This is a genomic window from Arthrobacter sp. B2a2-09 (assembly GCF_027587375.1).
GTDB lineage: Bacteria > Actinomycetota > Actinomycetes > Actinomycetales > Micrococcaceae > Arthrobacter.
In genome coordinates this window covers 1-56,160 of sequence record NZ_JAMXIC010000029.1, presented here as the reverse complement: position 1 = coordinate 56,160, position 56,160 = coordinate 1, and the positions used below count along the sequence as shown (strand labels likewise).

Annotated in this window: 54 protein-coding genes and 1 tRNA gene (1 of these 55 only partly in view); 28 read left to right on the top strand and 27 right to left on the bottom strand. The window is 63.4% G+C overall.

Translation table 11 applies throughout. From position 1 onward, the window contains the following. Window positions 1-332 carry the final stretch of a Gfo/Idh/MocA family protein gene (locus NFJ07_RS22360; RefSeq protein WP_269997908.1) on the top strand. 772 nt of this gene lie to the left of the window's left edge, so only the last 332 of its 1,104 coding nucleotides appear in the window; its start codon lies off the left edge, out of view; its stop codon occupies window positions 330-332. After that, complete coding sequence (locus tag NFJ07_RS22355; RefSeq protein ID WP_269997906.1) at window positions 332-1,081, top strand: ThuA domain-containing protein; 750 nt, start codon at window positions 332-334, stop codon at window positions 1,079-1,081. The genes NFJ07_RS22360 and NFJ07_RS22355 overlap by 1 nt, the downstream gene beginning before the upstream one ends. Here the strand turns inward: NFJ07_RS22355 and NFJ07_RS22350 are convergent. From NFJ07_RS22350 to NFJ07_RS22315, 8 genes are all read right to left on the bottom strand, one after another. After that, window positions 1,074-4,505, bottom strand: a complete 3,432-nt coding sequence (locus tag NFJ07_RS22350; protein ID WP_269997904.1) for an error-prone DNA polymerase — start codon at window positions 4,503-4,505, stop codon at window positions 1,074-1,076. The two genes, NFJ07_RS22355 and NFJ07_RS22350, sit on opposite strands and share 8 nt — an antisense overlap. A gap of 44 nt (window positions 4,506-4,549) precedes the next feature. Then, window positions 4,550-6,172: a DNA polymerase Y family protein gene (locus NFJ07_RS22345; RefSeq protein WP_269997903.1), complete on the bottom strand. Its 1,623-nt coding sequence runs from the start codon at window positions 6,170-6,172 to the stop codon at window positions 4,550-4,552. After that, window positions 6,169-6,831 carry a hypothetical protein gene (locus NFJ07_RS22340; protein ID WP_269997902.1) on the bottom strand — a complete coding sequence of 221 codons (663 nt, stop codon included), beginning with the start codon at window positions 6,829-6,831 and terminating at the stop codon, window positions 6,169-6,171. Before NFJ07_RS22340 ends, NFJ07_RS22345 begins: the two co-directional genes overlap by 4 nt. Before the next feature lie 24 nt (window positions 6,832-6,855). After that, on the bottom strand, window positions 6,856-8,598 hold the full coding sequence (locus NFJ07_RS22335; RefSeq protein ID WP_269997901.1) for an ABC transporter permease subunit: 1,743 nt from the start codon (window positions 8,596-8,598) through the stop codon (window positions 6,856-6,858). Beyond that, window positions 8,598-10,124, bottom strand: a complete 1,527-nt coding sequence (locus NFJ07_RS22330; RefSeq protein ID WP_269997899.1) for an ABC transporter substrate-binding protein — start codon at window positions 10,122-10,124, stop codon at window positions 8,598-8,600. Before NFJ07_RS22330 ends, NFJ07_RS22335 begins: the two co-directional genes overlap by 1 nt. Window positions 10,125-10,158: 34 nt before the next feature. Then, entirely contained in the window at window positions 10,159-10,977 is an 819-nt protein-coding gene (locus NFJ07_RS22325) for an ABC transporter ATP-binding protein (protein WP_269997897.1), read from the bottom strand. Window positions 10,978-10,985: 8 nt separating this feature from the next. Next, entirely contained in the window at window positions 10,986-11,858 is an 873-nt protein-coding gene (locus NFJ07_RS22320) for an ATP-binding cassette domain-containing protein (RefSeq protein WP_269997896.1), read from the bottom strand. Window positions 11,859-12,020: 162 nt separating this feature from the next. Beyond that, window positions 12,021-12,866 carry a phosphotransferase gene (locus NFJ07_RS22315; RefSeq protein ID WP_269997894.1) on the bottom strand — a complete coding sequence of 282 codons (846 nt, stop codon included), beginning with the start codon at window positions 12,864-12,866 and terminating at the stop codon, window positions 12,021-12,023. An 87-nt stretch (window positions 12,867-12,953) separates the two neighbouring features. Here NFJ07_RS22315 and NFJ07_RS22310 point away from each other — a divergent pair, with 87 nt between their 5' ends. Next, window positions 12,954-13,556, top strand: coding sequence for a cadmium resistance transporter (locus NFJ07_RS22310; protein ID WP_269997893.1), 603 nt, complete (start codon window positions 12,954-12,956; stop codon window positions 13,554-13,556). 103 nt (window positions 13,557-13,659) lie between these two features. On the opposite strand, the gene NFJ07_RS22305 is transcribed toward NFJ07_RS22310, so the two are convergent. Together NFJ07_RS22305 and NFJ07_RS22300 are read right to left on the bottom strand one after the other, a co-directional pair. Continuing rightward, window positions 13,660-13,962, bottom strand: coding sequence for a (4Fe-4S)-binding protein (locus tag NFJ07_RS22305; RefSeq protein WP_269997892.1), 303 nt, complete (start codon window positions 13,960-13,962; stop codon window positions 13,660-13,662). Between the two features lie 2 nt (window positions 13,963-13,964). Further along, window positions 13,965-14,453, bottom strand: a complete 489-nt coding sequence (locus NFJ07_RS22300) for a MarR family winged helix-turn-helix transcriptional regulator (protein ID WP_269997890.1) — start codon at window positions 14,451-14,453, stop codon at window positions 13,965-13,967. 97 nt (window positions 14,454-14,550) lie between these two features. Between NFJ07_RS22300 and NFJ07_RS22295 the strand changes: the two genes are divergently transcribed. From NFJ07_RS22295 to NFJ07_RS22275, 5 genes are all read left to right on the top strand, one after another. After that, on the top strand, window positions 14,551-15,654 hold the full coding sequence (locus tag NFJ07_RS22295; protein WP_269997916.1) for an LLM class flavin-dependent oxidoreductase: 1,104 nt from the start codon (window positions 14,551-14,553) through the stop codon (window positions 15,652-15,654). A 38-nt stretch (window positions 15,655-15,692) separates the two neighbouring features. Further along, window positions 15,693-16,778, top strand: coding sequence for an LLM class flavin-dependent oxidoreductase (locus NFJ07_RS22290; RefSeq protein WP_269997889.1), 1,086 nt, complete (start codon window positions 15,693-15,695; stop codon window positions 16,776-16,778). Further along, the gene (locus tag NFJ07_RS22285) at window positions 16,775-17,473 is read left to right on the top strand and encodes an NADPH-dependent F420 reductase (RefSeq protein ID WP_269997887.1); all 699 of its coding nucleotides are present in this window, start codon (window positions 16,775-16,777) and stop codon (window positions 17,471-17,473) included. Before NFJ07_RS22290 ends, NFJ07_RS22285 begins: the two co-directional genes overlap by 4 nt. A gap of 348 nt (window positions 17,474-17,821) precedes the next feature. Beyond that, a complete protein-coding gene (locus NFJ07_RS22280) occupies window positions 17,822-18,376 on the top strand; it encodes a hypothetical protein (RefSeq protein ID WP_269997886.1) in 555 nt (184 codons plus the stop codon). A gap of 47 nt (window positions 18,377-18,423) precedes the next feature. After that, window positions 18,424-18,786, top strand: a complete 363-nt coding sequence (locus NFJ07_RS22275; RefSeq protein ID WP_269997885.1) for a sec-independent translocase — start codon at window positions 18,424-18,426, stop codon at window positions 18,784-18,786. Between the two features lie 4 nt (window positions 18,787-18,790). Here NFJ07_RS22275 and NFJ07_RS22270 read toward each other — a convergent pair whose 3' ends face one another. Further along, window positions 18,791-20,512 (bottom strand): amidase, encoded by a 1,722-nt coding sequence (locus NFJ07_RS22270; protein WP_269997884.1) that lies wholly within the window; start codon window positions 20,510-20,512, stop codon window positions 18,791-18,793. Next, window positions 20,509-21,555, bottom strand: coding sequence for an agmatine deiminase family protein (locus NFJ07_RS22265; RefSeq protein WP_269997883.1), 1,047 nt, complete (start codon window positions 21,553-21,555; stop codon window positions 20,509-20,511). Before NFJ07_RS22265 ends, NFJ07_RS22270 begins: the two co-directional genes overlap by 4 nt. Window positions 21,556-21,704: 149 nt before the next feature. Here NFJ07_RS22265 and NFJ07_RS22260 point away from each other — a divergent pair, with 149 nt between their 5' ends. Beyond that, complete coding sequence (locus NFJ07_RS22260) at window positions 21,705-22,355, top strand: TetR/AcrR family transcriptional regulator (protein ID WP_269997882.1); 651 nt, start codon at window positions 21,705-21,707, stop codon at window positions 22,353-22,355. An 18-nt stretch (window positions 22,356-22,373) separates the two neighbouring features. On the opposite strand, the gene NFJ07_RS22255 is transcribed toward NFJ07_RS22260, so the two are convergent. After that, window positions 22,374-23,360: a LacI family DNA-binding transcriptional regulator gene (locus NFJ07_RS22255; RefSeq protein ID WP_269997881.1), complete on the bottom strand. Its 987-nt coding sequence runs from the start codon at window positions 23,358-23,360 to the stop codon at window positions 22,374-22,376. 147 nt (window positions 23,361-23,507) lie between these two features. Here NFJ07_RS22255 and NFJ07_RS22250 point away from each other — a divergent pair, with 147 nt between their 5' ends. The 3 genes from NFJ07_RS22250 to NFJ07_RS22240 are packed head-to-tail and all read left to right on the top strand — an operon-like array spanning window position 23,508 to window position 26,861. Next, window positions 23,508-23,723: a hypothetical protein gene (locus NFJ07_RS22250; protein WP_269997880.1), complete on the top strand. Its 216-nt coding sequence runs from the start codon at window positions 23,508-23,510 to the stop codon at window positions 23,721-23,723. After that, on the top strand, window positions 23,720-25,216 hold the full coding sequence (locus NFJ07_RS22245) for a sodium:solute symporter family protein (protein WP_269997878.1): 1,497 nt from the start codon (window positions 23,720-23,722) through the stop codon (window positions 25,214-25,216). Before NFJ07_RS22250 ends, NFJ07_RS22245 begins: the two co-directional genes overlap by 4 nt. Window positions 25,217-25,256: 40 nt before the next feature. Continuing rightward, the gene (locus NFJ07_RS22240) at window positions 25,257-26,861 is read left to right on the top strand and encodes an amidohydrolase (protein WP_269997877.1); all 1,605 of its coding nucleotides are present in this window, start codon (window positions 25,257-25,259) and stop codon (window positions 26,859-26,861) included. Between the two features lie 49 nt (window positions 26,862-26,910). On the opposite strand, the gene NFJ07_RS22235 is transcribed toward NFJ07_RS22240, so the two are convergent. The 4 genes from NFJ07_RS22235 to NFJ07_RS22220 are packed head-to-tail and all read right to left on the bottom strand — an operon-like array spanning window position 26,911 to window position 30,784. Further along, window positions 26,911-27,768: a PfkB family carbohydrate kinase gene (locus NFJ07_RS22235; protein ID WP_269997876.1), complete on the bottom strand. Its 858-nt coding sequence runs from the start codon at window positions 27,766-27,768 to the stop codon at window positions 26,911-26,913. Between the two features lie 46 nt (window positions 27,769-27,814). Continuing rightward, a complete protein-coding gene (locus NFJ07_RS22230) occupies window positions 27,815-28,324 on the bottom strand; it encodes a nucleoside deaminase (RefSeq protein ID WP_269997874.1) in 510 nt (169 codons plus the stop codon). Window positions 28,325-28,335: 11 nt separating this feature from the next. Beyond that, window positions 28,336-29,313 (bottom strand): nucleoside hydrolase, encoded by a 978-nt coding sequence (locus tag NFJ07_RS22225; protein WP_269997872.1) that lies wholly within the window; start codon window positions 29,311-29,313, stop codon window positions 28,336-28,338. Window positions 29,314-29,350: 37 nt separating this feature from the next. After that, window positions 29,351-30,784, bottom strand: coding sequence for an MFS transporter (locus NFJ07_RS22220; protein ID WP_269997871.1), 1,434 nt, complete (start codon window positions 30,782-30,784; stop codon window positions 29,351-29,353). 158 nt (window positions 30,785-30,942) lie between these two features. Here NFJ07_RS22220 and NFJ07_RS22215 point away from each other — a divergent pair, with 158 nt between their 5' ends. Beyond that, complete coding sequence (locus NFJ07_RS22215; protein ID WP_269997870.1) at window positions 30,943-31,728, top strand: GntR family transcriptional regulator; 786 nt, start codon at window positions 30,943-30,945, stop codon at window positions 31,726-31,728. An 86-nt stretch (window positions 31,729-31,814) separates the two neighbouring features. Here NFJ07_RS22215 and NFJ07_RS22210 read toward each other — a convergent pair whose 3' ends face one another. Beyond that, window positions 31,815-32,594, bottom strand: a complete 780-nt coding sequence (locus NFJ07_RS22210; protein ID WP_269997869.1) for an SDR family NAD(P)-dependent oxidoreductase — start codon at window positions 32,592-32,594, stop codon at window positions 31,815-31,817. Window positions 32,595-32,670: 76 nt separating this feature from the next. Next, window positions 32,671-33,288, bottom strand: a complete 618-nt coding sequence (locus NFJ07_RS22205) for a TetR/AcrR family transcriptional regulator (protein ID WP_269997867.1) — start codon at window positions 33,286-33,288, stop codon at window positions 32,671-32,673. A gap of 102 nt (window positions 33,289-33,390) precedes the next feature. Between NFJ07_RS22205 and NFJ07_RS22200 the strand changes: the two genes are divergently transcribed. Beyond that, entirely contained in the window at window positions 33,391-34,338 is a 948-nt protein-coding gene (locus NFJ07_RS22200) for a ScbA/BarX family gamma-butyrolactone biosynthesis protein (protein ID WP_333482077.1), read from the top strand. Window position 34,339: 1 nt separating this feature from the next. Here NFJ07_RS22200 and NFJ07_RS22195 read toward each other — a convergent pair whose 3' ends face one another. Further along, window positions 34,340-34,996 carry a ScbR family autoregulator-binding transcription factor gene (locus NFJ07_RS22195; protein WP_269997865.1) on the bottom strand — a complete coding sequence of 219 codons (657 nt, stop codon included), beginning with the start codon at window positions 34,994-34,996 and terminating at the stop codon, window positions 34,340-34,342. Between the two features lie 32 nt (window positions 34,997-35,028). Here NFJ07_RS22195 and NFJ07_RS22190 point away from each other — a divergent pair, with 32 nt between their 5' ends. Together NFJ07_RS22190 and NFJ07_RS22185 are read left to right on the top strand one after the other, a co-directional pair. Next, entirely contained in the window at window positions 35,029-35,979 is a 951-nt protein-coding gene (locus tag NFJ07_RS22190) for an NAD-dependent epimerase/dehydratase family protein (protein ID WP_269997863.1), read from the top strand. Between the two features lie 251 nt (window positions 35,980-36,230). Then, window positions 36,231-36,303, top strand: a tRNA-Ala gene (locus NFJ07_RS22185). A gap of 145 nt (window positions 36,304-36,448) precedes the next feature. On the opposite strand, the gene NFJ07_RS22180 is transcribed toward NFJ07_RS22185, so the two are convergent. Then, the gene (locus NFJ07_RS22180; protein WP_269997861.1) at window positions 36,449-36,826 is read right to left on the bottom strand and encodes a cupin domain-containing protein; all 378 of its coding nucleotides are present in this window, start codon (window positions 36,824-36,826) and stop codon (window positions 36,449-36,451) included. A 211-nt stretch (window positions 36,827-37,037) separates the two neighbouring features. On the opposite strand from NFJ07_RS22180, the gene NFJ07_RS22175 reads away from it, so the two are divergent. Further along, window positions 37,038-38,177, top strand: a complete 1,140-nt coding sequence (locus NFJ07_RS22175; protein WP_442865384.1) for a class I SAM-dependent methyltransferase — start codon at window positions 37,038-37,040, stop codon at window positions 38,175-38,177. A gap of 18 nt (window positions 38,178-38,195) precedes the next feature. On the opposite strand, the gene NFJ07_RS22170 is transcribed toward NFJ07_RS22175, so the two are convergent. Beyond that, a complete protein-coding gene (locus NFJ07_RS22170; RefSeq protein WP_269997857.1) occupies window positions 38,196-39,086 on the bottom strand; it encodes an aminoglycoside phosphotransferase family protein in 891 nt (296 codons plus the stop codon). A gap of 129 nt (window positions 39,087-39,215) precedes the next feature. Between NFJ07_RS22170 and NFJ07_RS22165 the strand changes: the two genes are divergently transcribed. The 4 genes from NFJ07_RS22165 to NFJ07_RS22150 all read left to right on the top strand — a co-directional run bounded on the left by NFJ07_RS22165 (window position 39,216) and on the right by NFJ07_RS22150 (window position 43,734). Next, window positions 39,216-40,469 carry an ROK family protein gene (locus NFJ07_RS22165; protein WP_269997854.1) on the top strand — a complete coding sequence of 418 codons (1,254 nt, stop codon included), beginning with the start codon at window positions 39,216-39,218 and terminating at the stop codon, window positions 40,467-40,469. A 104-nt stretch (window positions 40,470-40,573) separates the two neighbouring features. Next, a complete protein-coding gene (locus NFJ07_RS22160; protein ID WP_269997852.1) occupies window positions 40,574-41,929 on the top strand; it encodes an extracellular solute-binding protein in 1,356 nt (451 codons plus the stop codon). A gap of 60 nt (window positions 41,930-41,989) precedes the next feature. Beyond that, a complete protein-coding gene (locus NFJ07_RS22155) occupies window positions 41,990-42,859 on the top strand; it encodes a carbohydrate ABC transporter permease (protein ID WP_269997914.1) in 870 nt (289 codons plus the stop codon). 47 nt (window positions 42,860-42,906) lie between these two features. After that, window positions 42,907-43,734: a carbohydrate ABC transporter permease gene (locus tag NFJ07_RS22150; RefSeq protein ID WP_269997912.1), complete on the top strand. Its 828-nt coding sequence runs from the start codon at window positions 42,907-42,909 to the stop codon at window positions 43,732-43,734. A 17-nt stretch (window positions 43,735-43,751) separates the two neighbouring features. Here the strand turns inward: NFJ07_RS22150 and NFJ07_RS22145 are convergent, their stop codons facing one another. Further along, window positions 43,752-43,955, bottom strand: a complete 204-nt coding sequence (locus tag NFJ07_RS22145; protein ID WP_269997850.1) for a hypothetical protein — start codon at window positions 43,953-43,955, stop codon at window positions 43,752-43,754. 415 nt (window positions 43,956-44,370) lie between these two features. Between NFJ07_RS22145 and NFJ07_RS22140 the strand changes: the two genes are divergently transcribed. Together NFJ07_RS22140 and metE are read left to right on the top strand one after the other, a co-directional pair. Beyond that, window positions 44,371-45,339, top strand: a complete 969-nt coding sequence (locus tag NFJ07_RS22140; protein ID WP_269997849.1) for a methylenetetrahydrofolate reductase — start codon at window positions 44,371-44,373, stop codon at window positions 45,337-45,339. Between the two features lie 66 nt (window positions 45,340-45,405). Then, a complete protein-coding gene (gene metE, locus NFJ07_RS22135) occupies window positions 45,406-47,739 on the top strand; it encodes a 5-methyltetrahydropteroyltriglutamate--homocysteine S-methyltransferase (protein WP_269997848.1) in 2,334 nt (777 codons plus the stop codon). Between the two features lie 139 nt (window positions 47,740-47,878). Here the strand turns inward: metE and NFJ07_RS22130 are convergent, their stop codons facing one another. Both NFJ07_RS22130 and NFJ07_RS22125 read right to left on the bottom strand, forming a co-directional pair. Next, window positions 47,879-48,385, bottom strand: coding sequence for a DUF2004 domain-containing protein (locus NFJ07_RS22130; protein WP_269997847.1), 507 nt, complete (start codon window positions 48,383-48,385; stop codon window positions 47,879-47,881). 51 nt (window positions 48,386-48,436) lie between these two features. After that, window positions 48,437-49,414: a LysR family transcriptional regulator gene (locus tag NFJ07_RS22125; RefSeq protein ID WP_269997845.1), complete on the bottom strand. Its 978-nt coding sequence runs from the start codon at window positions 49,412-49,414 to the stop codon at window positions 48,437-48,439. A 518-nt stretch (window positions 49,415-49,932) separates the two neighbouring features. Between NFJ07_RS22125 and nrdH the strand changes: the two genes are divergently transcribed. The 5 genes from nrdH to NFJ07_RS22100 all read left to right on the top strand — a co-directional run bounded on the left by nrdH (window position 49,933) and on the right by NFJ07_RS22100 (window position 54,962). Further along, window positions 49,933-50,175: a glutaredoxin-like protein NrdH gene (gene nrdH, locus NFJ07_RS22120; protein WP_028267421.1), complete on the top strand. Its 243-nt coding sequence runs from the start codon at window positions 49,933-49,935 to the stop codon at window positions 50,173-50,175. Window positions 50,176-50,231: 56 nt separating this feature from the next. Further along, window positions 50,232-50,702, top strand: a complete 471-nt coding sequence (gene nrdI / locus NFJ07_RS22115) for a class Ib ribonucleoside-diphosphate reductase assembly flavoprotein NrdI (protein ID WP_269997843.1) — start codon at window positions 50,232-50,234, stop codon at window positions 50,700-50,702. 11 nt (window positions 50,703-50,713) lie between these two features. After that, complete coding sequence (gene nrdE / locus NFJ07_RS22110) at window positions 50,714-52,861, top strand: class 1b ribonucleoside-diphosphate reductase subunit alpha (protein WP_269997910.1); 2,148 nt, start codon at window positions 50,714-50,716, stop codon at window positions 52,859-52,861. A 117-nt stretch (window positions 52,862-52,978) separates the two neighbouring features. Continuing rightward, on the top strand, window positions 52,979-53,953 hold the full coding sequence (gene nrdF / locus NFJ07_RS22105) for a class 1b ribonucleoside-diphosphate reductase subunit beta (RefSeq protein WP_059389329.1): 975 nt from the start codon (window positions 52,979-52,981) through the stop codon (window positions 53,951-53,953). 154 nt (window positions 53,954-54,107) lie between these two features. Then, the gene (locus NFJ07_RS22100; RefSeq protein ID WP_269997841.1) at window positions 54,108-54,962 is read left to right on the top strand and encodes a prephenate dehydratase; all 855 of its coding nucleotides are present in this window, start codon (window positions 54,108-54,110) and stop codon (window positions 54,960-54,962) included. A gap of 56 nt (window positions 54,963-55,018) precedes the next feature. On the opposite strand, the gene NFJ07_RS22095 is transcribed toward NFJ07_RS22100, so the two are convergent. Continuing rightward, window positions 55,019-55,219, bottom strand: coding sequence for a DUF2087 domain-containing protein (locus NFJ07_RS22095; RefSeq protein WP_269997840.1), 201 nt, complete (start codon window positions 55,217-55,219; stop codon window positions 55,019-55,021). Between the two features lie 314 nt (window positions 55,220-55,533). Beyond that, a partial coding sequence (locus NFJ07_RS22090) for an HNH endonuclease signature motif containing protein (RefSeq protein ID WP_269997839.1) occupies window positions 55,534-56,160 on the bottom strand: 627 nt, incomplete at its 5' end.

The window sequence follows — 56,160 nt, the reverse complement described above, 5'->3', positions numbered from 1 at the left end:
CGGGTTGGGCGAGCTACCGCGAGGTGGACGACCTGCTCGACTTCACGGTCTACGGGACCGACGGCGGTGCTGAACTGCGCGCCGTCGGCGCCCCACTGCAGCCGGTCGGCAGCCTGAGGATCTTCACCGAGAAGGACGGCGAAAACGCCGACTACGAGCCCGAAGCGATTCCCGGCCTTGCCCACCAGGCCGTCGTCGACGACTTCATTGCCGCCGTCCGCGGCGGGGAAACGGTCTGGGGACAACACGACGGATCGCTAGCCCTGAGCCGGGCCCTTATCCTTGATGCCTGCTACAAGTCCGCCCTCGAACAACGCGAAGTGGTGCTCTGATGACCGACAAGAAACTGAAGATCGTCGTCTGGAACGAAGGCGTCCACGAGGCCCACAACCAGCCGGACACCATGGCGGAAATGTACCCGGACGGCATCCATGGTGTCATTGCGGCGGGCTTGCGGAGCTTCTACCCGGATGCTGAAATCACGACGGCGACCCTCGCCGATCCCGAACACGGCCTGGATGAGGAAACCCTTGCTGCCACCGACGTCCTGCTCTGGTGGGGGCACATCGCGCACCACGAGGTGAGCGATGAGGTAGTGGAACGCGTCCAGCGGCATGTCCTGGGCGGGATGGGACTCGTGGTGCTGCACTCAGGGCATTTCGCGAAAATCTTCACGCGGCTGCTCGGCACCACGTGCTCGCTCAAGTGGCGGAACGACGGCGAACGCGAGCTCGTGTGGACGGTCAAGCCATCGCACCCGATCGCCGCCGGCGTCGAAAGCCCCATTCTGATCCCCAAGCAGGAGATGTACGGCGAACTCTTCGACATACCGGAGCCGGACGACCTGATCTTCATCAGCTCCTTCGAAGGCGGCGAGGTGTTCCGCTCCGGCGTGACCTTCTCTCGCGGGAAGGGGCGGATCTTCTACTTCAGCCCCGGTGACCAGGAATACCCCGTCTACCACCAGCCGCAGATCCAGAGGGTCATCGCCAACAGCGTGGGATGGGTTGCGCAGCCCGAACAGTTCCGGGATGCGCCGGCAGTGACCAACCCGGCCCGGGACTGGTTTTTGGCTACCTGAAGTCACGGGAGTTGGACTTCACTGTCAGGACCAGGGGTTCCAGCTTGTCGGCCACGAGATTGGTGACTCCTTCCGGCGATCGTTCAAGGAGTCCTCGAACGATCAGTGCGGATGATTCCCGGGCTACGCGGCGATGCCTCTTCCAGAGGCCAACGCTGCAGATGACGTTGAGGATGCCGCTCTCGTCCTCCAGATTGACGAAGGTGATCCCTTGCGCGGTCTGGGGGCGTTGGCGGTGGGTAACGACACCGGCCACTTCAACACGCGTGCCGGACTCGACCTGGGAGAGCCGGTCCACCCGCAGCACACCCCTGGAATCCAGGGCTCCGCGGGCATGGCGCATCGGGTGGTCATCGGTACTGATGCCTGTGGCCCACATGTCGTAGGCAACATTTTCCTGGGGGGAGAGCTCGGGCAGCAGGGGCGGCTGGACGGCGACGTGGGTCCCTGGCAATTGTCCTTCCCGCTCGAGCGCGGCATCGCCGGCCTGCCACAGTGCTTCGCGGCGGTTCATCCCCAGCGAATCGAGTGCGCCGGCTGACGCGAGTGCCTCCAGCTGGTCCGCGCTCAGATTCGCGCGGCGGGACAGATCCGCCATGTCCAGGTAGGCGCCATGCTCCTCACGCTCAGCGACGATCCGCTTCGCCACCTCGGTCCCGATGGACGTGACGCCGTCGAGCCCCAGCCGCACCGCGTGTGAGCCATCCCGTCGGTGCAAGTGGTCCTCGCGCGGTTGATCCTGCTGGAAGAGGCCGATCTTCGGCTGGTGGAAGTCCAGGCAGGAATCCATGCCGCCCGTCTGGCCCGCTTCGGCCCCTGTAGCCTCGTCGAGCACTTCGAGGGTTGCCTCCGCAAGGGAATGGAGAACATCCGGGCGCAACACGTGGACCCCGTGCCTGCGGGCATCCGCCACGAGGGTTTGCGGGGAGTAGAAGCCCATGGGTTGTGCCCGGAGCAGGGACGCGAGGAATGCGCCAGGATAGTGCAGCTTCAGCCACGAGCTTGCGTAGACCAACACCGCGAAGCTCAGGGAATGGGATTCCGCGAAGCCGAAGTTCGCAAAGGCCTGGATCTTGGCGTAGATGGCGTCGGCGTCGTCCTTGCTGATCCCGTTGGCCGCCATCCCCGCATAGAGCTTGGCCTCCAGCGACTCGATCTTCTCCCGGCCCCGTTTGGAGCCCATCGCGCGGCGGAGCAGGTCCGCATCCTCGGCAGTGCAGCCGCCCACGGCAACTGCCATCTGCATCAGCTGCTCCTGGAACAAGGGCACGCCCAATGTCCGCTCAAGCACGGGCTCCAGCAATGGATGAAGGTACGTGATGCCTTCAGTGCCTGCGCGGCGTCGGATGTACGGGTGGACGGCACCGCCTTGGACCGGCCCTGGCCGGATCAGGGCTATTTCGACCACCAGATCGTAGAATTTCCTCGGTTTCAGCCGCGGCAGCGTGCTGATCTGGGCACGTGATTCCACTTGGAACACCCCGATCGAGTCGGCCCGGCAGAGCATGTCGTAGACGGCCGGTTCTTCCCGCGGGATGGTCTCGATTGTCCAACGTTCCCCGAAATGTTTGTCGATCAAATCAAAGGAATACTGCAGGGCTGCCAGCATGCCCAGCCCGAGAAGATCGAACTTGACCAGGCCCATCCATTCGCAATCGTCCTTGTCCCATTGCAGAACCGTACGGTTTTCCATCCGGGCACGCTCGATGGGTACCACCTCGCCAACAGGCCGTTCGGTGAGGACCATACCGCCGGAGTGGATGCCCAAGTGCCGGGGGAAGCCCAGTATTTGATCAGCAAGGTCCAGGACCGGGGCCGGGATGTTATGGGTCTTGCCTTCGCTGAGATCGCCCCAGTGATCGAGCCGCTTGGACCAAGCATCCTGCTGGCCCTGGCTGTAGCCGAGTGCCTTGGCTATGTCCCTGACGGCGTTCTTCGGCCTGTAACTGATGACATTCGCTACCTGGGCCGCGTTGAACCGTCCGTACTTCCCGTAGACGTATTGGATGACTTCTTCCCGCCGGTCCGAGTCGAAATCGACGTCGATATCCGGTTCTTCCTCGCGGAGACTGGAGAGGAAACGTTCAAACGGAAGGTTGTAGAAAATACTGTCGACGGCGGTGATCCCCAGCGCGTAACAGACGGCCGAGTTCGCCGCGGAACCCCGGCCTTGGCAGAGGATGCCGCGGGAACGGGCAAACTGCACGATGTCGTGCACAATCAGGAAATAGCCGGGGAAGTTCTTCGCCTCGATCACTGCGAGTTCCTGTTCGATCCGGCTATGGACCCGTTCGTCGGCGTCCGGGTACTTGTCCCTGACGCCTTCTTCAACAAGTTGACGGAGCCACGTGATGAGGCTGTGCCCTGCAGGAACATCAAGCTTGGGCAGCTTCGGGCGGGCAGCCCTTAACTGGAACGCAAGCTCGTCGGCGATTTCGACGGTCCGTTCGACCGCGCCGGGGTAGCGGGCGAACCGCGTTGCCATCTCGGAACCGCTCCGCAGATGGGCGCCGCTGCTTGCGGGCAGCCACCCGTCGAGTTCTTCCAGGCTGCGGCGTGCCCGGACAGCCGCCATGGCCGTTGCCAGCGGGTATCCCTCCGGGGACGCATAATGGACGGCGTTGCTGGCGATGAAAGGTATGCCCGCTCGCTCGGCAATACGGACGAGGGCGTCGTTGTGGCTGCTGTCGAGGGGATTCCCGTGATCGAAGAGCTCCACCACCACGTTTTCGCGCCCGAATCTCTCGATCAACGCCTCCACTTCAAAGGCTGCGGCTTGCTCGCCGTCGCTCATGAGGGCCCTCCGGACTGAGCCTTTGCGGCATCCGGTCAGCACCAGGCAGTGGTCCCTCAGGGAATGCGCCAGCGCATCGAGGTCATAGATGGGGTGGCCCTTCTCGGCATCGGCGGCCAGATGCGCGGCGGTCATCGCCCCTGCCAAGCGGTGGTAGCCCTCTTCCTGGCGGGCGAGGACGAGCAAATGGTCACCCTCGGGGTCGGCTTCCCCTTGCTGGGGTTTGCTGAGTCCGAGCGACAGCTCAGCGCCGAACACGGTCTTCAGCTCGTAGGCTTCGGCGGCCTCGGCCATTCGCACGATCCCGTAGAAGCCGTCATGGTCGGTCAGCGCGAGGGCATGGAGACCCAGCCGGACGGCCTCCTCAACCATTTTCTCGGGCGAGGAGGCGCCGTCCAGGAAGCTGTAGTGCGAATGCGCGTGCAGTTCGGCATAAGGCACGACGGCGGCACCCGCCCGCGATGCGGTCCTTGCGGGATCGAGGGGGACCGGACGATAAGGCCCGCGTTTCCTTGACCAGGCGGGGCTGTCACCGCCGTCTCCCTTGGCCTTGCCGATCTCCGGCACTCGCCGGTCCGACAGCGTGCGTTCGAACTCCGACCACGGGATCGACGGGTTGTTCCAAGCCATCTTTAAACTTCCTGCCTAAAAGTTCGGTGTTCCACTCTGGCTGTTCAGTCGTAGCGGGCCTCTGCCCACCAGTTCTGCTCGTCCAGGAGAAGGAGCCAGGCCTCTCCGTTTCCGTCCACAAGCTGGAACCGGTCCGCTTCAAGGCGATGGGAGGCGTCCCACCACCGCTGTCTCAGCGGCCAGGGTCCTGCCCACTGAACCACCGTTCGTCGTCGGGCAGGGTCTCCGCCGGGACAGAACCACATTGGTGGGGCAAGCAATCCGCCACGATGGTCCGTACGGACTTTTTCCTTGTTCGCATCGAGCAGCAGGACAGGGATGAGGGAAGCGAACACCGTGGCGGGCTGCGGGTCTGGAATCCTGCCGGGCCACGGTCTGGAGGCCAGGGCGGCTGCGCCCGCGGGCAAGGCATCTCCCCAAGGAACCAAACGGCGCCGCTCGGCCAGCAAACGACCTCCGGAGATCGCAGGCACTACGACGGCTTCATGCCCCAGCATGCTTTGGATCCGGCTGAGTCCATGATGAATCTGCTCCTCGGCTCCGTCTCCAAAGAGCGCCCGCCCATGATGGGCGATGGAGTCCACCCGGACGGGGACGAACTCGACCCGCGTGACCGGTGACGACAGTCCGCCGCGAGCCATGCCGCCGTCGTCCATTCCACCGGTGACCGTTTTATCGTTGGCTTGGGCGGGGGGCTGTGACTGAAGCTGCCAACGTACCCTGTCCACGACGTCGCTGGCTGTGAAGTGGCGGGGGTGGCCCCACGTCCGCTCGGAGCGGCTCCCTGCTTCATCAGTGATCAGGACCCTCAGCTCCGTGCAGACCAGGCCTTCCGTCTGCACTCCGGCCACGAAGGTGTCTGCCGTGGCGCGGAGCTGGAAGGCGAGTTGGTCAACCCGGTCCAGGCCGGGTTCGAATTCCGCCCGTTGATCCAGTTTCCGCGGGGGAGTCCGGGGTATCACTTTGCGGGGATCCTGGCCGCTTGCCAGGGCGTGCGCAGTGATTCCGGCAGCCCCGAAACGGGCCCGGACATCCGCAGCGGGAAGATTGGCGAAATTCCCCAGGGTGAGGATGCCAAGGCGCTTGAGCAAGGAGGCCAGCTTTGGCTGGCCTAGTACTTCCACCGGAAATGGACCCAGGAAATCCCGGGACGAACCCGGCGGGAGCACAAGCAGGGCAGAGAGTTCGCTGGTGCTCCGGGCTGCTTGCTCGGCGGCAAACACGGAATCGGCGATTCCCACCCGGGCCTCCACGCCGAGGCGGTCCGCCGATTCAAGCACAGCACCGGCGGCCGCTTCCTCACCACCGTAATATCGGGCGGCACCCCTGGCCCGGATAGCGCATAGGCCGGGGCGAAGCACCTCGACGCCAGGAGTCCGTTCCTCGAGTGACGAGACCAGAGGCTCGAATTCCCTCGCATCCCGCACAGGATCAACCGCACATACCACCAGCTCAGGACAACGGGTCTGCGCTTCCCTCAACCGCAAGCCCCGGACCACTCCCTCTGCCCGGGCTTCCGCGGAGCAAGCAGCTATGACCCCTTGGCCTATGACTGCCGCAGGTACATCAGGCGGCAGGGCATCTGCCAAGCGGGCGGCGACGAGCGGCCAGTCCGGGAACCATGTCACCAACGCGCGCACCGGGGTTTCAAGCTGAAACAGCATCATGCTCCCATCCGATGGCGGGACAGATCCACCGGACCGCTGTCCGCAAGATCCACGGAGGCCCTGCGGGAACTTCCCCGCAGACCGACTTCGAGTTCGAGCTCCTGCTTGGCGAGATGTCCATGGCCCTGTCCGAGCCCCGCCCACTCATATCCATTCACTTGCAAGACGGCTTCACTCTGCGGCCATGGTCCCAGGACAAGGAGGACGGAACTCCGCTCCCGGAGCCTGGCTCCCAAGCGGGCAGCCTCGGCGGGCGCGACTCTTTCCGGAGCACGCGCAAGCACCACCGAGAGCACGTCCGCCATGGCGGCGATCACCGGCGTCCAGCTGGTCCCGGGGTCAGGCACCAGCACCAGCCGATCGAGCGCAATACCGAAACCTGCTGCTGCCTCGACCCCGAAGTCAGGCAGCCCTGCTACCCCGCACCATGAGCCATTGCGTGACGGGCCGGCCAACAAGGCCATGGCCAGCGACATGGATCCCTGTATGGAGTACGCCGCTCCCGGGCGCAGCCCGCCCGGGAGGAGCCTGCTGAGTGAGGGGAGTACGGGTAGTGAGCGTTCGCTTCCCCGCTTGCCCTGCATGAGGTGGATCTGCGCCTGCAAGTCATCGCGCAGCGAAGCTGGCGAGGCGGAAGACAGGCGGGAAGGCATATTCAATTTTCGAACATATATTCTAATGAGTCAATCGGAGGCCGGATCCCTCTGCGAGCGCGACCACGTCACGCTAGACAGTGAAACTGCCAGGATCGAGGCGAGGATCAACGCCGACGCCGGGGCGGCAACGGCCCAGGGGGCACGCTCCACGTAGTTGATTCCCTCAGCGAGGATGAGGCCCCACTCGGGCGACGGTTGATGGGGGCCGAGGCCGAGGAATCCCAAAGCAGCCAAGGCGAGCGCGATCCCCGGTACCCGGAGCATCGAATGCCTGAACACCGGGCCAAGGACCGCCGGGAGGATATAGCGCCAGAGGATGCGGACCCTTCCTACGCCCAGGACAGGAAGGATCTTCACGTGGGGCTGCGCCCTGGCCTCCTGCGCCAAGGCCGCTGTATGGGCGGCCAGGGGTGCCCAACTGACCAGGGCAACGGCTATCGCCGCACCTTCGGCCGAGGGCCCGGTCACCACGGCCACGATCAGGCCAGCCAGGATGGGCGGAGCGGCGTTGGCTACTTCAAGGGGACCGGTGGCCGCGAGCGGGAAGAGCCCGACGACGATCCCGATCACAAGGCAAGCCAGCACCACGAGAAAAGCAGTTCCCAACGTGGACACGGCACCATGTCCCACCCGGGCAAGGAGGTCACGTCCGCTGGCATCGGCCCCGAAGGGCAGCTCGAACCCCGGGCTGGCAAGCCGTGCATGGTTCGATGTGAATGGATCGCGAAGCAAGCCCACGACGACGATGAGCAGTAACGCTCCCGCCGCAACGAGCGGAACGGCGACATCCCGCCGTCGTGATCTTGCCGGCAAGTCCGGAACCGGAACTGTCCCCGAGCGCAGCGCCGCTCCCAACAGAAGGTACCGGGCCGCCGCGCTGAGGGAACCTGCCCCGATGGCCAGCATGAGAAGGGCCAGTACACCTGCCTGCAGCGCGGGTATGTCCTGAGCGCTCGCCGCGCCCAGGACCGCGCGGCCCAAACCGGGGATCGCGAAGACCTTCTCCACTGCAACCGCCCCGCCGGTGAGGCCAATGAGGACAAGCCCGATCTGGCTCATCACCGATGGCAGGGCCCGGCGGAACACCGCCGCGGTGAGCCTGCCGCGGCTTGCTCCGGCCATGGCCCAGGTGCCTACCCATTTTTCGGCGAACGCCAGGCTGATGGCGTCGGAAAGCAGCCGCCCGATCAGCCCGCCGGCGGGCAGGCCGAGGGAGAGCGCCGGCAACACCGCGTGGTCCATGCCCTGCCAGCCATAGGGCGGGAACCAGCCCAGCCACACGGCACCGATCACAAGCAGCATCGCCGCCAGGAGGAACTCGGGGAGCGCGGTCATGGCCGCCGCCACGACGCCGGTGCCTCGCCCCGGGTTCCCGGCCAGTCCCCGGATCACGGAAGGAACGCAGAGCGCTGTGGCCACCATGGTTGCGACGGCCACCGCGCAGGCCATCAGGGTGACTGAGACTCCGAGGGTTTCCAAGGTGCCGGGGCCAACGGGCGTGTTGGTAATCCAGGAATTTCCCATGTCGCCGCGCAAAAGGCCACCGGTCCAGTCGAGGAAGATGTGCAGTGGTCCTCGATCGAGTCCGAGTTCCGCGCGGATCATGCCCAGCGTTTCATCAGTCGCTTCCCGGTCGGCGTACCGGGCCCGCAGGATGGTGTACTCCGGGCTTTGTCCCGAAAGCCATGGCAAGAGTCCGATCAGCACAACTATCGAGAAGAGTGCCCCGGCTCGGGAAGCCGCAGTTTTGATGAACGCCGGGCGCCACATCAGCCGGCGATTCCTGTCTTGCTGGTGATCAGGGCGCGCTCGCGGGGATCGCGTTCCACATTGCGGATCCTGGCCGATTCGCCTTGGATGACGCGTTCGTGCAGCAGCGGCACGGCCGCGTCCTTCGCGAGGATCAGCGCCTCGGCGGAGGCAATTGCCGCCCGGCGCTCCGGGCCTGCCGGGATGGCGGCGGCCTTGCTCAGTGCAGCGTCCACCTCCGTGTCGCAGAACTGGGAGATGTTGAAGGAGCCTTTGCAGGAGAAGTCGCTGAACATGTAGGCGACAGGGTCGCCTGAGTCGAGGACCGTGGCCCGGGACAGGATGAAGGCATCGAACTTTCCGGCCAGGGCGTCTGCTTCGATGTGCTGGTACTCGCGGACTTCCTGCTCCACGATGAAGCCGGCGGCTTCGAGCTGCTGCTCAAGCTGCACGGCGACCTCGGGCAGCTCGGCCCGGTCCGTGAACGTGCCCAGTTTGATGCGGAGGCCATTGGCGGGTGCTGCTTCCGCACGCTTCTTCAGGGCTTCAATGTATGAGGTGTTTTGCCGTTCCTTGGCGGCCCAGGGGAGAGCCGGGCCCAGGAGGCCTTCGGCGATGTCCGCACGTCCTTCGTAGACCCGTTCAACAATGGTGGCTCGTTCGACTGACGCGCGTGCCGCTGCCCGGACCGACGGATCCGCGAAAGGACCCGCCTTGGTGTTCAGGTAGAGGGTATTGGTGCGGGGCATGGGGACCTCATGGATCAAATCTGCCTTGATCTGGGCGACCTGGCCGACAGGAATGGCCTCTACGACGTCGGCAGTTCCGGTCCTCAGGGCGGCTGCGCGCGCCGTGCCGTCGGGAACGTATTGGACGTCGACGCCGCTGCTCGCCGCTTTTTCGCCCCAGTAGTCGGCGAAGCGGTTGAGCGTTGCCGAGCTGGTGCCGTCCGCGGACACAAGCACATAAGGGCCCGTTCCGGCATTGATGGGGCTCACGACGCCGCCTGGCTTGTAGGCGGACGCGGCAAGGATGGAAAGCTGGGGGCTCGAAAGCCGCTGCGGAACCAGCGGGTCGTCCGTCTGGGTGGTTACGACGACGGCGTTCCCGCCGTCCGTGCGGACGCCCAGCTGGACGCCGTCGAGGATCCGCGGCTTGGGCTTCGCGTTGGCCGCCGCCGTCAACGACGCCGCCACTTGCTCCGCCGTGAGAGGCGTCCCGTCATGGAATTTCACCCCTGCGCGGAGTTCGAAGCGCCAGTTCCTGCCGTCCAGTTGCTTCCAGGCTGTTGAAAGCGATGGCTGGGCATCGCCGAGGGCATCCAGGACCACGAGTGTCTCGGCGGTCTTCCACCGTGAGAGTTTGAAGGCGTCGTCGCTCAGGGGAGTGAGTCCCGAACGGGGTGGCTGCAACATGGCTACTTTGATTCGGGAGTCGTTGCTGGTGACCGATGATGTGTTGCCTTGGGCGAAGCAAGCGCTGAGTGCCGCGGCCATTGCGGAGGAGAGGAGTATCGCGGCAACTGCGTTTGGACGTGGAATAGCCATGAATGGGTGCCTTCTTTCGTGGGTGCGAGTGGATTTAAGCGGGGTGGACTTGTTGCGGGTGCGGCGCAGGGAGGGGTGCCGGAAGGAAACAGTGCATGAGCGCCGCGGACGTTACGAGCTCCTTGGCTTCCCGGGTCTGTGGATTGGCATACACGGCTGTGGTCGGCCCGCGCTCCACGATGCGTCCCCCGGAGAGGACCAGGGTCTGAGAGCAAAGCCGGGCGACGGCGGCTAGGTCGTGGGAGACAAACAGGAGCCCAAGCCCGTCCCGATGGACCAAATGCTCCATGAGGTCCAAGACCGTGTTCCTGAGGGGAAGATCGAGCCCGCTGACCGGCTCATCCGCCAGGAGGATGCTCGGCGCGGGGACCAGGGCCCGTGCAATGGCCACGCGTTGGTTTTGCCCGCCGGAGAGTTCCCGGGGCCGACGCGTAAGCAGGCCAGGATCGAGATCGACCCGTTGCATGGCATCCAGGATCATCCAGCGGTGGTCTCCGTCGATGCGCAGTTGCCTCAGGGGTTCCAGGAGAAGTCGCTCCACGTTCATGCCAGGGTCAAGGCTCGCCGCCGGATTCTGCGGGATGTATTGCACCGCGCGGCGGTACCACCTCAATGACGATGCGCGGCCGGGCGCAACCGGGGTGTCGTTGAACGTGACGGTTCCGGCATTCGGCTTCTCCAAAGCGAGCAAGATCCGCAGGAGTGTCGATTTTCCTGCACCCGAGCCGCCCACCAGGCCGATGCTGTCGCCGGTGGCAATCCTGAGGGAGACGTCCTGCAATGCCGGCCGGGCTGACCGTTGCTTCAGGAGCCCCCGGCCGGGGTAGCTGAGACATAGGTTGTCGGCGCTCAATATTGCATTCATGCCGTGGCTTCCCGGCGGAGGGCATCAAAGCCGGCATGGGCGGCTTCGACCAGCTGCTTCGTGTACTCGTGTTTGGGCCGCTCTATCAGCGACTCCATCGATCCGGCTTCGATGATCCGGCCGGAACCCAGGACAAGGGCCTGGTGGCAAAAGGCCGCAGCCACAGCGAGGTCATGAGTGATGAACAACATCGCGCCCACGGGCGTGGAACGCGCGGATTCGGAATGCGCGCTCGCAGACTTCGTCGATTCCGAATACAAGGACAAGGCATCGAGGACCTTGGCCTGGCTGACCACGTCCAGCGCGGTAGTCGGTTCATCCGCCACCAGGACGGCGCTACGGCAGGCCAGGGCGAGGGCGATGCAGACCCGTTGCAGCTGACCGCCCGACAATTCACCGCTGAAGCTTTGCATGGTCCGCTCGGCTCCTTCTATCCCCACCGACGCGAGAAGCTCACGTGCCCGTTGCCGTGCCGATGAGGCTGAAAGGCCCGCGTTCCGTAGCGGGATCTCCAGTTGTCTGCCCAGGCGGACCAAGGGATTGAGCGCTGACATGGGGTCCTGATGGATTGCGGTGATCCCGGCGCGTCGGGTTCGACTGGTGGACAACGGGACTTCCACCCCGTTGATCAGCATGCGCCCGGAAGCACGCATCGCAGCTGGAAGCTGTCCCAGGAGGGCGGCCGCGGTCAGGGACTTGCCTGAACCCGAGGCTCCAAGAAGGGCCAGTCTTTGACCCGGGTCAATAGCGAAGCTGACTCCATCAATCAGGGCGCGTCCCCGAAGGGACACCCTCAAATCTCGAACCAGGAGGGCAGGATGCATGGGGGACTTTCGGGTGGGAGCGATGGTGAGTTCTGATGCTATCAATACTCATTCTCATTAAGTGAAAATGATGAAATGCATTGAGTTCCCCAAGCTCTTTCCAAGTGGCTACGGCCTGCGGTTAGGGTGGGGCCCCCTCACTGCCGAAAACTCCAGCCGCGGACGTTGCGGCGGTTCTTCGCCATCTCGACGAAGCTTAAAGCCCGGTCACGTTATTGCGGCGTGGAGAACTGCGGCGTTTTCGGCCAGCCAGGCTCGGCGGCGAAGAATCTTGTCACCGATGCCTTCATCCCACATCCGTTTCCACCCGCCGCCCTGGGTAAGCGCCCTGCGCCGCATCAAATGCCAGGAGCGCCCGGCGGCGTTCAGGGCCACGTCAACTACCTTGGCGCGATCAATCGGACCCAGGCCGTAGGCGTCCACTAGCACGGCAGCCCGGGAGGCGGCGTCGACCTCCCGCATGACTGGATCGCGGTCGGTGACGGGCATCCAGGCGCCCCACCAGAGGAGCAGGTTCGCGACTTCTTCCGCGCGGGTTGCCGGGCGCAGCAAATCGAAGTCGATCAGGGCCACGGCGGTACCGTCCTGGAAGACAACGTTCTCCGGGGTGATGTCCATGTGGGCGAGGAATGTCGCCGGTCCCGCAATCGAGCCAGGGCACCCCTGGGGATCGGCCTCCTCGCCCGCGCGTGCCCAGCCGGGTACGCCCAGCGGCTGCACTGCGTCATCGTAGCTCCGCACCAGCCGCGCGACGCTGACGGCACTCGATTCGTCGGCGACCCAGCGTGGCCAGGGGCGGCCGGCGGTGTCCCCGGGGACGAAACTCAGGGTGTCCCTGCCGCTTTCGTCAATGCCCAGGAAGCGAGGCGCTCCCTCGAATCCGGCCGAATGCAGGAAATCCAGGAGACGGCGGACCCGTTGCGAAGCGTCGCCTACAGGCCGCCGCACTGTATCGCCGACCCGGACGAGCCCCTCGGTCACGTCTCCGCCGAGTAGCGGAACGGCAGGTTCCGGCTGCCCGGGCTCGACGTTCGGACGGGTATCTGTAGTCATCGTCCGATGCTGCCACGGCCGGATCGCTGGCGCCAGCCGGTGTGGTCCGGGCAAACTCGCTGTCTCCAAGCGGTAGTGTCATCAACGATGGAAGATCTGGGCGGCACCGTACTGACAGCGGCCGGAGCCTTTGCGGCGACAAACCTTGATGACCTTCTGGTCTTGTCCGTTCTTTTCTTGTCAGCCAGGACGCGCCCGGTGCCAAGACTCTGGCGAATTTGGGTAGGCCAATACATCGGCATCGGAATACTGACCGGGGTTGCGGCCGCAGCGGCTTTGGTGCTCAGCCCCCTCCCGGTGGAGTGGGTCGGTTTCCTCGGTCTGGTGCCGCTTGCTTTGGGCTGTTACGCCTTGCTCAGGATTGCCCGCCCGTCCGGAGATCCACCGAAGCCCCGCTCGCTGACGCTGCCCGTGGTTGTCGCCGTGACAGTAGCCAACGGTGGAGACAACATCTCGGTATACGTCCCGCTGTTCCGCTCGCTGGGACTGGCCGCTGCGGTGGTGACGGGTCTGACCTTCGCGGTGATGGTGGCAGTGTGGTGCGCCGCCGGCTACTGGCTGACAGCGCACCCGGGCGTAGCTGCGCTCTGCCGCCGGGCCGGAAACTGGGTTATTCCTGTGGTCTACGTCGCGCTCGGGGCGACCATCATTGTCCGCTCCGGAGTCATTGCGCTGCTGTTCCAGCCCTGATCTTCGTGGCATGCAGGGTTTCCCAGGGGGTGTCGATGCCCCGGTCTTTCAAACGCTCTGACATTCTGCCAGGCCTGGTCGGGTTTGCGGCTGCAACGTACGACTATGTGGCGGAGGTGTCGCCTTCCCCAGGCGGTGTCCGCATCCGGCCGTCGGCGGCGTGGTATCCCAGCGCGTAGCTGGGGCACCGGTCGATCACCTCGACCAGTTCGTCAACGCTGGCACGGCTGGTATCGATCCACGGCCGTACGTCACGGTTGAACACTTGTGGAAGCCCTCGGATGCATTCGGCCGCGTGTCGGCAACGGGCAGGTTCCCAGGTCACGACGATGCCGGGGGCGCGATACTGGCGGATCGCAATAGACTCGCGTTGAGGCGTTTGATCGCCCTGATTCATCTCGTTCATGTTCACTCCCTTGTTCCGACCTCGGAATCGAGGCCAAGATGTCGGCGCAGGACGATTGCGATGTCCTCGACCTGTGTGAGCTGCTCCGCGGACAGCGCGTCGATGAAGATTTCCTTCACGGCGCGCAGGTGCGGGACCGATCCGGCACGGAATAGCTCCAGTCCCGGATCGGTGGCGATCACATCGATGCCGTGCACGGCGTCTGCGCAGGGGATCCGTCGGATGAGCTGCCGCTTCTCCATGCGGCCCAGGTGATGCGACAAGCGGCTGCGTTCCCAGCCGATCATGGCAGCGAGCTCTGATGACCGGATCGTGTGATGTTCCGCCTCGCTGAGGGCGAGCAGCACCTGGTAGTCCCCTGACGACAGGGACGACTCGTTCTGTAGGCGACCCGTGAGGCGTGTGCGCAGCGCCTCGGCTGTTTCGATGTAGTCCCGCCAGATCCGCAACTGCACGGGAGTCGGCATCGTGCGGTGCTTCGCGTAGACCATCTCACCTCCGGGAATTGATACGTCAACTATAGCGTTGTTCGGGGTATTGACACGTCAATCCGGAAGGTCCGGGGCGACGAGAAGGGCCGGGGACGTGATGGTTGGTCAGATCGATGATCTTGAGTTCGGGCTGAACTCGTTCGGCGACATCTCAACCGACGCAGGTCGCGTGATGTCGGATGCCGAGACGCTGCGTCTACTCATCGAGGAGGCGCAGCTGGCAGAGGCCGTCGGTCTGGACGTTTTCAGCGTCGGCGAGCACTATCGGGAGGGCATGGTCGACTCGGCCACCCCGGTGCTGTTGGCGGCCGCCGCACAGGCTACCTCCAGCATCCACCTCGGCACCTCGGTCACCGTGCTCTCGACGCAGGATCCGGTGCGCCTGTATCAGGAGTTCGCGACCGTCGACGGGATCTCCGGCGGCCGCACGCAGCTCGTCCTAGGCCGGGCATCCGCGATCGAGTCGTTCCAGCTGTTCGGTTACGACATCGCCGACTACGAGGACATCTTCGAGGAGAAGCTCGATCTGTTCCTCCGTCTCCTGCGGGAGGATCGCGTGACCTGGTCCGGGAAGTACCGCAGCTCGCTCGAGAACGTGCGTCTGCATCCGCGGATGCCGGATGGCGGGATCCCGGCGTGGATCGGAATAGGCGGCAGCCCCGACTCCGTGATCCGCGCGGCGCGGCACGGACTTCCGCTCATGATGGCCATCATCGGCGGACGCCCCGAGCGCTTCGCCGGGCACGCCGAGCTCTACCTGCGGGCGCTCTCATCATTCGGGCACCCAGAGCTGCCGATCGCGCAGCATTCCCTCGGCTTTATCGCCGACACCGACGAAGAAGCGAAGAACGTCCACTGGAAGCATTGGCAGCCTGTCGTGACACAGGTCAGCAAGGAACGCGGCTTCTACCCGCCGACCGCCGAACGATACGCCGAGGAGGTCGACACTGGCGCCCTCTACGTCGGATCTCCCGAGACCGTGGCGCAGAAGATCGCCGGGATCGTGCGCGCGAACCATCTGTCCCGCTTCGACCTCAAATACGACGTGCTGCACCTTCCCCGGCAGGCTCGCGAACACAGCATCCGCCTGTTCGGCGAAAGGGTCGCTCCGCGTGTCCGCGAGCTGCTCGCCGAGAATCCAGGCGACTGGCACCTCACCGGCCGAACACCGGCGCAGATTGTCAAGGCCGTCCACGCCTGAACTGACCACCACCTCGGCATTTGAAAAGGGAAAAACTCATGAACGACTTCACCGACCTCGAGTTCGGCATTGACACCTTCGGGGACCTGCCTCGCGACGCTCACGGTGACATCGTCACCCACGGCGATGCGATCCGCGCCACCTTGGCCGAAGCGATCCTCGCCGACGATATCGGCATTGACGCGATCGCCATAGGCGAGCACCACCGCCCGGAGTTCGCCATCTCCACCCCGGAAACGGTCCTTGCCGGGATCGCCACTGCAACCGACCGGATTCGCCTCGGGTCTGGTGTGACAGTCCTCTCGTCCGATGATCCAGTGCGAGTGTTCCAGCGGTTCGCGACCGTAGACGCGCTCTCGAATGGCCGTGCCGAAGTGATCCTCGGACGCGGCTCGTTTACCGAGTCGTTCCCGTTGTTCGGCTACGATCTCAGCGACTACGATCTCCTCTTCGACGAGAAGATCGACTTGTTTCACAAACTCCTTGACGAGAAGCCCGTCACATGGACGGGCACCACACGTGCGCCACTGCACGAAGCAGACGTGTTCCCTAAGACGGACTCGGGTCGGCTGCGGACCTGGGTCGGCGTCGGAGGCACCCCGCAGTCCGTGATTCGCACTGCGAACTACGGGTTCCGGCTCATGCTGGCCATCATCGGCGGCGCCCCTGCCCGCTTCGCCCCGTATGTCGACCTGTACCGCCGTGCCACCGAGCAGCTAGGCACCACCGCGTTCCCGGTGGGCATGCATTCCCCGGGACTGATCGCTGATACCGATGAGACGGCAAAAGAACTGTTCTATCCGGGCTACAAAGTGATTCGTGATCGCATTGGCGCGCTGCGCGGCTGGCCTCCCCTTCAGCGCGGTGAGTTCGAGGCCGATGTGGAACGCGGATCCCTTTATGTCGGCTCGCCCGAGACCGTCGCCGCCAAGATGGCTGATGCGATCCGCGCTCTCGACGTCGGCCGGTTCGACCTCATCTACACTGCCGGCGGACACATGGCCGCGACGGCCCGCCTGCGGGCCGTGGAGCTCTACGGTACTCGAGTTATCCCCCTGGTCCGCGACATGCTCGCTGACACATCTTCGACTTCGACCGGGTCCCGAACGGGGGCGCGGCCGTGAACGGCACGAAGAGTCCGGTCCGCACCATCGGCATCCTCGGCGCAGGCAAAGTCGGCACTGTGCTGGCCCGGCTCGCTCTCGACGCAGGCTACCGGGTGCTGATCTCAGGCTCTGGAGACCCGGATAAGATCGCCCTCACCATCGAAGTGCTCGTTCCCGGAGCTGTGGCAGTCCGACCCGAGAACGCCGCCCTCGAGGCCGACGTCGTCATCCTCGCCTTGCCCCTCGGTAAGTATCGGAGCCTCCCGGTTGCACAGCTGAGCGGAAAACTCGTGATTGACGCGATGAACTACTGGTGGGAAACCGACGGCATCCGTGACGACCTCGACGACCCACGTATCTCCACCAGCGAGATCGTGCAGGACTTCCTTTCCAATTCACGTGTCGTGAAAGCTCTGAACCACATGGGATATCACGATCTCGAAGAGGAGAGTCGGCCAACCGGGATGCCGGACCGCAAGGCGATCGCATTGGCCGGGGACGGAGACGACGACGTCGTCGCCGTCTCTGCACTGATCGATGCGCTAGGTTTCGACCCAGTCCTCTTGGGTCGCCTGCCCTCAGGCGTGGCCTTGCAGCCGGGGAACCCAGCATTCGGCGCGAACGTATCGGCGGGCGAGCTTCGCGAGTTGATCCCGACTACTGCAGGCGAACGGGTTCCCATTCATTCGAGTGACGGAGGCGGCCGGGTGTGATGCCGTCTGCCACGGCCCGAATTTTGCCGGCAAGTCACTTCCCCGGATCTACGCCTTGCTGGTCCTAGGACTAGGCCACGCGTAACTGCAGCCGGCCAGCCGTTGGCGTGTCTCGCCCCTCGACGCAGGCCGATAAATGGTCGCCTTGGACAACCTCAGCGATTGGTGGGCAGCCCCGTGTCAAACTCCTCCCGAAGATCTGCATTTTGACGGGAAGCCAACAAAGCTCTCCAGTCCAAATGGGCTCCCCGAATGGCAGATCTTCGTGGCATGCAGGGTTCTCCCATGCGGAACTGATATGACTGCGGGTGGGTTTCAACCGGAAGCGCGCAGGAGGATTGGCAGGGTATGTTCCGAGGTTGGTTTGTTGTAGGCGCTCTGGTGCTGCTTTTCGGTGCAGCGGCTGTGTTGGGGTTCGGAGCCATCTTCCGGGCCAAGAGCGTGGTGGCCCGGATAGATGCGGCCGCCGCGGGGATATTGGCCGCAACTATGGCGGCGGTGGGGCTCGGATGGGCTCCGCTCGGTGTCGTCCCGCTGGGAGCAGCGATTGGCGTTGTCTTCCTCTTGTTTGCCGTCAGAGTCGTGTACCAAGGCTCGGGGTTGGGCGAAACAGGGCGATGGTCGGCCATCTATGGCGCAGCGGTGGCGGCCCTTTCGGGCTGGGTGCTGCTATCCGCGTCGAGTGGAGCTGGAACGGTGTCGGATCATCCAGGACACCAATTGGGCATCATCCTTGCTGACATCATGAGTGCGCTGCTCATGATTTTCGCCGCCATGGGGTGGCTGTTGGGCACCTTCGCGATGCCGGCCGAGAGCAAATCGCACGCTGTGCCTCGATTGAAGGGAGTCCGCGAGGCGCTGATGGCTGCTGGACTTGCAGTTGCGTTGTTCGCGATCTCCTAAGCCCGGTGCCGCCCGGAAGGACCGGGTGGTGGCTTTAGAATGGAGCCATGATCGATATTTCGGTCGAGAAGGTAGCCCTTCTCCTGATCATTGCCGTTTTGGTCCTTGGACCGACCAAGCTTCCAGAGTATGCGAGGAAGCTGGGGCGGCTTATCCGCGAACTGCGGCGCATGGCCTCCGGCGCGCAGGAAAAGATCCGCCAGGAGCTCGGCCCCGAATTCGAGGACATCGATTGGCGGAAAATGGATCCACGCCAATACGACCCTCGCCGCATTATCCGTGAAGCCCTCCTCGAGGAGGACGAGCCGCTTCCTGAGCCTGTCGTCCCAACCCAGATGCAGCCTCCTGCCCGCCCGGTTGTGCGGTTGGCGGCCGGGCAGAAGGCACCTTTCGACGACGAGTCCACCTGATCTGTCAGTCGAGGCGCGGTGTGCGCGGGGGAGCGGTGCGGCGCTCGCCCGTTGCCTCAAAGGCCGCAGCCAGGGCCAGCAGTGCGGTGTCGTCGTAGGCGCGGCCAGCGAACGTGAGCCCCACGGGCATGCCGGTATCGGTCATGGTTCCCATCGGCACGGTGACCGTCGGGATCCCCAGATGCCGCGGAACGAGGTTGCCGTTGGCCACCCAGACGCCGTTGCGCCAGCCGAGATCGGCTGAGGATTCGTTGACGTCCATGTCGGCTGGTCCGACGTCGGCGGCGGCAGGGAAGATGACCGCGTCCAGGCGGAGACCGTCCATCCATTCCTCGAGGTCCACTCGCCGGGTCTCTTCGAGTCCGCGCAGGCCTTCTTCGAGGAGCGGGATGTCGGTGACGGAAGCAACCCCGTGCGCGCGGACGTGCGCCGGGTAGTCGGCGATGTCATCATCGAAACCGTCATAGCGGTCTCGGAGCGCGCCGTCCGGGTGCGGGAAGATCGCCGTGCCGTCGACGTCGGCGAGGCTGTTAAGTACCGGATCCCCGTTTGCTGAGAGGAAGTCGTCCCACGCCCACGCCGAGAGATCGACGATTTCCCGCTGGAGGAACTCCGGGCTGACCAATCCGCGGGTGGCGATCGTGGGCGCGCCCGGGCGGTCGCCTTCGTAGTTGGAGACGGCCGGGAAGTCCACCAACACCACTTCGGCGCCGGCCGTTTCGAGGTCGCTGCGCGCAGCCTCCCAGAGTTCCATCACGGAATCGCGCGTCTGGATTCGTTGACCCGTGGGTCCGCCGATACCGGGGGCTTCGTTGGTACCGGCGTCGGGGTCCGCGTTGATGTACATGCGCGGCACCCCGAAGCGTTTGCCCTTCAAAGCCGAGCGCGCGCCGTCGACGTCGATTGGTGCCAGCTCCGGGTAGGAAGCCGGACGGACCCGGGACGCGGCCGGGATCTCCACCCATGGCTGCGCGCGCCAGAAGTCGCCGCGGGTTTCGGCGTCGTCGGCAACAATGACATCCAGCAATTCCAAAAGGTCTGCCATGGACCGGGTGTGGGGCACCACCACATCCATGGTGGGGACGAGTGGCCAGTTGCCACGCACTGAAATGACCCCGCGAGAGGGCGTGTACGCGCACAGGGCATTGTTCGACGCCGGTGCGCGGCCACTGGACCAGGTCTCCTCGCCCAGCCCGAAGGCTCCGAAGCTCGCCGCGGTGGCGGTTCCCGAGCCGTTCGAGGACCCGGAACCGAAAGCCGCAGTGAGGAAATCGCCGTTGTACGGGCTCTCGGCGCGTCCATAGACACCGCGCTGCATGCCGCCGTTGGCCATAGGCGGCATGTTGGTCAGGCCGATGAGAACGGCCCCGGTTGCGCGGAGGCGTTCGATGGTGAAGGCGTCGCGCTGGGCGATGAGGTTTTCGAACGCGGGGGAGCCAGCGGCGGCCGTGAGCCCTTTCGCCAGGTAGCTGTCCTTGGCGGTGTAGGGGATGCCGTCGAGGGGCCCCAGGGTGGTGCCCCTTGCCCGGCGCTCGTCGGACGCCCGGGCATCTGCGAGCGCTTCGGGGTTCATGACAACCAGTGCGTTCAACGTGATGCCGTTGCGGTCGTAGGCTTCGATGCGGTCCAGATACGCCTGGGTGAGTTCCTCGCTGGTCACCTTCCGGGCCTCCAGCGCTGCACGCAATTGTGCAATTGAGGCCTCGACGACGTCGAAGCGGCTCATCGTGCAGCCTGCCTGTTGAGTTTGGGCTGCTGTTGCGTGATGCAGTGGATTCCTCCGCCCCGGGCGAGGATCGGCCGGGCGTCCACTGTGACGACGCGGCGGCCCGGGTAGGCCTCCGCCAGGATGTCCGCGGCCAGGGCGTCGGCCCGCTCTTCGCCATAGCCGCACGCAATCACGCCGCCATTGACCACGAGGTGGTTGACGTAGCTCCAATCGACGAAGCCTTCCTCGTCGCGCAGGGTCTCAGGCGCGGGAAGCAGGGTGATCTCGAACGGCTTGCCCGCGGCGTCCTGCTGGGTTTCGAAGAACCGCTGGAGGGTGCGGCTGACCTCAAAATCGGGGTGTTCGGGATTGGTCTGCGAGTGCAGCAAGACCCGGCCGGGGGAGGGAAGCGTGGCCACCATGTCGATATGGCCGCGCGTGCCGAGGTCCTCATAGTCACGAGTGAGGCCCCGCGGAACCCACACGGTGTGGGTAGTGCCCAGCGTGCGTGACAGTTCCGCTTCGACGCGTGCCTTGTCTGCGTAAGGGTTCCGGCGTGGATCCAGCTGGACGGTTTCGGTGACGAGGACGGTGCCTTCACCATCGACGTGGATGGCACCGCCTTCGTTGACCAGCAGCGAACCGACCAGCTCAGCGCCGGACTTTTCCGCGACAAAGCGGGCCATTCCGGCGCTCTTCTCCCATTCGGACCAGGCCGGGGCACCCCATCCGTTGAAGATCCAGTCAACTGCGCCGAGCACGCCGGGACGTTCGTCGTCGACGACAAAGGTCGGTCCGACGTCGCGCATCCAGAATTCGTCGAGGGGAGCCTCAAGCTGTTCGATTCCGGCGCCGAGCATGCGGCTGGCCCGGTCCCGTTCGCTGGGGTCGACCACCATGGTGACGGGCTCGAACTCGGACACTGCATGGGCGACGGTGGTCCAGGCGGCGTACGCTTCTTCCGCCGAAGCGGCGTCGTCGCCCAATGTCAGGCCGGTGCGGGGGAACGCCATCCAGGTGCGTTCGTGGGGTGCGGTTTCGGCTGGCATTCTCCAGGCCATGGAAGTCTCCTCCGTGTTTTGAGGTGGTAGCCGCGGGACCCAGGGCGTCCTTGCCTTGGGTGTGGCTGAGTGTTTGCGATTCGGCGTGTCTCAAATTGCTTGTTGATCGCATGATCAATAGGAAGAAAACTACTTTAGACTGTTGTGTGATGTCAAGCACCATACAGAAACGCGCTGCGCGGAAGACGCCGTCCGAACGTGCGGCCGAGATCACCGAGGCCGCCAAGGAAATAGCCCTTGAGCAGGGTCTTTCCGCCATTACGCTGCGCAATGTCGCAGGGCGGGTGGGGGTGGCGTCGGGCCTCGTTGCGCATTACCAGCCCAATGTTGACGCGCTGGTCGCGGGCATCTTTGCCACCATTGTGGCGGCGGAGACCGAGGAAGTCTCGGGCCTTCTGGATCGGCTGCCGACTCCCTTGGAACAACTCGGGATGCTCCTCGAGACGCTCATGGACGGCAGCCGTCTCGATGTCACTGCCGTCTGGGTGGAGGCGTGGACCCTGGGGCGCCGGAACGAGGCGCTCGCAGCCTGCGTCCGTGAGCAGATGGATGCATGGCAGGCGGTGGTGCAGCGTGTCGTTGAAACGGGCATCGCGGCTGGTGAGTTCGAGACGTTCGACGCTCCGTCCGTTGCCTGGCAGATCCTGGGCATGGTGGACGGCCTGAATGCCCAGGCGCTGGTCCGCTGGGACGGCGTCAGCGACCGCGGTACGCACCTGGCCCGCGCAGTGGAAGGCATGGTAGGTGCGGCCCGCGGTTCGCTGTTACCGGGCGGTGCCCAGCACTTTGGGCCGATTTAGCCTTCCGTCCCCAAAGCTTCACTCGGCCAGTTGCACGCTTGCGCCCTCGAACCAGCGGTGCACCGCGGCAGCGTTGGGCTCGCCGATGACGGCGTCGAGCAGTTCCGTTGCTGCCGTGCCGTAGTCGCGGGGTGCGAGGTCGATTGAACTGATGAGTGGATTGCCTGTCTCCAGGGAGGCCGCTCCCGCGAAGGATGCGACGTCGAGGTCCTTGCCGAGCGTGAGGCCCCTGCCTTCGAGCACGATTTGGCACTGGGCGGCATGTCCTTGGGCGCCGCAGACAAGGGCGTCTGCTCCGCCGTTGTCGACCGCGTCCGTGATGGCGGCGACCAGTTCGCGTGGACTTGCGTTCGCCTCGACCTCATACACCCTAGGCTCGATGCGATTGCGACGGGTCCAATCCAGATAGGTGTTCCGGGTGTCGACTGCCCAGGAGGAGGAGATGGCGTCGTCGACGGCAATAAGGGCAGGGCGTCGTCGTCCGCGGGACAGTAGGTGGTCCAGGATGGCTGTCTGCAGTTCCACGTGGTGCGCCTCGAGTGTGCCGAGTATCCGATCCTCGCCCGGGCCGGTGTATCGGCCGACCGATACTACAGGGATGCCGTCAGCGAGCAGGGCTGCCACGAGTGGCTCTCCCGGCGAGGGATCGATGGCGATGACGCCGTCCACCTGGAAGGCCCGTTGAGGGGTAAGTTCGCGGGCAAAAAGAGTGACGTCGTAGTCCGCGGCGGCAGCGCCTTCCGTGACTCCGAAGGCGAAATCCATGTAGAAGGCCAGGCTACGGGCCACGGGCGGGATGTAGAGGCCGATCGTGCCGATGCGATTGACCCTGAGGCTCCTGGCTGCGCGGTTGGTGACGTAGCCGAGGCGGTTGGCCGTTTCGCGGATCAGCTCACGCTTCTGGTCTGAGATCCGGCCAGTGCCGCCCAAGGCGCTTGAGACGGTGGTTTTCGAAAGGCCAAGTTCGCGCGCAATGTCCACAATCGTTGCTCTGCTTCTTGCCATGTCCTCATCCTAGGCCGACGGGACCTACCTCTTGACATTGGGCGATACCCGTTCCAGAATTTATTTGCGGGAACGTTCCCGCAAGTCATCCCCGCTCTTGAAAATCTCCGTATTCGGCCAATGATGTCCCGGAAGAATGGAAGCCCAATGTCCACACCCGCCCTCACTTCGGACCGCCGAAGTGAAGTCCGCAGGACGATCTTCGTGATCGATCTCCTGCTCCTGCTCGCTCCGCCCGTGCACTGGCTGTTCAGCAACGGACAGTCCTCCGTCTGGTACTTCCTGGTGGCCAATGCGCTGGTGACCCTGTCCCTCTTCGCACTGTGGAAGGCCAGCGGCAACGAAGGGGAGGAAGCGAAATGAACATGGCGATCGGCTACGGCGCCATCCTCCTCTTCACCGCGCTCGTGGTGTTCGTCATGAGCCGTGGCCGGCGCGGGGACTCCTCTATGAGCGACTACGCCACCGGCGGACGCTCCTTCAACTCCTGGTTCGGAACGATGTCCTTCCTCAATACCTGGCTCGCCGGCACGGTGTTCATCGCCTTCGCCGGACTGACCGCCAGTGCGGGCGTCATGGGTATGTACTCGCTCTCCTATTCGCTGCTCAGCGTGGTGCTGATGTTCTTCCTCGGCACACCAGTGAACAAGTGGGGCCGCATCCATGACCTCCGTACGCAGGCGGACCTCCTGGGGCTGCGCTACAACTCCCGTTCCGTGCGCATCATCGCGGCGATCATCGGCGTCCTGGCCTCCGTGCCCTGGGTGGTCCTCGGCATGCAATCGCTAGGTCTTGTCTTCTCCACGCTTTCCTTCGGCCAAGTCTCGCCATACTTGGCGGTGATGATCGGCGTCCTCTTCATTGCCGCCCGCCAGATCTGGACCGTCAAGCTCGGCACCCGCGGAATCATCATCAGCGACATGGTCCAGGGCCTCTTCGCTTACGGCATCGGATTCCTGGTGATCCTGGGCCTGCTCGTCTGGCTCTTCGCCAACGGCCACGGCTTCGGAGCGGTCGCACCCCAACTGCTCCAGTTGCCAGGCCCGGACAGCCCCGCCGGACCGCTCTACTTGTTCTCCCTGATCTTCACCGGAATGATGGGTGCCTGGTGCTGGCCGGACCTGTTCGTCCGAATGTTCAGCGTCCGGTCTCCGCGCACGGTCCAGAAGTCCGCTTTGCAGGCCGCGCCGCTGCTGTTCATCTTCTCGGCAGCGCTCACCACCATGTCGCTGCTCGCCTCGAGTGTCCCGGGGGTATCCGATGCCCCGGACACGGTGTGGTTCATCATGGCCGGAATCGGCGGCGTAGGCCTTGTTGCCGTGGCAGGGATATGCGTTGTCGCAGCCACCATGGGCAATGTGGGTGCCAACCTCCAGGCGCTCGGCACCCAGATCGCCAACGACGTGGTCGGGGCACGGGGCGAGGAACGAATTGAATCCTCCAAAGGCGCCAAGATCGCCGTCGCCGCGGTCACGGTTGTCTCCGCAGCGGTAGCGCTCGCAACAGCGAACCAAGTCTCCGGGCTGGTGGTGATCGCCTTCGTGTCCTACCAGGCAATCTGCCAGCTCGCGCCCACCCTCTTGCTGGGCATCTTCTGGCGCCGCGGGACCGCCGCTGCGGCCAATGCGGCCATGGTCTCCGGAATCCTGGTCGCCGCCGTGCTCGAACTCATCTATCCAAGCCCGTTGTCCATTCCCTGGCTGGGCGGACTGACCTCTGGTGTCGCCGGGCTGATCGTCAACCTCACCGTCTACCTGGCGGTCTCCCTGGCCAAGCCCGCCACACAGGCTGAACAGGAACGCGTCGACTCCCTCTTCGCGGATTTGAAACGGGAAACCGTCACGATCAGCCGCTAGGCATGTGCACGCCAACAACAGGAATACCAAGGAGAATGCCATGACAGCAGCCGAAACGATCATCCTCGCCGGCCGCATCCACACACTTGACCCGCAGACGGAAGGCGCAACAGCGATTGCCATCAAAGAGGGACGTTTCGTCGCCGTCGGCAGCACCGCGGAGATTGAGGCGTACCGGGGACCGGGAACCGCCACTCTGGACTACGGAGATGCCACCATCGTGCCGGGCCTGAACGATAGCCACACGCACGTGGTGTACGGCCTCGAGTTCGCGCGGGGCGTGCAGTTGACGGACCTCGGGCCGCTCGGCGAAGTCAAGAGGATCATCGGCGAGGCCGCCCAAGCAGCGCACGCAGGCGAGTGGGTCATCGCCTGGGGCCTGGACCCCAACCTCTTCACCGAGACAGGCTTCACCGGCAAGGTCTTCGACGACGCGACTGGCGGGGTGCCTATGTTCCTTCGGATGCGTGACGGCCACTCCGCGATCATCAACTCCGCTGCGCTCGCGGCCGCCGGGATCACCGGTGCGGTGGAGTTTCCCGACGAGTCATGGATCGCCGTCGACGACGACGGCGAACCGACCGGCTACATTGTGGAGTTCAGTGCCCTGGACCTTGTGACGAAGGCCATTCCTCAGGAGGGCTTCGAACTTCGGGCGGAACGGCTCGGGACGCTGTTGCGCGGGATGGCCGACGTCGGGATCGCTTCAACCCACGTCATGGACTTCGTCGAAGGTTCGGCCGAACTGGCCACCCGGCTGGAAGCGCAAGGCGAGCTGCCCGTGCGCCTCCGCTTCTCGCCCATGGTCAATGCCGGGGTGTCCCAGACTGAACTGGAGGAGATTGCGGCCCTGCAAGGCACGGGCGGCCGGCGCTGGAAGGTAGAAGGAGTCAAGTTCTTCATCGACGGAACCATCGACAACGGCTCGGCGTGGTTGGAACAGCCCGACATCTACGGAGAAAACAATGAATCGGTATGGACCGACCCGGAGGACTTTCAAAAGGCCTTGAGATTCTTCGTGGAGCGCGGAATCCCCACCGCCACGCACGCCATCGGAGACCAAGGAGTTCGCTACGTGCTCGATGCGCTCGCCGCCGCCGGCGAAGACCGGTACCGGGCTGCGCACCGGATCGAGCACATCGAGACCATCCCGGACGACGTCGTCGAACGCTTCGCCGAACTCGGTGTGGCGGCGAGCATGCAGCCTGTCCACGGCACCCACCACACACGCGCTGACCGCAGCGACAACTGGTCGGTGCGGCTTGGCGAAGAACGGGCGTCCAGGGGCTGGCGTTGCCGTGATCTCCGTGAGGCCGGAGTGACGGTGGCACTAGGATCCGACTGGCCGATTACCCCCTATGACCCCCGCGCCATGATGGCGGACTCCATCCTGCGCAGGCCGGTTGAACACCCGGAAACGAAACCCGTGCAAGCTGACCAGGCGCTCACCCCGCTCATGGCCCTGGAAGGATATACGAGCCACGCTGCGGCAGCGGCAGGGCTGGGAGCTGACTCGGGTTCGATTTCGGTCGGCAAACGCGCGGACCTCACCGTCTTCGAGCGCGATCCCCTTGCCCTCGCGCCGGAGGATTTGGCGCGAACACGCGTGCTCACGACACTACTTGACGGTGTTCCGACGCGCTAGCTTCCTGCGCCGCGGGAACTTTCGGGTCTCCGCGGCACAGGAGTGAAGGCTAGGCGCTCCGGACCGAACGCCTGCCCACGTAGTGTTCCAGCCGCTCGAACTCCGGTTGGGAAAGCTCGCTCGCGACGGCGGCGGCCCCCACCGCGCAGGCCGCCGCGAGGCTGCTTTCCTCATCCAGGCCCGAAACGAGGGCCAGCACCAGTGCCGCACAGAAGGCGTCGCCGGCGCCCACGCTGTTGACGACGCTCGTCTTCGTCGCGGGCGCATGGGCGATTTTGATTCCTTGCGCGTACATCGACGCCCCTCCTGCACCGTAGGTAACGGCCACGCGTTTGGCGTTCCGAAGCTCGGGGATGAGCTCATACTCGGACTCGTTGACGATGACCAGGTCGCACCGTTCCAAAAGCTCTGCCGGCAGTGCCTGGGCCGGGGCCGCATTGAGGGCGAAGAACCCGGTGGTGCGGCGTGCGGCTTCCAGCACGGTGTCGACCGCGATCTCCAGCTGTGCGAGTACCGGCACGCCGTCGGAGAAATCGGCGCGTTCCAGCGAAACCACGGCGTTGGCTCCAGGCGCGACGGCGATTTGGTTTTCGCCGTCGCTGTCGATCACGATCAACGCGGTGCCCGTAGGCGAAGAAACTTGCCCTACTGCCGAAATATCAACACCGGCGCGGTCCAGGGCCTCCGTGAGAAGCCGTCCATCCGGATCCGCGCCGACGGCGCCCACCATGCGGGCAGCCCCGGCCAGCCGCGCAGCAGCCGCGGCCTGGTTGCCGCCCTTTCCGCCTGCCTGACGGCTAAGGTTGCCGCCGCCTATGGTTTCACCAGGGGAGGGTAGGCGGTGGACGCGGCACGTGAGATCGACGTTGAGGCTGCCAAGAACAGTGAGCGTGCTTGGGATGGGCATGAGTTGTCCTTCTGGTGGTGCTGGTTTGCGGTGTTGGGTTTCCGGTCTAGTGCCAGAAGCCGAGGTGGACCTCTGTTGCCTCGGGAAGCGGAACGGGGCCCGTCACGGTGACTCTGCTGCCGCCGTGGGCAAGGACTTCGCGGCACGGCAGGTCAAGAGTGGGCACGCCTGACTGCTCGGTGACGATCGAGGCAAGGTCCTTCTCGGACAAGGCATAGACCACGCGTCCGATTCCCGCCCAGTAGATTGCTCCCGTGCACATGGCACACGGTTCGGTGCTCGTGTACAGGGTGCTTCCGGCCAATGCCACGGCATCGAGCTTCTTGGCGCTCAGACGGACCAGATTGGTTTCGGCGTGCCCAGTGGGATCGTGTTCGGTGTTGACGGTGTTCATGGCTTCCACAATGGTCCCGTCCGGGGCCAACAGGAGTGCGCCGAACGGGTGGTCGCCGCGATCGCGGGCTGCCCGCGCGAGGGAAATGGCGCGGTTCAGAAACTCCGTGTCGGCCTTGCTGAACTCGCTGCCGTGGGAAGCCGCGTTGTCGGAAGTGTTCATCGTAAAACCTTTCAGCCAGCCGTCGGCAGGGACAGGATCCGCTCCAGAAGGTGCGCGGCGGCGTCGCCCTTGACGGACAGCACAACCCTGGACGCCCTTTCCGGCACTTCCCGCGCGCCGGCGGCTCCGCCGTCGAGCAGTTCACAGCGGGTCTTGCCGTGAGCCTCACCCGTGCTCGTGTCCACGGAAATTCCGACGCACGGAGCGTCGTCGAGCTCAAGGGCACCCACCGCGATTGCCGCCGCCAGCGGATCGTGGAGGGCGGCGCAATGCTCACCGAAAATCGTGTTGTAAAAGGCGAAGTACTGGACGAGCATCCCGGAGAGTGCACTGGCCACCGGGTGTCCGGCTGCCTCAAGGGCCGCACGATGGGACTCATCGAAGCGGTGGTTCATGGTGACGTCCAAGGGAACCAAGGTGACCGGCCAATCGGCCTCCATCACTACCGCCGCTGCCTCGGCGTCATTGAAGATGTTGGCCTCGGCGACAGGGCTGATGTTGCCCGGCACAAACGCGGCTCCGCCCATGATCGTGACATCGCGGACGAGCGCCGGGAGCTTCGGGTCCAGCTGCAGTGCGAGGGCCAGATTGGTGAGCGGACCGACGGCGATGACGCGCAATTCCCCCGGACGCTCGTTGGCGAGCCGCACCAGCATCTCTGCGGCAGTCTCTGATTCGGACGTCAGTCCGGAGTCCTCCAGGGTGACCCCGCCGATGCCGTTGTCGCCGTGAACGTGCGGCGCTCCGCCGTCGAACGTGCCCATGAGGGGATCGTGGGCACCCACGGCAACCGGGATCCCGGCCCTGCCGGCAGCGTGGAGCAGGTTCAACGTGTTGACGGCCCCGACGGCGGCACTGACGTTGCCGCTGACGGTTCCGATCCCGGCCAGCTCCACCTCAGGGCTCGCCAGAAGATAGGCGATTGCCAGGGAATCGTCGATTCCGGTATCGCAATCGAGGTAGAACGGCTGCGGCGTGGTGGTGGTCATGGTGCTCCTTCGTAGGTTTGGTGACTCGGGTTCGGGCTTAAGCATGGGAGGCGACGGCGGCGGGGGCCGCCGCGGCGCTCGCAGCGACAGGGCGGAGGATCAGGGAAGCAGCAAAGGCCGCGAGCGCGAAGCCCGCCGAGATCCATAGGGCAGTTTGGTAGCCGGCGATGGTCCCGGCGGCGACGGCGGGTGCGACGACGGCGATTCCTACACTGGCTCCGATTCCAAAGCATGCTCCATTCAGGCCGGGCACGGAACCCGGTGCCGATTTGGGTGAATTCAGCACGGCGATGCCGCTGACGGTGCTCTGGAACTGACCGAGATACAGGACTCCCATGATGATCAGCAGGGCGAAGACCATCCAGCGGTCGGCGGCAAAGATTGCGACCGCAACCGCTGCCACGACGATCAGCCCGCTGCTGATCCGCAGGGCCTTGAACCAGCCGATGCGCTGCGCGAACCAGCCGGAGAACACCGCCGTGAGCACACCCACGAACGCTGTAGGCGTCAGGTACAGGAGGGCTGACATGGAGGCGGACAGTCCGTATCCGGCTTTTGCGTCCTGGCTCAGGAGGATCACGGTGAAGTTCAATGCCGAGAAGATGCCGGCAAGCGTCAACACCGTGCTCGCCAAAACCGGCCATACCTGGCGGGATCGCAATTGCTCGAGCGCGATCAGCGGACGCGCAACCCGCCGCTCCACGGCGACGAACGCCAGCCCGGCAATCACGGCGCCGGCGAGATAGCCAAGGGTCCAGATATCGCCCCATCCGGACGTAGAAGCCTGTCCGATCAGGTTGCTCAAGAGGACCAGGAACGTGCCCAAGGTACCCGCGCCCCACCAGTCCATGCGTCCCTCACGTGTCCGGGCGGGTCTCTTCGGGACCACGACGGCGACCAACACGATCGCCAGCACCCCCACGCCGAGGACCAAGACAAAGAGGAACTGCCAGCCGATGGTGTCGGTGATGAAACCGCCCAGGAAGCCGTCGAGCCCGCCAATGCCGCCGTTGACCGCCGAAATGACACCGACGGAAATGCCGAAGAGGCGCTTGCTGAAGCGCTCGGACAAGAGCAGGAAGGAAATGGTGAACGTGGCGCTCGTTGCACTTTGCAAGACCCGGCCCACGAGGAGAACGGTCAGGTTCGGCGCCAGCAGGCACAGGACCGTGCCGCACAACATCAGGGAGAGGACGATCAGCAGGGTGCGGCGGCGTCCCAGGAAGTCGCTCCATCGGGAAAATGCCATGCCCAGGACCGCGCCGGTCAGGAAGAACAGCGACTGGACTTTGGCAACGTTTTCGGTGGATTCCTGGAAGTGTGCGGCCATCGCTGGCAGGGCCGCCGAGAACAGGCTGGCGTTGAGCTGGTAACTGAGGATCGAAAGGATGAGCGTGGCGATGAGGACAGGCACTCGGGCTGCTTTTCGCCGAAGGGGGAGCCCTGCGGTGCTGGTGGCTTGGGTTGTCATGGACAAACTTCCTTGTTTGAAACAAAACGGCTTCGGGGGCGGCTCGATGCAGGTGTGGCGCAGAGCACAAGATGGCTTATACGTGAATCATACATGCTTGTTATACAAGCTTGGAATACCCATCACGTAAACTCTCAATATCGACGAAAGGAGCCATCTTGGACCGCAGTGCTGAAGCCGTTCTTTCGGAGCCCTTGGATGCCACGGCCAACATCCCGCTCCGCGTTGCCGTGTACTCGCGCATCATGAACGCGATCCGGGCGGGGCACTTCCCCGTTTCGTCGCTGTTGCCTTCGGAATCGGACCTGGGGTCTGCAATGAAGGTCAGCCGGACGGTGGTCCGTGAGGCGCTCATGCTCCTCGAAGAAGACGGATACGTACGCTCCCGCCGAGGCATTGGACGTTTTGTGGCCACCCGACTGCCGCGGGTCGGCCTTGAACGGATCAGGCCCATGGAGGAGATTCTTGCCGAGGCCGGATCAGCTATCCAGGTCAGCCGTACGCAGCACGTACTGCACCCGTCGTCGTCGGTGTTCACGGCCGAGCCCCTCGGAATCCGCGAAGACGAGCCCTCCTGGTTCTTCGAGAGTGTCCTCAAGCGGGACGGTTCACCCATTGCCCTGGTCCAAGAGCACGCCGCAAGCAAGGGGGGTCTCATTGATCGTGACCCTGAAGCGGCACGGGCCATTGTGGACGACGTCGGGGGAGGGGCCACGCTGCTGGCCAACTTGATCTCGGCTATTGGCCCGGCCTTTGGCCCCGGCGAGACCGATATCGCGGCAGGCACCCCGGGCGTCGCGCGAGGCGAGCTGCTTGAACTGGATGCGAAGGACCCGGTGCTGATCTTGACCCAGACCGTGGAACACTCCGGCCAGGTTGTCTACCTGGCCAAGACGCTGGTCAACACAGGGGTAGTCCAGATAGGAATCATCCAGGGAACCTGAGCGCAGCGTTGTCCATTTTCGCGCGGTAGCCCAAGTGACTGGCAGTAGGTGTCGTTCTGAGCCCTCAAAACGACACCTACTGCTAGTTAGTTGGCCGGGCGCACGGCTCGTCCCGCGGCCGCAATCACCAGCTTCTCCGGGAGTAGCTTGACGGCCACCCGGGCAACAAAGGAGTTGAGCCGGCCATCCACAACGCTTGGCTTGTTCGCGCGGATCGCGGACATGGCGGTGTCCACAACTTGCCCCGGGGTCCTCATGGATCCAGCGGCTGCAGCCTCGCCAGCGATTTCAAAGAAGGGCGTGTCCGTAGCCCCCGGGCAAACGGCAAGGACCTTCACGCCTGTGCCTTGCGTCTCGGCCCACAGTGCCTGGGTGAACGAGAGCACGAAGGCCTTTGTTGCGCCGTAGACGGCCATGTGGGGTATCGGCTGGAACGCGGCCGTACTCGCGATGTTGATGACAGCCCCCGAGCCGCGCTCAACCATGCCGGGCAGGTATCGCGTGGTGGTACCGACCAAGGTGGAGCAGTTCAACTGGATTTGTTCCACATAGCGATCGGCGTCTGCATGGAGAACTTGTCCGTGTGTTCCGAATCCTGCGTTGTTGACCAGGATGTCCACTTTGAGTCCCAGGGACTCGGTGGCGAGGTGGAGTTCCTTCGCGGAGTCCGGCAGGCTCAAGTCCATGGCCAGGACGGTCACTTCGGTGCCGTGCCCGCGGAGTTCACCCGCAAGCGCGTCAAGTTTGTCCTGGCTGCGGGCAACCAGGATCAAGTGTGCACCCTCGGCGGCCAGCCTCCGGGCAAAGACTGAACCAATGCCTGTGGACGCTCCAGTGATGAGGGCTGTTTTGGCTGAAATGTTCATTTCTTCTCCTAATAAACTGACTGTGCGGTTTGTTTTTTGGCTGAGCGTCGAAGTCTTTGGCTCTTGATTTGCTGCATTACTGGCTGGAAATGAATTGCCGTTCGAGGAGTTGCAACAGCAGCGTCGCGCGTCGCTCGAAGGCATCGAGATCTTTGGGGTCAAGGGCGTCGGTGACCGACTTCAACCCATCGAATGCGGCCACAATAACCGTTGCTGCGTCGCTGGGATCCCCTGAAAACGCCAAGACGCCGCTTGCGCGGCCCCGTTGAAGTATGCCAGCCACGAGATCAACCCACGCGGCGAGGGGAGAGGTGCCCCCGGGATGCTCTTTCGTGGATGCCAGTTGATTAGCCAAGTGCACCACGCCCCACGCGGAAGAGTCGCTCAGGACTGTATTGACCATGAACTCCCCGAGATTGCGCAGTTCCTCCAACGGGTTGTTCTTGCTGAGAATTTCATCGTGGACGCGACGCAGCCAACGTGCCTTTTGCTCGTCGACGACGGCCTGGGCCAACATTGCTTTCGAAGAGAAATGGAAGTAGATGGCTCCCTTCGTGAGCCCGACTTCGCGGATGATGTCGTCCATCCGGGTCTGTTCGAAACCCTTGCGCGCAAAGACGTCCGCGGCAACCCGAAGGATCTCACTACGCGTGGCTGCGCCCTTTGGTGTGCTGCCGGTGTCGCCAATCTCCATAGGGCTAAACTACAAACCGACCAGTAGGTATGTCAACTGAGGCCGGTTCACCTGCTCCGATAACTCCACGGGCCCAGCTTGCCGATAGGATTTGTGCGTTTAATGGTGAGCGCAACAGCAGCGATGGTTGCTCTGGCAATCCTGGGAAGAGTGGGGGACCCAATGCGCAATGAAGCGCTCTTTGAGGCTTCCGTCAAGCGGGAGCTCGTTCATAAGCGCTCCGTTTCGGAAGTCTTCTTGACTGACTTTGTTCAATCAAGTTCCAGGCGGTTCGTTGCGGGAGCGCAATGGCCGCGGTGGCATGTTTTCTATGGATCATCGGACGGTTCGCCGGATTCGGCCCTCATGGCTGAGACGTTGAGGCAGGCAGTGATCTTCTTGTCCCATTTGTGCGGGGTGCCTCTCACGCACAAGTTCCTCATGCCGCACATGGGCATCTCAGTGGAAGCCGCGGCTTTGGATCCCTTGGTCCCCGCGCAGGTTGCTGTCGAGCTTGACGTGAAGGATATGAAGCTCAGCGCAGGGCAGTTGTCGGCCCTGACGGTGTCTGCTCGGTTCGTTGTTGACGGCACTTCCATCGGGGAAGGAATGGCGGCGGCCCGCATTGTGAATCCTGCGACATATGAGCGATTCCGAGGGGCGGTCCCCTCTGAGCTGCCCGCTCCGGGCGAAGACTTACTGGCGTGTGTCGACGTCGGGCATGCCACCCAGCGGAACGTCATGCTCGGGCAAAGTAGTCGCCCGTTCGTCTGGCCGCTGCGAGTTGATCCAACCCACCCCATCTTCTTTGACCATCCCTTGGACCACGTCCCGGGAATGCTATTGGTGGAGGCCGCGAGGCAGGCCGTGCGCGCAGCCTGTTCCCGACCGGATGCCGATTTTTCCCTGTTTGAGGCGGAATTCATGAAGCTGGTCGAGTTCAGCTATCCCGTGGATGTTGCCGTGACACAGCTCGAGTCAAATGATGCGGGTGGGGTGATGAGGGTCCGGTTGTTGCACAAGGAAGACACCCTGATGTCCTTGGTGGCCAGGGTCAAAGGGTCGCGCTAATTCAGGGAGTGCCTGGGTCCTGCGGGTGAATCGGTACGATGGCCGGCATCATGAAACGCCACATGTCGTCAATCCGTTTGAGAACGTCGCGTCGTTCGGTCAGCACGTTGGAGACCATCTGGACTCCCGTGAAGGACGCAACCAGGTACCGGGCGAAGTCGGCGGCATCGACATCGGGCCGCACATCACCTTCCAGTTGAGCCTGGCCGGTCAGTATCTCCATGGTGGTGACCCAGTCGTGGTACGGACCTTTGACGTCTCCGTTGAATGCCGAGGCTTCAAATGTCAGCCGGATTCCAGCCCTGACGATTGGCTCATCGAGCAATTGTTGCCCGAATGTTCGGCACATGGCGATCATGGTCTCCAGTGCAGGCAGCCCGGCGGCGGCGATCTGCTCACCTGCGACACGCACAATGTTGTGCTGTTCGGCGATGACCGCTAGCGCAAGGTCTTCCTTCGACTTGAAATGGAAGTAGAGCGCGCCTTTGGTGACCGAGGCGCGGTCAGTGACGTCGCTCAGGCTCGCATTCCCGTAGCCGACCTCTTCAAAGATCGACGCTGCTCCCTCAATCACTGCTGTTCGGGTGGCTTTGGCACGTTGTTGCATGATCCGCGTGGAGACCTCTCCGGTTTCTGCGTCCGGGATACTTGAGTACATGAATCTGACGGACCCGAAGACCGGTGAGGGCCATGCCAACAAGTGTTGACCATGTGCCCCGGGTTCTGATCCTGGGTTCGTCAGGCTTCATTGGAAGTCGGGTTGTAGCCTCACTCGCCGGATCCGGAGGGGCGCACGTTGTGGCACTCTCACGAAAACCGGTTGCAAGACTACGAAATAGTAACGCTACCATTGCGACCGCCGACATTTCCGTCTCCGGGAGCCTGACCCCCTTCTTGTGCGATACGGATGTTGTAATCCATGCCGCATCATATGTAGGCTCCGACCCTCGTCTTGCCCATGCGATCAACGAGACCGGCACAGGCAACGTCATTGAGCAGTGCCGGCAAGCCGGAGTCGCCCGGGTGATCTACGTCAGTACCTGCAGTGTTTACGGAAGCGGCCCTCACCGTGGCCTCCTTGAATCTGAAGCCGGCTACCACCCGGCCTCGGTGGCCAGCGCCAGCCGTGCCGTCGCCGAACAGCTGATTCTCGGCTACGGCGGCGAAGTTGTTCGTCCTAACCTCGTGTTTGGCTCGGGAGACCGCTGGTTTGTTCCGGGCCTGCTCAAACTGATGAAGGTGGCTGGCGGGTGGCCGGGTGACGGTTCGGCGCAGCTTTCGCTCATCGGTGCGGAGGCACTGGGAAGACTGGTTTCCGGGCTTGCGTTGGCTCCTCGGCAATCCGGACAGGCCTTCCATGCCGCATATCCGGAACCTGTTCGGGTGTCATCCCTCCTGCAGGGCGTTGCCCGGGTATTCGGTATGGAGTACCCGCAGTTTCTGGGAGATGACGAACGTGCCGGCTCGGCCCTACGCGCTGCAGGGTTCAGCGGCCACCAGGTTGACTTGGTGACGAAGGATCACTGGTATTCCTCTGAACGTCTTTGGCGGATCTCCGGGCGCGAACCAGAAACGTTCAGCGGTGCTCTTGGTGAATTTTCTTCTGCCTACCAAGTTTCCGGGGAGCCCGGTCGGTCATAAACCGGTTGAACGGTTTGTTTAATGGCCTTCCAACCTCTAGACTTCAGTCCAGTGGCTCGTTGTGTTTGCAGCAACAAGTCGAAGGGCAGTAATGGGGGGAGGTGCGGCCGAGTAATCGACCGCACCTCATCTGTCCTATCGCACATCATCGAACCGGGAGCCGATGGCGTTCGATTTCCTATCTCACATCCTTGTGGTTTAGTATTGACGAGTTGCTCCGGCGCGGACGGAAGTCCAAGCGAGCAAAGTTCGGGGCTGTGGCGCAGCTGGTAGCGCACCTGCATGGCATGCAGGGGGTCAGGGGTTCGAGTCCCCTCAGCTCCACCCTGGAGGCTTTATTTGAAACATGGTTCTGGTTCGTGTTTCGGGTAAGGCCTCAACTTTTTGCAAGAAGGGAACTGCCGGACGAGGCGGTTCCCTTCTGCGTTTTGCGTATTCGCTCAGGGCGCGTCACTGAGTGGACCTACCGCTACTCGGGCTTGACTCCATACTCTGCTGCGCTGACAAACTCGATGGCCGAGTAGGTCTCGTCGCCTACGACCCAGGCATTGTGTCCCGGTGGGATGGTGTATGAGTCTCCCTTGGAAATGCTGATCTTCTTGCCGTCGGTGGTCTCGACTTCCAGTGCACCGGCAACGCAGTACCCTACGTGGTTGAGTTGGCAGGAATCTGTTTGGACCACCGGTTTGATGCAATCCGCCCACGTCCAGCCCGGCTCGAAGCTGAGGCGGCCGATGGTGTAGTCACCGACGGTGACGTTTTCCACTACGGTTTTGTCCGGACGGCGGATTTCATCAGGGGAATTGTGCGACTTTACTTCAAGCTGCGTGACGAGGTTGACAGTCATGGTTTGCTCACAGGGGGGAGTGGGAGCCTGGTCTTCCAAGTCCGCAACGTGGCTCGCTCTCCGCAGCGGACCGTGGTGCCTGAGCTGCTTTCGGCGTGTGCCGTGCCCTTCAGCAGCGGGCAGACGGTCGATTACTTGCAATCTCTACCATCCTCCACGGCCCCCGTGTTGTCGAGGGTTCCTGAGGGGGATAGGGTGGTGCACCGTGACCTTGACCGAGCTGGATGCACACCTTGAGACGCTGTTCGGCACCCTGCGCCGGTTCCCCGACGTCGAGGCTGAGAACCTTCAGGCGCACGACGCGACCGACCGGCTCCTCCTTGAGACCGCGGCAGGCTACATCAGTAATCCGGAAACCCGCGTTGCGGTGATCGGTGATCGCTACGGAGCCCTGACCCTGGGCGCTTTGGCAGCCCTCGGCGTCGGGCATGTCCGGGTGTCCCAAGACCTTTACGTGAGCAGGCTCGCCCTGCAACGGAACGCCGACGCGTCCGGGCTGTCCGGCCGCTTTGATCAGTTCGAGCTGGGTGCCGGGTTGCTCGACGGCGCCGAACTGGTGATCATGCAGCTGCCCAAGGCCCTCGCGGAACTGGAAGAGATCGTCGACGCCGTTGCGCGCTTTGCATCGCCGGGAGCCGTCCTGCTGGCCGGAGGACGCGTCAAGCACATGTCCCTGGGCATGAACGCCGTCCTTGAACGCAGCTTCGGGTCCGTGCAGCCGCAGCTTGCGCAGCGGAAGTCACGTGTCCTGCTTGCCACCAGCCCCAAGCGGCCGGACACTGCGGAGCCCTTCCCGGTCTCGGAACAGAACACCGAGCTAGGGATGACCGTCTGTGCCCATGGGGCTGCTTTTTCAGGCACGAAGCTGGATATTGGCACGCGCTTCCTCCTGGGCTTCCTGGACAGGATCCCCGAAGCCCGCCACGCGGTAGACCTTGGCTGCGGGACCGGGATCCTCGCCACGATGTACGCCCGGAACCGTCCCAATGCCCTGATTACCGCGACGGACCAATCGGCCGCAGCAGTCGCGTCCGCCAAGGCAACCGCGGCAGCCAACGGGCTGGCAGATCGAATCACGGTAGTCCAGGACGATGCCATGTCCACCTTCGAGACAGGCAGCGCCGACCTCATCCTGCTGAACCCGCCGTTCCACCTCGGCGCCAGCGTCCATGCCGGCGCGGCCACGAAGATGTTTGATGCCGCGGCACGGGTCCTGGCTTCCGGCGGTGAACTCTGGACTGTCTACAACAGCCACTTGCAGTACCGCGCGGCGCTGGAAAGGCTGATCGGTCCCACCACCGAAATCGGCCGCAACCCGAAATTCACCGTGACGCGCAGCATCAAACGCTAAGGGTCAGTCGTTAAGGGGTCAGTGCGGCTCCGACAGCAACTGCTCCACCCCGAAATGCCCGATCCCTGCCATTCCCGGATTGTCATCCGAGAAACTGACCATCGCCGTCGCCAGGACCACAGCCCAACCGCGGGCCCGGGCCCAAGTAGCGGCATCCACTGCGGGTCCGAAGGCCGCCATGAAACGGTGCCGCGCGCCGCCGTCGAACATCAACCACGCGACGGCCAGATCGACGGCGGGATCCCCCGCCCCGAGGTCTCCGAAGTCGACGACGGCGGCGAGCCGGCCGTCGGGCCGCAGGAGGATGTTCGCCGGGTGGAGATCTCCATGCAGCCACAGCCCGGGTCCGTCCCACAGCGGCGCCAGGCAAGCCTCGGTCCAGAGCGTCCGCAACCGCACAGCCTGCGGATAGCGGCCGGAATCGTCGAGCCGGTCCATGACCGCGTCAGACCTCGCTTCCAAAGGCACCCCGCGGACGGGATTGACGGGCGCGCCAGGTGCGGCCGGAACGTGGATGGCGACGAGGAACGCGGCAAGGTCCTCGGCCGCGGCATTCCGTGACCCCTGGGACACCAGCACCGCGGAGAGTCCCTCCAACCAAGGAGTCACGCTCCAAGGCCATGGATAGTCTGCAGATGGCCGTCCCGAGTGGATAGGGCTGGGGAGGGGCACCGGGGAATGCCTGGCATACTCGGGGAGATATTGCTGTTCATGCAGTACCAGCTGCGCTGCCGCCTCCCGGCGGGGCAATCGGACGGCCCACTCCTTGCCAAGCCGGTACATGACGTTGTCCCAGCCGTTGGCCACCAGCTCCAACGGAAGGTCCGATAACCCTGGGAGCTGCTCCTCGAGCAAGCTCCTCACCAACCCCGCGGTGACGTCCAGCTCGGCCTGGGGCATGAGTGCCATATTCCAGGGCCTCCCATCAGCAATATCGGGGTCCGTTACGCCTGGGCAGCGTGTGGGCATACCGGGACAAGCACACGTGCCGTACGATGCAAATGCAACAGCATTATTCGAATGATTTTAGGGGAATCCGTGACTGAGATCCGCCAGCCGACTCCGAGGCGCGGAACCAATCTGCCCCGCATGGGGGACTTCAACCTGACCGTCATTCTCGACGCAATCAGGCGCTCATCGGGCGGACTGAGCCGAGTGGAACTCGCCCAAATCGTTGGCCTTTCGCCGCAGACAATTTCGAATATCTCCCGCCGCCTCCTGGATCAGCGGCTCATTGTCGAGGCAGGCAAGGAAGGAAGCGGTCCGGGTAAGCCCCGCACCATCCTGCGCCTGAACCCTTCCGGCATGTACGCGCTTGGCGTCCACCTTGATCCCGCGGTCATCACCTCCGTGGTCCTGGACCTGGTGGGCGACGTTGTGAAGCACTCCCGGATTCCCACCCCGGCCGGGAGCAATCCACAGCGCGTCATCGCCACCATAGCGGAGGAAATCAAGGCGCTGATCGAAGATTCCGGTGTTGATCCGGGAAAGATCGCCGGACTTGGCGTCGCGGCGCCGGGGCCCATAGACCTTGATGAGGGTACCGTCGTCGACCCGCCCCTGATGATGGGTTGGGACCGGGTGCACCTGAGGGACGCGCTTGCCGAAGCCACCGGGCTTGAGACCCTTATGGACAAGGACGTCACCAGCGCGGCCGTCGCTGAAACCTGGGCGGGCGGGGCCAGCGGGACCGGAAGTTTCATCTTCATGTATATGGGTACCGGCATCGGTTGCGGCATCGTCTTGAACGACGAAGTTGTCCGCGGAACCTCAGGCAACGCCGGCGAAATCGGACACATCATTGTTGATCCGGACGGGCCCGAATGCGATTGCGGCCTCCGTGGGTGCGTCAAGTCTTCCTGCATCCCGCAGGTCCTCGTGGCCGAAGCCGAAGAGCAAGGTGTCTTGAACGGTGGCCGCAAAGGCACCGAGGGCCCGGAAGTGCAGGAAGGCTTTGCCCGGCTTTGTGATGCCGCAGATGCAGGTGACGAACGCGCCATCGCGATCATAGATAAGTCGGCGGTGCTGGTTGCCCGTGCGGTTGCGGTGGTGACCAACACCCTCGACGTCGAACGCGTCGTCTTCGGTGGCCCATTCTGGGGCCGCATGGCCGAACGCTACTTGGATCGCATTCCTGCCCTGCTCGCCGCCAACAGCGCCGCCAACAGCATCCACGGCATAGAGGTTGTCGGGACCGGAGTGGGCGAAGACGTCGGCGCCATCGGGGCGGCCTGCCTGGTACTGGAACACACGCTTGCGCCGCGCGCCCAGCGGCTCCTGTTGGAAGGCTGAGGCCTTCACTACGTCCTGCGTCGCAGGGCTGCATTTATCAAAATTGGCAACAGGCTGGGCCAGCTGAAGTGTGGGGGCTGCAGCCGCTTGAAGATCGGAGCGTCATGCGTCGCCCAGTCCGGATCGGAGCAGCACTGCTCGGCGTCGTAGGCCTTTTGGCCTCGGCCGCCTGCTCTGCCCAACCGCAAGCTATCACCAAACAAACCATCAAGATCGTCTATCAAAAGACGGACTCCTTCACCGCCCTGGACAAGGTCTTCCAGGACGCCAAGCAGGAATTCGAAGCCGCAAACGCGGGCGTCACCGTGGACCTGGAGCCTATCCAAGCCAACGACGACGACTATGGCACCAAGCTCGCGCTGGCCCAGCGTTCCCCGGACACCGCTCCGGACGTCTTCTACGAGGACACCTTCAAGGTCCGCTCGGATGTCGACGCCGGATACTTGCTGAAACTCGACTCGAAACTGGCCGCGTGGGACGAATGGTCCAAGTTCAACGAGGGCGCCAAGGCGGCGGGACGCGGTGACGACGGCAGCATCTATGCCGTCCCGCTTGGCACCGACACCAGGGCGATCTGGTACAACAAGACAGTCCTCCAGAAGGCTGGCATACCGTTGCCCTGGCAGCCGAAAACCTGGGATGACATCCTGGCTGCGGCCCGCAAAATGAAGGCCACGGATCCGAGCGTCATTCCCTTCAGCATGTACGCCGGAAAAGCCACCGGTGAGGGAACCGTCATGCAGAGCTTCTACGAACTGCTGTATGGAACGGGAAGCTCCCTGTATTCGGAAAACGACAAGAAATGGGTGGTGGGTTCCAAGGGATTCACTGATTCACTCCAGTTCCTGAAGACCCTCTACGACGAGAAGCTTTCCGTGACCCCGGCGGACGCCCTCGATTCGAATGTGTGGAAGAAAGTCTTTGGACAGTGGCTGCCGCAGGGCAAAATGGGCGCAACCGTGGAAGGCTCCTACGCGCCGTCGTTCTGGCAGAAGGGCGGTTCCTACGAATGGGCCGGCTATGCGCAGGATATGGGAGTAGCTCAGTTCCCCACCCAGTTTGGGCAAGATCCCGGTGGAGTGAGCATGTCCGGTGGATGGACGCTCGCCGTTGGCGCGAAGACCAAGAGTCCGGACCTGGCCTTCAAGTTCCTGACCACTGCCGTGAACAAGAAGAACGCGTTGGCCTTCGACGTCAACAATTCGCAGATCGCCGTCCGCACCGACGTCGCTTCCGATCCCGGTTACCAAGCGGCCAACCCGTTCGTGAAGGATGTTTCCAGTCTGGTGGGCGTCACGCACTATCGCCCGGCAACCGCTGACTATCCGACGATTTCCCTCGCCGTCCAACAGGCCACTGAGGCCGTCATCACGGGCAAACAAAGCCCCGCAGAGGCCGCAGCCGAATACGACGCTTCGGTCAAGAAACTGGTCGGCGACGCCAAGGTCATGCAGAAATGACGCATGGCAGTCCCTGATTCCCTCAGCAGCGGTTCGCTGCGACGCAGATCCCCAAGCCGAATGTCCCTGCGTCGCAGGCTCCGCTTGTTGCCGGTAGTGCCGTCAATCCTGCTGTTGGCCCTCTTCATGGTGGCACCTGTGGCGTGGTCCTTCTACGCCTCCTTTACCAACGCCGCGTTGTCTGGCAAGGCGGCCCTGAACCCTCAATGGGTCGGCCTCGACAACTACGCCCGGATGCTGACGGATTCCGTCTTCCCGCTCTCGGCATGGCTGACCGTAGTCTTCGTGGCCGTTTCCGCGATCCTCGGACAGAACGCCCTGGGCCTGGTCATCGCCCTGTTGATGACCAGATCCGGGGGAGCCCTGGGGTCGCTCGTGGGCACGGCGGTGGTCGCTTCGTGGATCCTTCCGGAGATCGTGGCTGCCTTCGCGGCCTACGCGTACTTCAGCCAGGACGGCACGCTCAACCAGCTCTTGGGAATGTTCGGTGTCCAGGGCACCAACTGGCTGTATGCCTTTCCGATGGCCGCCATCGTCCTGGCCAATATCTGGCGCGGCACCGCGTTCTCGATGCTGGTCTACAGGGCGGCGCTCTCCCAAGTCCCGCGCGATATTTCCGAAGCCGCGCTCATGGATGGCGCCCGGGGTTGGCAGCGGCTGGCCTTCATCACCCTCCCGATCATCCGGGGAAGCATCGCCACCAACCTCATGCTGATCACCCTTCAAACGCTCGCGGTATTCACCCTCATCTGGGTGATGACGGCCGGCGGTCCGTCCAACGCGAGCACCACCTTGCCTGTACTGGCGTACCAGGAAGCCTTCAAGCTCGGAGACATCGGTTACGGCACCGCGATCGCTTCGGTATTGATCCTGATCGGGATGGTCTTCGGAGCTGTGTACGTCAGGCTGATTCGCGGGGCGAAATCGTGACCTCCCTGCGCCGTGCGCCGCTGCTCGCCGGGAAGCGCCCGACGGCGATGGCCGGCGGACGGTTCCGCGTCCGATTGGCTGCCAATGCGGCTTTGGCCGTGATCGGGGTGTGCTTTGTGCTTCCCCTTGCGTGGCTGCTTCTTGCCTCCGTTGATCCGCATGCCGGGTACGAGACGCGGTGGCCGCAATCGCCGTCGTTCGCTAATTTTGCCGCCGTACTGACGCCCGGGCTGCTCTTCCAGCCGCTCGTGAACAGCTTCCTTCTCTCCGCCGGAACCGCCGTCGTGAACCTGGCAGCTGCCGTACTCGCGGCGTATCCGCTGTCCCGCTACCAATCACGATTCAACAAGCCATTCCTGTACGCGATCCTGTTCGGCACCTCGCTCCCGGTCACGGCGATCATGGTGCCGGTCTATGGCCTGTTCGTGCAGTTGCAATTGCTGGACTCGATGCCGGCGACCATATTCTTCATGGCAACCACCACCTTGCCCATGGCCATTTGGATGACCAAGAACTTCATGGACTCCGTGCCGCTTGAGCTGGAGGAAGCTGCCTGGATGGACGGCGCCTCGGGACTGGCCTCGCTGCGGAGAATCGTCCTGCCCCTGATGAGGCAGGGGCTGGGCGTTGTGTTCATCTTTGTCTTCATCCAGGCCTGGGGGAACTTCTTCGTCCCGTTCATCCTGTTGTGGTCTACCTCCAAGCAACCGGCCGCAGTGTCCGTTTTCAGCTTCTTTGGACAGCATGGAGCTATTGCCTATGGAGAACTCGCCGCGTTCTCCATCTTGTATTCGGTCCCGGTGCTTATCCTCTACACGGTGGTGGCCAGGGGCTCCGGCAGCGCGTTTGCGCTTTCCGGCGCGATGAAGGGCTGAGCGGCAACAGCCAGGACTCAGTCGATGTCCTCCACGATGGTGCCGTACGGGATGGAATCATCCAGATGCGCTTGGTGGCCTGTGAGGCCGCGGTTGTAAAGTACGCGCACACCGTGAAGCTGGTCCGCGGCCGATTGCATCAAGATGGGGCGGACGGTTTGGATGAACCGCTCGTCCTTGCCGTCGAGGTATTCCTGATAACTGGCTGGAAGCTGAATCATGGCAAAAGAATAGTCCTGCCGGACCGTCATGGGGAGGGCTCGCCGACCCTGTCGAAAGAACAAACGAACAATCTTCAGAAATCAGGCGAAACGTAGCGTAAAAATGCGTCTTAATTCGGTGGAGGATTTGTGGCGCTCCGTGCCCCGATCTAGAGTCGTATTCAAGTTACCGCGGTAACGTGTCAGCGATCCTCCGCCGGATCTGTCTCTTGAAGGCAGGCAGGAGGGTGTGGGTGCCCCCATGTGGGCCTGACATTTGCACACGGACAACTTCATTCCAGGCGTAACAGTCGCGGCTGCGCCCTGCTGGAGTTCGTTGCGTGTATCCCCAACTCAATTCACCGATTCTGCAGTCCATGGACCTGGTTTTCAAGTCCGTGAACGCAGGCCCGTTGACACACAGCCAAGGACGCAAATGTCACCACCAAGCCTTATCGACACCCATCCAAACCTGACCGGCGCCGCTCCCGTTGCCCTGTCCTACGAACTTTTCCCGCCCCGCTCTCCAGCCGCCGCGGAATCCCTCTGGACGACCATCGGGGAGCTTGAGGCCACCGACCCCGACTTCGTCTCGGTCACCTACGGCGCCAGCGGCTCCAACCGGGACACCGCCGTCGAGCTCATCAACCGGCTGCTGCTCGAAACGACGCTCCGGCCATTGGCGCACCTGACCTGCGTTGGGAACACCCCGCAGGAGTTGGCCGAGATCATCGGCGAACTCCTGGACAACGGCGTGCGCGGCATCCTTGCCCTGCGCGGGGACCTCCCCAAGGACAGCGGCCAGCCGGTCAACGGTTCGCTGCGCTACGCCCAGGACCTGATCGAACTGATCCGCCGCGTGGAACAGCGACGATCGGCCCTGCTGTGCGCGGGCAAGATCGCCGTCGGCGTGGCCGCCTATCCCACCCGCCACCCTGAGTCTCCGAGCGTGGAACACGACGTCGAGGTGCTGCTCGCGAAGCAGCGCTCGGGCGCCGACTTCGCGATCACGCAGGTCTTCTTCCACACCGAGCAATATGCGGACCTGATCTCCCGTGCCCGACGTGCGGGCGTCACCATCCCGATCATTCCGGGCGTCATGCCGCTGACCAGCCTTCGCCGGCTCAAGCGCCTCGGCGAGCTCACCGGCGTCGAACCGGCACCGGAGCTGATCGAACGCCTTGCTGCGGCGGACACCGACGCCGAGCGGCGCAAGATCGGAGTCCGCGCCACTGTGGACCTGGCCAACGCCGCCCTCCAGGCCGGCGCTCCGGGCATCCACCTGTACACCTTCAACGAGCACACCTGCGCCCTGGACGTGCTGGACAAGCTTGCCTTGCCCCGACCGGCCCGGCCCGCCAGCAGGCTCAGCGCCATCGCCCGCCGGCAAGAACTCGTCAGCTGATCAGCCAACGCTGGTCCGCAAACCCCTAGACACATCGATTTGCACCTACTGCCCCAAGGAAATCCCATGACTGAACAGAATCTCACCCAGTTCCCCGCTGCATCCCTGCTCGGCTACCCGCGCATCGGCCGGCGTCGCGAACTCAAGAAGGCCGTTGAGGCTTACTGGGCCGGCAAGATCGACGCCGCAGCCCTTGACGCCGCTGCGAAGGACATCCAGCTGACCACCGCCAAGCGACTCCAGGAACTCGGCCTCAACGAAGCAGCCGCCGTTCCGGGCACCTTCTCCTTCTACGACCAGGTGCTCGACGCCACCGCACACCTGGGCGCCGTCCCGGCCCGCTTTGGCCAGCTGCTCAACGCCGAAGGCCAGCTCGACATCGATGGCTACTTCACCCTGGCCCGCGGCAACAAGGAACAGCAGCCGCTGGAAATGACCAAGTGGTTCGACACCAACTACCACTACCTCGTTCCGGAAATCGGCCCGGAAACCGACTTCAAGCTCGCCTCCAACCGCATCGTCGAAGAATTCGAGTTTGCCTTGGCCAACGGCATCGAGACCCGCCCGTACATCGTCGGCCCGGTCACCTACCTGCTGCTTTCCAAGGCTTCCGACGACGCTCCTGCGGGCTTCGCTCCGCTGTCCCGCCTCGAGGACATCCTCCCGGTCTATGTTGAACTTCTCGGCAAGCTTTCTGCTGCCGGCGCCAGCTGGATCCAGTTGGACGAGCCCGCCCTCGTTGTCGACCAGGACACCCCGGCCGCGGAAATCCAGGCTGCCGTTGCCCGTGCCTACGAAGTCCTCTCCGGTGCCGCAGCGCGTCCGCAGCTCTTCGTCTCCACCCCGTACGGTTCGCTCGACGGCCAGCTCGGCACCCTTGCCGCAACCAACATCGACGCCCTGCACGTCGACGTCTTCAAGGGCGCGGTACCGTCCGCAGCAGCCCTGGCCGGCCTGGGCAACAAGACCCTGGTTGCCGGCGTCGTCGACGGCCACAACATCTGGCGCAACGACCTCGCCGTCTCGGCCGCCAAGTTGGACGAATTGAAGGCCGCTGCCGGCAAGCTTGCCGTCAGCACCTCCACCTCCACCCAGCACGTTCCCCACGACACTGCCGAGGAGACCCAGCTCTCCGAGCAGCTGCGCAGCTGGCTTGCATTCGCCGACCAGAAGGCCGTCGAGGTCAAGACCCTGGCTGACTACCTGGCCAACCCGGCTTCCGCGAAGGCCGCCATCGACGAAGCTTCCGCAGTGATCGCCTCCCGCGCCACCGCCGAAGGCGTCCAGCGCGCCGACGTCCGTGCCCGCACCGCAGCCCTCACCGAGGCCGACTTCAACCGCTCCGAGTACTCGGTCCGCGAAGCCGCCCAGGAAGCAGCGCTGCACCTGCCGCCGCTGCCCACCACCACCATCGGATCCTTCCCCCAGACCTCGGAAATCCGCTCCGCCCGTGCCCGCAACAACAAGGGCGATCTCACCAACGAGCAGTACGAGCAGCTCATGAAGGACGAGATCAAGCGCGTCGTCGAGCTGCAGGAAGAACTCGGCTACGACGTCCTGGTGCACGGCGAGCCCGAGCGCAACGACATGGTCCAGTACTTCGCCGAGAACCTCGAAGGCTTCGACGTGACGGTCCACGGCTGGGTCCAGTCCTATGGCTCCCGCTGCACCCGTCCGTCCATCCTCTGGGGCGATGTCACCCGTTCGGCTCCCATCACGGTTGCCTGGGCCGAATACGCGCAGTCCCTGACCAACAAGCCGATGAAGGGCATGCTCACCGGTCCGGTCACCATCCTGGCGTGGTCCTTCGTCCGCGACGACCAGCCGCTGGGCGAGACCGCCAACCAGGTCGGCCTGGCGCTGCGTGACGAAATCGCCGATCTCGAAGCTGCCGGCATCAAGGTCATCCAGGTGGACGAGCCCGCACTGCGCGAACTCTTGCCGCTGCGCAAGGCTGACCACGCCGCCTACCTGAAGTGGTCGGTTGACTCCTTCCGCCTGGCCACTGCCGGTGCTGCGGACGCCACCCAGATCCACACCCACCTCTGCTACTCGGAGTTCGGTGTGATCATTGACGCGATCGACGGCCTCGACGCGGACGTCACTTCCATCGAAGCAGCACGTTCACGCATGGAGGTTGTCCACGACCTCGAGGCACACCACTTCGGCCGCGGCGTTGGTCCGGGCGTGTACGACATCCACTCGCCGCGTGTTCCGGGCGAGGCCGAAGTCACCGAGCTGCTGAGCACCGCCGTCAAGCACGTTCCGTCCCGCCAGCTCTGGGTCAACCCGGACTGCGGCCTGAAGACCCGTGGCTACGCCGAGACCGAAGAGTCCCTGCGCAACCTGGTCAAGGCCACCAAGACGGTCCGCGCCAGCCTGCTCGAAGCGGCCAAGTAACCCTCACGTAGTACAAACAGCGGCGGCCGGTCACCTCGAAAGGTGACCGGCCGCCGTCGTCCCCACCGGCCCCCTCGCCTCACAAGTTCGGCCAGGGAACCCTGCCGGCGTGGGCCCAGCGTTGGTTGGAACTAACTCGTCAGGACTCCCAGAGGATTTCGTCGTCCACCACGCCATCCTCGTCCGCCGCAACCACCAGGAGCTCGTCGGTGAAGTGCGAGCCCAAGGTGAAATCCAGGACGAAGTAGCGCTCCGGCTGTCCGGGGTAGATCGCTACATGACCTAGTTTGAGGGCCTTGAGGAAAACGTCCTTGGTGAGCTGCGTCTTGTCGCGGACGCCGAACACCGCTTCCAGTTGCTCTTCCTTGAGCTGGCTGGAGTGGAAATGGAGGAACTGCTGGGAGTTGGTGCCGTCCTGGTCCAGCTCCTCGGCGATCATGTCCCGGACCTGGTCCACCAACTCGGGGAGGTAGCCCAGTCGGTAGTCCACCTTGTGGAGTGCCTTCTCGTCGAAGTGGTCATGCGCCGTGACGTTCAGGTCCAGTTCGAGGGGATTTCCGGCGAGCTCGTGCGAAGCCACGTAACAGCGCTCCCGCCCGTGGTTGAGCTCGATTTCCCCAAAATGTTTGCTCGCTATCTTGCTCATGTCTTCAAGATAGTCCCAAACAAGCGGCGTGTTCCAGCATCCTGGAAGATTTCAGGCGCGTGGTTTGGGCGTTGACTTTTGAGTCGTTTTGGGCATTATCGCGGCGCTGTTGGCCCGGACGGTTGCCGTGCTCCCGTGAAGCGTGTCGGCCAGCAATTCCGTGAAGAGCTGCAGCTGCGCTGTGCGCTTCTCGTTGAGGAGCAGGGCGAACACATTGCGGGCGAGCCGGATGTCCGGAACATCGAGAACCACGACGCCGGGCGGGCGGTGCCGCAGTGCCAGTTCCGGCACCAGGGCGGCGCCGAGCCCCGCTGCCGCCATCTCGAGGCTGGCGTGGAAGTCATCGCTATAGGCCACGACGCGCGGGTGCAGATTGCAACTGGCAAACAGGCGTTCAATCACCACCGCGTCGCTGGTGCCCGGATGGTGCATGATCCAAGGCATGTCGGAGAGCTGCGAGGCTTGCATTTCGGCGTCCTCCCGGATGCCCCACGACGCGGGGAGCACCACTCGGAAGTCGTCGTCTCCGATCCATTGCCGGTCCAGTGTGTGCGGCCACGCCAGCCCGGACTGGCCCACTTGGTACACCAGCGCGAGGTCCAATTCGCCGCCGGTGCGCAGCCCTTGGATGGTCTGGGAAGGCTCGGCCACCCACACGCGGAGTTCGATGCCGAGCTTCTTCCAGCGCGGGTTCCGGAGGATGTCCGGCAGGACGTAGGTTGCCAGGCTGGGGAAGATGCCAAGCCGAAGCTCCTGGGCGGGGGAGTCCGTGCTCCGCGATGCAGCCGCCAGCAGTGTCTCGACGTCGGTGAGCACCTTGGAGGCGTGGCGCACCATGGTGAGGGCGGCTTCGGTGGGAACCACGCTGCGTGCGGAACGGTGGAAGAGCTCGACGCCGGTGTCCCGTTCCAGCGCTGCCATCTGTTGGGATACGGCTGACGCGGTATAGCCGAGCCGCGCGGCGGCTGCCGCGAAGGAACCGAGCCGCGTGACTTCAAGCAGTGTCCGCAGGTGGAGAAGGTTGACCATTAGTGATCCTTAGGCTCGGTGCCGGCCGAAAGACCGTGCAAGCCAGCATAGCGGTGTGAATTCGGTCTCCGCTGTTGCTGTTGCTGTGCCGGACTGGCGTCGGCCTGGCACCTGGAAGTGTGGCGGGCGACTCACGAAACGGTGTTTGCAGGATGCCGCGACACGCCGGGATCCAGGCGACACGCTGACGATTAAATGTGGCTAAGTAGTCCACAGGGTGTGGATTACGTCTCCGGATTTGGCGGATTCCCGGACATTTTTACCCCCTTTGCCTGTGGACTACCGGTGCGTAAAATGACATACTTGTAATACATCATCTTGGGGTTCCGCGGAGGCGCTTGCACTACATGTAGTATCGATTTACGGATTGAGCGGGAAACCAGCACAAGACATGAATAGAGCGTTTGGCTGCCTTGGTGTGACCAGGCGGCCAGCGGGCCAGCATCGGAGTCGGAATCAGTTCCGGTCGGGGCCTGCCAAAACGAAGAGCAAAGACTTCAACAAAGGGGACAGGGACCATGACTGTTACGGTTTACACGAAGCCGGCCTGTGTTCAGTGCAACGCAACCTACCGTGCACTCGACAAGAAGGGCATCGCCTACCAGAGCGTTGACATCTCACAGGATGCCGAGGCCCTCGAGCGCCTGAAGGCCCTTGGATACATGCAGGCCCCCGTCGTGGTGACCGAGCAGGACCACTGGTCAGGATTCCGTCCGGACAAGATCGAAGAGCTGGCACTGGCTGCCGCTTCTGTGGCCTAGTTTTTCAGGACTCCGCCACAACAACAAAGTATTCCAATGTAGTCGAGGTGACTCCCATGGCAGCGCTGGCAACAGCACCTGCTCAAGCAATGGCTGAAGCTGTCAGTACGCGGAGTCACCTCATCTACTTTTCCTCCACATCTGAGAACACCAAGCGCTTCGTCCAGAAGCTCGGCGTCGACGCGGCACGCATCCCGCTCCATGCCAAGGACGCGCCGCTGCTCGCACTGGAACCCTTCGTCCTCGTGCTGCCCACGTATGGCGGCACGAATGGCGAAGGATCGGTGCCCAAGCAAGTCATCAGGTTTCTGAACAACCCGCTGAACAGGGAACTGATCCGCGGCGTCATCGGAGCAGGAAACACCAACTTCGCGGAAAACTATTGCGCGGCGGGAGATATTATCGCCGCCAAGTGCAAGGTCCCGCATCTCTACAAATTTGAACTCATGGGGACGCCTGAAGACGTCCAAAGGGTCAACGAAGGGCTGGAAACATTTTGGACACGACTGTCGCAGATACAGAAGTAACCAAGGGCGCTGTGGACACCGCCAAGGTCAAGAAGCCATTGCCGGAGGCGTACAAGGGCCTTGGCTACCATGAGCTCAACGCCATGTTGAACCTCTACGGTCCGAACGGAGAGATCCAGTTCGAAGCCGACCGCGAGGCCGCGCACCAGTACTTCCTGCAGCACGTGAACAACAACACCGTTTTCTTCCATGACCTGGAAGAGAAGCTGGACTACCTGGTCAAGAACCAGTACTACGAGCGCGAGACCCTCGATCAGTACACGATGAACTTCATCCGTGACCTGTTCAACCGCGCCTACAAGAAGAAGTTCCGCTTCGAGACCTTCCTCGGCGCCTTCAAGTTCTACACCTCCTACACGCTGAAGACCTTCGACGGCAAGCGTTTCCTGGAGCGCTACGAAGACCGCGTCTGCATGGTTGCCCTGCACCTTGCCCGCGGCAACGAAGAACTGGCCAGCCGCCTCGTTGACGAAATCATTGACGGCCGCTTCCAGCCCGCCACGCCCACGTTCCTCAACGCCGGCAAGGCCCAGCGCGGAGAGCTGGTCTCCTGCTTCCTGTTGCGCATCGAAGACAACATGGAGTCGATCGCCCGCGGCATCAACTCGGCGCTGCAGTTGTCCAAGCGCGGCGGTGGCGTGGCCCTCTCGCTGACCAACATCCGTGAGCACGGCGCCCCGATCAAGCAGATCGAAAACCAGTCCTCCGGAGTCATTCCGGTCATGAAGCTCCTCGAAGACAGCTTCTCCTACGCCAACCAGCTCGGTGCCCGCCAGGGTGCAGGTGCCGTGTACCTGCACGCCCACCACCCGGACATCTACCGCTTCCTGGACACCAAGCGTGAGAACGCCGACGAGAAGATCCGCATCAAGACGCTGTCCCTCGGCGTCGTGGTCCCGGACATCACGTTCGAGCTGGCCAAGAAGAACGAGGACATGTACCTCTTCTCCCCGTACGACGTCGAACGGGTCTACGGTGTGCCTTTCTCCGATATTTCGGTCACCGAGAAGTACTACGAGATGGTGGACGATTCCCGGATCAAGAAGACCAAGATCAGCGCCCGCGAGTTCTTCCAGACGCTCGCGGAGATCCAGTTCGAGTCCGGCTACCCGTACATCATGTTCGAGGACACCGTGAACCGGGCCAACCCGATCGCGGGCAAGATCACCATGAGCAACCTCTGCTCGGAGATCCTGCAGGTTTCCACGCCGTCCATCTACGCTGAGGACCTCAGCTACGAGACGGTCGGCAAAGACATCTCCTGCAACCTTGGTTCGATGAACATCGCCAAGACCATGGATTCCCCGGACTTCGGCCTGTCGATCGAGACCTCCATCCGTGCCCTCAGTGCGGTGTCGGATATGTCCTACATCAACTCGGTGCCGTCCATCGCGCAGGGCAACGCCCAGAGCCACGCCATCGGCCTCGGCCAGATGAACCTGCACGGCTACCTTGCCCGTGAGCACGTCCACTACGGTTCCGAAGAGGGCCTGGACTTCACCAACATCTACTTCTACACGGTGCTGTTCCACGCAATCCGTGCCTCGAACAAGCTGGCCATCGAGACCGGTCAGTCCTTCGGCGGCTTCGAGAACTCCACGTACGCAAGCGGCGAGTTCTTCAACAAGTACACCGAGCAGGAATGGACCCCGGAGACCGAGCGCGTTAGCGAGCTCTTCGTAGGGATCCACATTCCCACGCAGGATGACTGGCGCGAGCTGAAGGCTTCCGTTATGGAGCACGGCATCTACAACCAGAACCTGCAGGCCGTACCGCCCACGGGCTCCATCAGCTACATCAACAACTCGACGTCGTCGATCCACCCGGTGGCCGCCAAGATCGAAATCCGCAAGGAAGGCAAGATCGGCCGCGTCTACTACCCGGCTCCCTACCTCGACAACGACAACCTGGAGTACTACCAGGACGCGTACGAGATCGGCTACGAGAAGATCATCGACACCTACGCCGCCGCCACGCAGCACGTGGACCAAGGCCTGTCCCTGACGCTGTTCTTCAAGGACACCGCAACCACGCGTGACATCAACAAGGCGCAGATCTACGCATGGCGCAAGGGCATCAAGACGCTCTACTACATTCGCCTCCGCCAGCTCGCGCTGGAAGGGACCGAGGTAGAGGGCTGCGTTTCCTGCATGCTGTAACCGATAACGGTTGTTAATTGCGGCAGTCGCCGCGCCTCAAAACTGAAGAGTACGACGCCGGGTGAGCGCCCGGCGTCGTACGCTTACCTTAAAGAACCCATACGTTAAGGGGACGAAATGACCGAGAAGGTCAAGCTGCTTAGCCACGTCGAAGCGATCAACTGGAACCGCATCCAGGATGACAAGGACGTGGAGGTCTGGAACCGCCTGGTCAACAACTTCTGGTTGCCGGAGAAGGTGCCGCTGTCCAACGACGTCCAGTCCTGGCACACCCTGACGCCGGACGAGCAGCAGCTCACCATGCGCGTATTCACGGGCCTGACCCTGCTGGACACCATCCAGGGCACGGTGGGCGCCGTTTCCTTGATCCCGGACGCGATCACCCCGCACGAAGAGGCCGTGTACACCAACATCGCCTTCATGGAGTCGGTGCACGCGAAGTCGTATTCGTCGATTTTCTCGACACTGTGCTCCACCAAGGAGATTGACGATGCCTTCCGCTGGTCCCTCGAGAACGAGAACCTGCAGAAGAAGGCGCAGATCGTCATGGACTACTACCAGGGTGACGATCCCCTGAAGCGCAAGGTCGCTTCCACGCTGCTGGAATCGTTCCTGTTCTACTCCGGGTTCTACCTCCCGATGTACTGGTCTTCCCGTGCCAAGCTCACGAACACGGCAGACCTCATTCGCTTGATCATCCGCGACGAAGCCGTGCACGGCTACTACATCGGGTACAAGTTCCAGAAGGGCCTCGAAAAGGTCTCCGAGGAGAAGCGCCAGGAAATCAAGGACTACACCTTCGAACTGCTCTTCGAGCTGTACGAAAACGAAGTCCAGTACACGCACGATCTCTACGACGGGGTCGGCCTCGCCGAGGACGTCAAGAAGTTCCTGCACTACAACGCCAACAAGGCTCTCATGAACCTCGGCTACGAGGCCATGTTCCCGGCCTCCGTCACCGACGTGAACCCGGCCATCCTGTCGGCACTGTCACCTAATGCTGATGAGAACCACGACTTCTTCTCGGGGTCTGGCTCGTCTTATGTGATTGGTAAGGCTGTCAATACCGAGGATGAGGACTGGGAGTTCTAAGGGTCTCCTCCTTGTCTCAGTTTTTTCTTGTCTAAGATGGCGGGCAGCGCGCGGCTGCCCGCCATCATCTTTGTCCAGCCCAGTGTTTCGGCTCCGAGGCCGGATGACCTCGACTTAGTTGGGCCACGAACCGCCCCGTGAAACGATAGGCGTCATGACCCAGAAGATTGCGTACCAAGGAGAGCCGGGCGCCAACTCGGACATCGCCTGTAGGGAAATGTTTCCCGAACTCGAAAGCGTGCCCTGCGCCAGCTTTGAGGATGCTTTTGAACTGGTGTCCAGCGGAGTCGTCGATTTGGCCATGATCCCGATCGAAAACTCCATTGCCGGCCGCGTCGCCGACATCCACGTCTTGCTCCCGCAATCCAAACTACAGATTGTTGGCGAGTACTTCCTGCCTATCCGCTTCGACCTTTTGGGCATCCCGGGGAGCACTATCGAGGACGCCGTGGAAGTACACAGCCACATCCACGCGCTGGGACAATGCCGGCGGATCATTCGTCAGGCGGGACTGAAACCCGTCATCGCAGGGGATACGGCTGGTTCCGCCCGTGAAGTACGCGACTGGAAGGATCCGCGCAAACTGTCCTTGGCTCCGCCGCTGGCAGCGGAACTGTATGGACTCGAGGTCCTTGCCTCCGGCGTCGAAGATGACCCGAGCAATACCACGCGCTTTGTTGTCCTGGCGAGGGAGCGTCAGGTTCCCACCCGGGAAGAGCTGCCCGCTCCCGCGATCACCAGCTTCGTTTTCAGCGTCCGCAACGTCCCCTCCGCCCTCTACAAGGCACTCGGAGGCTTCGCGACAAACGGCGTGAACATGACCCGGTTGGAGAGCTACATGGTGGGCAACGAATTCACCGCCACCACCTTCATGGCCGACGTCGAAGGCCACCCCGAAGACGCACGCCTCCGCCGCGCATTGGAGGAGCTGCAGTTCTTCACGACGGACATCCGAGTGCTCGGCGTGTACGAAGCCGATGGCTACCGCGCGCAGAGTGGAAGCGTATAGCGCGCCGGCAACACCCGCCTGCTTCCACGTATCGGGGCACCCCTCAGGTTCAAAGCCTATGGATTCGTCTTTCGTGAATAGGAAGAGCCGGAGGGTGTCCGTTCCAATAGTCCGAAGTCGATCAGGTAGCGGCGTAGCATCACGACATCGTCGGCATAACCGAGGAGTCGTTCATTTACTTGCTTTTCCGTTAGGTGTTCGCCCGGCTCGATGGCCTCGCGGACAATCCAGGCCAAGAGCTCTCGCCGCTCGGTCATTCAGATCAGCAACCACGTCGAGGAGCTTGGCGCCGAGCACTATTTGCGCATAGGCGGTCCGCGCGTCGTTGTTGGCGAGTGCTGCCACAACTCGCCGCCAGTGCGGTCCGCCCAAGTTCGCCCCTCCGATCACAGCCTTTTCCTCACTCCCGTCCGTCCCTCCGTGCTGGTCACCATCCGCTGGCCAGCAGGCAAATCGTAGTCCTGCCCCGGTGTCGCGGACAGGTCTACGGGCGGAGGGCAGGCCACGGGGACGGGCATCCGGGCGGGTGCCAAGGGTGAAAGCGAGGGGTATCAGCAGGCTGACCCACTGATCACCCGGCTTGGAATGCGGCGTATTCCGGGTAGGGGTCCTCAAGGGGCGCAGGCCAGCCCGGATCGTCCATGTCATCGGCGTCGTCGTCGGCGTCGGGCCATGGATGTGCATCCACGAACAGGTGCCAATCCGGGAAAGGATCCGGAGGCAGCTCAGGTCCGGGTTCGTCGCTTGAGATGTCGGTGATGGGGATGTGGTGTGGCCAGTGGGGTGGTTCCCAGTCCTGGTGTTCGCTGGGGTAGTGCCGTTGTGAGGGTGATGTCCAGCCGGGTGGGTGGTCTTTGCTGGCCGCGGTGGGTGTCCATCCGGTGCGGTGTTTGAGGCGGTGGTGTTTGGGGCATGGCTGGCCCAGGTTGGTGATGCCGGTGGTGCCTCCGTCGGCCCAGGCCAGGAGGTGGTCTGCTTCGTTGTCCAGGGAATGGTTGTTGCAGCCGGGGAAGGGGCACTTGCTGTCGCGGAGCCTGAGCCATTGACGCATGGCTTTCGTGAGGCGGTAGCTGGTGCGTCCGATTTCCAGCGGCGCGCCGTCGCGGGGGTCGGTCAGGACGCGGTGGAAGGAGTCGGCGCCCTCGGCGATCAGTGCCCGGGCGATGGAGGGCGGGATCGGCCCGTATCCGTCCAGGAT

Coding starts and splice junctions, on each gene's coding strand:
- NFJ07_RS22355 (WP_269997906.1), top strand. CDS start 332: ATGACCGACAAGAAACTGAAGATCGTCGTCTGGAACGAAGGCGTCCAC.
- NFJ07_RS22350 (WP_269997904.1), bottom strand. CDS start 4,505: ATGGCTTGGAACAACCCGTCGATCCCGTGGTCGGAGTTCGAACGCACG.
- NFJ07_RS22345 (WP_269997903.1), bottom strand. CDS start 6,172: ATGATGCTGTTTCAGCTTGAAACCCCGGTGCGCGCGTTGGTGACATGG.
- NFJ07_RS22335 (WP_269997901.1), bottom strand. CDS start 8,598: ATGTGGCGCCCGGCGTTCATCAAAACTGCGGCTTCCCGAGCCGGGGCA.
- NFJ07_RS22330 (WP_269997899.1), bottom strand. CDS start 10,124: ATGGCTATTCCACGTCCAAACGCAGTTGCCGCGATACTCCTCTCCTCC.
- NFJ07_RS22315 (WP_269997894.1), bottom strand. CDS start 12,866: ATGACTACAGATACCCGTCCGAACGTCGAGCCCGGGCAGCCGGAACCT.
- NFJ07_RS22310 (WP_269997893.1), top strand. CDS start 12,954: ATGGAAGATCTGGGCGGCACCGTACTGACAGCGGCCGGAGCCTTTGCG.
- NFJ07_RS22305 (WP_269997892.1), bottom strand. CDS start 13,962: ATGAACGAGATGAATCAGGGCGATCAAACGCCTCAACGCGAGTCTATT.
- NFJ07_RS22300 (WP_269997890.1), bottom strand. CDS start 14,453: ATGGTCTACGCGAAGCACCGCACGATGCCGACTCCCGTGCAGTTGCGG.
- NFJ07_RS22295 (WP_269997916.1), top strand. CDS start 14,551: ATGGTTGGTCAGATCGATGATCTTGAGTTCGGGCTGAACTCGTTCGGC.
- NFJ07_RS22290 (WP_269997889.1), top strand. CDS start 15,693: ATGAACGACTTCACCGACCTCGAGTTCGGCATTGACACCTTCGGGGAC.
- NFJ07_RS22280 (WP_269997886.1), top strand. CDS start 17,822: ATGTTCCGAGGTTGGTTTGTTGTAGGCGCTCTGGTGCTGCTTTTCGGT.
- NFJ07_RS22275 (WP_269997885.1), top strand. CDS start 18,424: ATGATCGATATTTCGGTCGAGAAGGTAGCCCTTCTCCTGATCATTGCC.
- NFJ07_RS22270 (WP_269997884.1), bottom strand. CDS start 20,512: ATGAGCCGCTTCGACGTCGTCGAGGCCTCAATTGCACAATTGCGTGCA.
- NFJ07_RS22265 (WP_269997883.1), bottom strand. CDS start 21,555: ATGGCCTGGAGAATGCCAGCCGAAACCGCACCCCACGAACGCACCTGG.
- NFJ07_RS22260 (WP_269997882.1), top strand. CDS start 21,705: ATGTCAAGCACCATACAGAAACGCGCTGCGCGGAAGACGCCGTCCGAA.
- NFJ07_RS22255 (WP_269997881.1), bottom strand. CDS start 23,360: ATGGCAAGAAGCAGAGCAACGATTGTGGACATTGCGCGCGAACTTGGC.
- NFJ07_RS22250 (WP_269997880.1), top strand. CDS start 23,508: ATGTCCACACCCGCCCTCACTTCGGACCGCCGAAGTGAAGTCCGCAGG.
- NFJ07_RS22245 (WP_269997878.1), top strand. CDS start 23,720: ATGAACATGGCGATCGGCTACGGCGCCATCCTCCTCTTCACCGCGCTC.
- NFJ07_RS22240 (WP_269997877.1), top strand. CDS start 25,257: ATGACAGCAGCCGAAACGATCATCCTCGCCGGCCGCATCCACACACTT.
- NFJ07_RS22235 (WP_269997876.1), bottom strand. CDS start 27,768: ATGCCCATCCCAAGCACGCTCACTGTTCTTGGCAGCCTCAACGTCGAT.
- NFJ07_RS22230 (WP_269997874.1), bottom strand. CDS start 28,324: ATGAACACTTCCGACAACGCGGCTTCCCACGGCAGCGAGTTCAGCAAG.
- NFJ07_RS22225 (WP_269997872.1), bottom strand. CDS start 29,313: ATGACCACCACCACGCCGCAGCCGTTCTACCTCGATTGCGATACCGGA.
- NFJ07_RS22220 (WP_269997871.1), bottom strand. CDS start 30,784: ATGACAACCCAAGCCACCAGCACCGCAGGGCTCCCCCTTCGGCGAAAA.
- NFJ07_RS22210 (WP_269997869.1), bottom strand. CDS start 32,594: ATGAACATTTCAGCCAAAACAGCCCTCATCACTGGAGCGTCCACAGGC.
- NFJ07_RS22205 (WP_269997867.1), bottom strand. CDS start 33,288: ATGGAGATTGGCGACACCGGCAGCACACCAAAGGGCGCAGCCACGCGT.
- NFJ07_RS22200 (WP_333482077.1), top strand. CDS start 33,391: ATGGTGAGCGCAACAGCAGCGATGGTTGCTCTGGCAATCCTGGGAAGA.
- NFJ07_RS22195 (WP_269997865.1), bottom strand. CDS start 34,996: ATGTACTCAAGTATCCCGGACGCAGAAACCGGAGAGGTCTCCACGCGG.
- NFJ07_RS22190 (WP_269997863.1), top strand. CDS start 35,029: ATGCCAACAAGTGTTGACCATGTGCCCCGGGTTCTGATCCTGGGTTCG.
- NFJ07_RS22180 (WP_269997861.1), bottom strand. CDS start 36,826: ATGACTGTCAACCTCGTCACGCAGCTTGAAGTAAAGTCGCACAATTCC.
- NFJ07_RS22170 (WP_269997857.1), bottom strand. CDS start 39,086: ATGGCACTCATGCCCCAGGCCGAGCTGGACGTCACCGCGGGGTTGGTG.
- NFJ07_RS22160 (WP_269997852.1), top strand. CDS start 40,574: ATGCGTCGCCCAGTCCGGATCGGAGCAGCACTGCTCGGCGTCGTAGGC.
- NFJ07_RS22155 (WP_269997914.1), top strand. CDS start 41,990: ATGTCCCTGCGTCGCAGGCTCCGCTTGTTGCCGGTAGTGCCGTCAATC.
- NFJ07_RS22150 (WP_269997912.1), top strand. CDS start 42,907: ATGGCCGGCGGACGGTTCCGCGTCCGATTGGCTGCCAATGCGGCTTTG.
- NFJ07_RS22145 (WP_269997850.1), bottom strand. CDS start 43,955: ATGATTCAGCTTCCAGCCAGTTATCAGGAATACCTCGACGGCAAGGAC.
- NFJ07_RS22140 (WP_269997849.1), top strand. CDS start 44,371: ATGTCACCACCAAGCCTTATCGACACCCATCCAAACCTGACCGGCGCC.
- metE (WP_269997848.1), top strand. CDS start 45,406: ATGACTGAACAGAATCTCACCCAGTTCCCCGCTGCATCCCTGCTCGGC.
- NFJ07_RS22130 (WP_269997847.1), bottom strand. CDS start 48,385: ATGAGCAAGATAGCGAGCAAACATTTTGGGGAAATCGAGCTCAACCAC.
- NFJ07_RS22125 (WP_269997845.1), bottom strand. CDS start 49,414: ATGGTCAACCTTCTCCACCTGCGGACACTGCTTGAAGTCACGCGGCTC.
- nrdH (WP_028267421.1), top strand. CDS start 49,933: ATGACTGTTACGGTTTACACGAAGCCGGCCTGTGTTCAGTGCAACGCA.
- nrdI (WP_269997843.1), top strand. CDS start 50,232: ATGGCAGCGCTGGCAACAGCACCTGCTCAAGCAATGGCTGAAGCTGTC.
- nrdF (WP_059389329.1), top strand. CDS start 52,979: ATGACCGAGAAGGTCAAGCTGCTTAGCCACGTCGAAGCGATCAACTGG.
- NFJ07_RS22100 (WP_269997841.1), top strand. CDS start 54,108: ATGACCCAGAAGATTGCGTACCAAGGAGAGCCGGGCGCCAACTCGGAC.
- NFJ07_RS22095 (WP_269997840.1), bottom strand. CDS start 55,219: ATGACCGAGCGGCGAGAGCTCTTGGCCTGGATTGTCCGCGAGGCCATC.